Source organism: uncultured Enterovirga sp., from assembly GCF_964242715.1.
In the GTDB taxonomy this organism is placed as follows: domain Bacteria; phylum Pseudomonadota; class Alphaproteobacteria; order Rhizobiales; family Beijerinckiaceae; genus Enterovirga.
This window is the reverse complement of the sequence record NZ_CAXTAZ010000006.1, coordinates 57672-113772: the sequence shown is the minus strand read 5'-3', so window position 1 is coordinate 113772 and position 56101 is coordinate 57672. Positions and strand designations below refer to the sequence as shown.

The window sequence follows — 56101 nt, the reverse complement described above, 5'->3', positions numbered from 1 at the left end:
GGCATCGCAGGGATCCGCCGGCATCTGATCGTGATCACCGGCCAGGCGGATCATGCCGGGGCGACGCCCATGGAGCTTCGTAGGGACGCGCTGGTCGCCGCGAGCGCGATCATATCGCGTCTCGATGAGCTCGCTCGGGACCGGGCGCGCTGGACCGGCCCGCTCGTGGCCACGGTCGGTCGGCTGGAGATAGAGCCGAACGCCGCCAACGTGGTGCCGGGACGCGTGTCTCTCGTCCTCGAGGTCAGGTCGCTCTCCGACGACTCCATCGAGGCGTTTCTCCGCGAGGCGACGCGGACGGTCGAAGCCGTCACCCGCGAGCGCGACCTCGCCTGCGTCATAGACGATCTCAGCGCGAGCAAGGCCGTCCTGCTCGACACGAGGGTGCGCTCCGCGATCGCGGAGGCCGCCTCAGGGCGAGGCTGGTCTACGCGAGACATGCCGAGCGGAGCGGGCCACGACGCGGCCAACATGGCCCGATGCGGGCCGGCCGGTATGATCTTCGTCCCGTGCCGCCTCGGGCGTAGTCATTGTCCAGAAGAATGGACTGAGCCTGACCAACTCGCGCGGGGCGCTCAGGTACTGCTCGACGCCGTAGTCAGCCTTGATAGCTGAGCGGACACGTCCTCTATCAATGACGACCTTGTACATGGACATCAGATCATGACCGTGCCGGTGCTGCAGAAAGTCACGGCTCAGCGCGGAGCCACGCTCCGCTGCAAGGGCTGGCGACAGGAATCGATCCTCCGCATGCTTGAGAACAACCTCGAGAACGCCGAGCTGGCTGAGAGGCTGGTGGTGTACGGAGGGATCGGCAAGGCGGCTCGGAACTGGGAGAGCTACTACGCCATCGTCGACACCCTGAAGACGCTTGGCAATGACGAAACGCTCGCGATTCAGGCGGGCATGCCTGTTGCGGTCTTCAAGACGCATCGTCTCGCGCCTCGTGTGGTGATGGGAAACACGAATGTCATCAAAGCAGATTGGCCGATGTTCTACGAACTGGTCGACAAAAACCTGACGACGTTCTCTTCGTACACGGCAGGGCCTTGGCAATACATCGGCAGCCAGGGCGTGGTCGAGGGCACGTTCGAGACGCTGGCGCTCATCGCCGAGGAGCATTTCAGCGGTTCATTGAAAGGGCGGACCTTCCTTACGGCGGGCCTAGGTGGCATGGGACGCTCACAGCCGTTCGCGATGTCGATGCATGGGGGCGTGACCGTTTGCGTCGAGGTCCGCCGCGAGACGATCGCAAATCGGCTCGCCGCCAAGTATGCCGACGTCGAGGCGGCAGATCTCGCTGAAGCAATCCGAATGGCCGAGGAGGCCAAGGTTGCGGGGAAGGCGCTCGGGATCGTCCTGCACGGGAACATGGCCGAGGTGCTTGAGCAGGCGCTCGAGCTCGGCTGGAAGCCCGACATCGTGACTGAGATGTGCCCTTGCCACGACCCCTACGCCCTCGTCCCGGTCGGGGTCGAGGCCGATCGCGCCGTCGACTTGCGCGAGACCGACCGGGCGTCCTTCCTTGAGCGCTCGCGCGCTACGATGATCCGGATCCTACGAGCCCTTAACACCTTTATGCACCGCGGCTCGGTCGTCTTCGAGTACGGCACCTTTATTCGGAAGGAGTGCGTGGACGCGGGCCTTTCCCGAGCGGAGGCGTTTCGGTTCCCGGGCTGCATCTCGCGCTACGTCCGCCCCATGTTTCTGGAAGGCCGCGGACCATTTCGCTGGACTTGCGTATCGGGCGATCCACGCGACCAAGCCCGCCTGGATGAGCTCGCGCTAGACCTCTTTCCTGAAGATCCCGTGGTCAAACGCTGGATCCCGCTCGCCCGTGACCGCCTCCCGATCGAGGGCCTGCCGGCGCGCGTATGCTTCCTCGGCTTCGGCCAGCGCCGGATATTCGGGCTTGCCGCGAACGAGCTCGTCCGCGCCGGCGAGGTGTCCGGGCCCGTCGCATTCTCTCGAGACAACCTGGATTGCGGCTCCATCGCCAACCCGGCCTTCGAAACGGAAGATATGCGCGATGGATCGGACGCGATCTCCGACTGGCCATACATCAACGCCCTGCTGAACGCGTCTGCCATGGCGGACCTGGTCGCGATCCAGGCTAACGGCACGATGGGCATCTCCGCCCATACCGGCGTGACCATGATCGCAGACGGGTCCGAAGAGTCAGATCTCCGGCTGGATGCCTGCCTGACGACGGATGCCGGTATCGGCATCGTTCGACACGCCCAGGCCGGCTACCCTGCGGCGCGCCAGGTCGCGGACGGGCAAGGCCGTCTTACAACCGACGCCATCGCGGTGCCGCTATGGTGGTCGGAGGAGGCAACCTTCGGGCCGAGCCTTGCCGGACAGACGCCGTGATAGCGTTATCGACGACGCGGTGGATGATCGACCAAGCGCTGGTGCTCGACCGGGCAGATGCGATCGCGCGAGTCCAGAGCATCGTGATCGATGGCGACAGGATCGTGGCCATCGGCTCGGCTATCGATCGGGACGCGTCCGCCGTCGATCACGTGGTCGACGGCCGAGGCAAGCTCGTCACGCCCGGCTTCATCAACGCCCACTACCATTCGCACGACCGCCTGGATCGCGGTCGGTTCGGGCCCATGCCTCTCGAGATTTGGATGGGTCTCTACAATCCTCCCACTGTCGACCGCGGCTGGACAGCGGACGAGGTATACCTGCGCACCCTAATGGGCGGCATCGAGCTTCTCCGGGGGGGCGCGACATCGGTAATCGACGACGTCCATCTCGGCCGGGGGCTCGACGAGGCGAGAGCCGATGCCGTCTTTCGCGCCTATAGGGACATCGGCTTGCGGGCCGATGTTGGCATCGCCTTCTCGGACAAGCCTTTCCAAGACTCCGTTCCGTTTCTAGACGAAATCCTGCCGCAGGAACTCAAAGCCAAGCCCGGGTCGGGGATGGACCCGACCGACATGCTTTCTCTCTGGCGAGGCCTTATTGAGGCTTGGTCCGGGCGCGTTCGCGCGGTGGTCTCCGTATCCGGTCCGCAGCGATGCACGGACGACTTCCAGCAGAGGGCCTGGACCCTGGCGCGGGATCACGGTCGGACGGTGCTGACCCACGTGCTGGAGACGCGCGTCCAGGCTCTCAGCGCGGAGATGCTTTACGGCCGCACCATGGTCGAGCACCTGCGGGAGATCGGTATCCTCGATCGCCATCTCATTCTCATGCATGGCATCTGGACGACGGAGCGCGACCTCGACCTCGTGGCCGCCGCAGAAGCGCGCGTTGTCCATAACCCAGGCTGCAATCTGAAGCTCGGCAGCGGCGTCGCGCCAGTAGCGCGCATGATGGCCCGCGGCATCGACGTGGGGATTGGCACGGACAATCACAGCGGCAACGACGGTTGCTCCATGTTCGAGTGTGTGAAGCTCGCGACCATGCTGCAGTCACTGATCACGCCCGACCATCGCGACTGGTTGGGTGCGGCCGATGGCCTGCAGCTCGGCATTCAGGGAGGCGCCGCTTGCATGGGCAAGGCGGAACTCGGCGCTTTGAAGGTGGGGTCGGTTGCCGACTTCCTGGTGTTCGATCTCTCCGACGATGCGTTCACGCCTCTAAACGACGCGGCCAACCATCTCGTCTTTTGCAATCCAAGCCGCGCCTTATCGGACGTCTACGTCAATGGCTACCGGGTCATGGCCGACCGGCGCCTGACCTCGATCGACGAGGACGAGGTAAGGCGGGAGATCGCGGGGCGCATTGCGGTAATGCACGGGAAGATCCTAGCGGGCTCCGCTGCTGGGACTGCCCTGCAGCCTTACCTCGCTGCGGCCTTTGACCGGTGCTCGTCCGACCCTCGCCTCTCCCGGCTGACAGCGCGCTGCGCATGCTGGACGGGCCTCTCAGGCGGTTCGCTCTCCTTGCGGTCGTCGCCGGCATGATCCGTTGCGCCTGAGCTACGCCGCTCTTGCCGGGCAACCCGGCGTCGTCGCGATAACGGTCGCGGCGTGGAGCGAACGATCGAGGAAGGGTTCTTAGATGCGGCTGTTGGTAGTCGGCGCCGGCTCGACGGGCGGGTATTTTGGCGCACGCTTGGCGGCGGCGGGCCGAGACGTCACCTTTCTGGTCAGGCCAGCGCGCGCGGCACAGTTAGCGGCGGATCGTCTTCGGATTGTCAGCGCACAGGGCGACCTTGCGATCAAGCCGAAAACCGTGACCGCGACAGACCTGGGAGTCCCCTATGATGGGGTTCTCCTCACCGTCAAAGCCTATTCCCTCGCGGCGGCAATGGACGACGTAGCTCCGGCGGTTGGCCCCGACACCATGATCCTGCCGGTCCTGAACGGGATGCGGCACATGGACGTGCTCGCTGCGCGCTTCGGTCCAGACCGGGTGCTAGGCGGTGTCTGCAACGTCGCCACGACGATCGACGACGAGGGCCGCATCCTTCACCTGTCGCCATTCCACAGCCTGTCCTACGGCGAGCTCGACGGCGAGACGTCGGATCGCCTCCGGCTTCTGGATGAGACGATGAGAGGCGCGTCGTTCGACGCAAGGATGTCCAGCTCGATCCAGGAGGAGATGTGGGAGAAGTGGACGCGTCTTGCCGCGCTCGGCGCAGCCACTTGCCTGATGCGTGGTGCTGTCGGCGAAATCGAGGCGGCGCCGGGTGGCCAAGCGTTCCTTCACGCGCTTTTGGACGAAATTGTCGCGATCATCGCCCAGGTCGGAATTCCTCCAAGCGACGGCTTTCTCACCTCCGTGCGGTCGCAACTGACCGAGCCGGGATCAGGCCTCACCTCTTCCATGTATCGCGACCTTCGGGATGGATCGCCCGTAGAGGTCGAGCAGATTCTCGGAGATCTCCTCGGTCGCGCCTCGGCATTGGGCATGCCAACGCCGCTCCTGTCAGCCGCCCATACTCACCTCTCTATCCACCAGAGCCATCGCTTGGCAACAACCTGAATGGCCTCGATCCGGAAGAGCGCGCGATCGCGAACGTAGCTGCGGCCGCGGGGACGGTCGTTCGCTGGCAGACGACCGACCCAAAATTCCCGGAATCGGGGCACTCCCTCCGGCCAACGAGGATGACCATGGACATCGCAATCCTGACGCCGCAACGCATCGTTGCCGTGGCTCGCGCTGCGAGGGAACGCCCGGACACCGACCTCTTGTGTTTCGGCGAGAGCGACCAGCTCGGCTCGGCGGCGGCGGCGGCGGCGGCGGCAGCGGCGCTGACCAGTGGCGACGCTCGCTACTCGGACGTCCGAGGTCTCTCGACGCTCAGGGACGCCCTTGCGGCCATGCTGACACGGCTTCATGCCTGTGAGGTGGCGGAAGAGCGAATACAGGTCACGGCGTCCGGGATGACCGCGGTCAATGTGGCTTTGGCAGCCCTGGTGCGCGCCGGCGACCGTGTGGTTATCCACACTCCCGCCTGGCCAAACATCGGGAACGCGGTCGTGCTCCGGCAGGCCGATGTAGACGCTCTTTCCCTGGACGCAGACCCGGAGGGCCGATTCAGCTTGGACTTAGGGCGTCTAGCGGACAAGCTCGTCGGCGCTCGCGCCTTGGTGCTGAACTCGCCGAACAACCCAACAGGCTGGACGGCCACGCTTGCGGAACTCACGACCATCCTGGCGTTATGCCGCCGCCACGGTGTGTGGCTGATCGCGGATGAAGTTTACAACCGGCTCGTCTACGACGGAGCCGAGTCGGCACCCTCGCTCCTGGACATCACCGATCCCGCCGATAGGGTGGTCGTGTGCAACAGCTTCAGCAAGACCTATGCGATGACGGGATGGCGACTCGGTTGGATGGTGGTCCCCGCGGGTGCGCGGGACGCTGTCTCAGAGATCGTCGAGGTCACGCACGGCGGCGTCGCTCCCTTCCTGCAAGCCGGCGCCATCGCTGCCCTGCGAGACGAGCCGTTCGTCGAGCGGTTCCGGTCTTACTGCGCGGCCGGACGGCAACGCACGGTCGACGCGCTCAAAGGGCTAAGCGGCGTACGGTTCAGAGCTCCGGACGGAGCGTTCTACGCCTTTTTCGGTGTCGATGGCTTGCAAGACAGCTTGGCTTTGTCCTTATCTCTTGTGCGGGATCACGGTGTCGCGGTGGCCCCGGGAAGCGCGTTCGGTTTAGCGGGCGAGGGTCATTTGCGCCTGTGTTTCGCCCAAGCGCCAGATCGGATCGAACGCGCGCTAGGCAGGCTTCGCAGAGGATTGCAAGCTCGGTAAATGGGCGACGCTTCCGCATGCATCTGGTCGAGGTTGTGGTTCGGATCACCTCAGTCAGACAGTCGCCAGCGACGAACCTGTTCGAGTCTATCCTCGTCCGTTCATGTGCAGGAGTTCGCCCGTGGCTTCGCCGGGGTCCATCTCCTGCCGATCAGAGCCGCAGACCTCCTCGCCCGCGGCGAGGGTCGTGGATTATCTTTGGATAGGCCCGCGAGCTCGCTCGCCGGGGTCATCCAGACTTACTGCCGCGGTCAAACGATCGCGGGCGTCGAGAACCTGAGATCATGAGCATGAGGACCACTCAGGAGCCGAAATCGACACCAGGACCGGTAACGCTGCCTCCTTACAAGCGGATCAAGCACCACGTTGTGAACCTGATCGCCTCCGGAAGTCTCGCGTCGGGCGATCGGGTCCCAAGCGAGAACGAACTCGCGGGACTATTTCAAGTCTCGCGTCTCACCGCTCACCGAGCCTTGCGCGAGCTCGCTCAAGAAGGACGTCTCGAGCGGGTTCATGGACTCGGAACGTTCGTTCAGGCTAGGAGCGAAACTTCGTCGGCTTCGAGTATATACAACATCGCAGACGAAGTTCGATCAGCGGGACGCTCTTTGAGCATCGACGTACAGCGTCTGGAGACCGTGGCGCTCGCTCCCGAAATCGCTGCAGAGATGAACGTCAAAGCTGGAGTTGACGTCTTTCACAGCGTGATTGTCTATCTTGCTGATGGCACTCCCATCCAATTAGAGGATCGGCTCGTCCTTCCCGAATTTGCGCCTTCTTACCTCGCTCAAGATTTCCGAGAGCGTTCCACCACGGACTACCTTCAGATGATTGCGCCCGCAGATCAGGCGGAGCAGATCATCGAGGCCGGGCTTCCGAATGCCGAAACCAAGAGATTGCTTAAGATCAGGAGGGGCGAGGCCTGCCTGATCGTTTTTCGGAAAACGTGGCTTGGAGATCTTCTGACGACATACACTCGTTTTGTACATCCGGGCACGCGACGACGGCTTATTAGCAGAACATCGCGTCCGTCGCACGACGGGGCGACCGAAACCGCCTCGTTTGGGCTCGTGGAAAGTGCATTTTTGCACTCTCGATAACCCGAGCATTTCAGCGCTGATGCTATCGCGGTCGTGGTTAGTGAAGGTCCAGTGCGCGCGTCAGCGGGCGAAACTTCCCAATGATCGCTGAATGATTTTTGCCATCCCCCCTTCTAACCGAGTCTCGTCTTTCAGGCCGACCCTTGTTCAATACTGCTTTCTACAATGAACATCGATGCCCAGCCGAACTACAAGGTGAATACCCTGGCGCGCTGACCCGCTAACAGAACGTAACTGACCGACGATACTTTCGACGACGTCAACGAGGCGGTCAGCCTACTGACCTACTCGGTCCCGCCGCCGAATCCGGAGCGCTTCTGCACTCGACGGAAGGTTCCAGGCCATGTGTCACGCGGGAGAGAAAGCGAAAGCTTCGGTGGCCACGACGGGTCGGAGAGCGAGAGAGAGCTTGCTCGCCCGTCGCGGAGATTCGTCATGCCGCGACATGCAGCTAGGACGTCGCCACGGGAGACGGCGAGGTCCAGCAACCACTATCACCGGCCGCCCGGCCGGAGCCTCTACCAGGAGATCACCGAAAAGATCATCGGCCAACTCGAAGCCGGCTGCGTGCCCTGGTCCCAACCCTGGCGCCGGGCGGGCGGACCCTCGCTCGGGTTGCCGAAGAACGCCGCCACGCCGGGTGGAAACGGGCCGGTCTTCGCGGTGCCTCCGGCTCGGAGGCGGCCGGCTGTGGATCTGGTCTGAAGGCGAGCAGGAATCGGCAGCCTTCGACGCGGCTCAGGCGGCGCGCACGATCGCCAGATCATCCTGGCGTAAGACCTTGAGCCGGGAGCCGATGTAGTCAGCATGACGCACCGTCGGCTCGATCCCGAACGTTGCGCAGCTGAAGGCGGCCGTCGTCTCGGCGACGAGCTCTTCCTGCGCATAGGCTTGCGAGCCGAAAACGCCAGTTTGGTTGCGGGCGAGCCGATTGACAGCCACCGACCAATGGCCGAGTTCGTGCAGCGCCGTCCGGTGCCAATCGATCGGCGTGTGAAAGGCTTGCGTTGGCGGGACGCGGATGAGGTCGGCGTGAGGATCGTAGTAGGCTCGATCGCCTCCGATGCGGAGATCGGCGCAGCTGGCGCGGATGGGGTCCGCGACCTGAGGCAGGGTCGAATTCTTAGAGACAGGCGGCACCGGCGCGCCCACCTCTTCTGGCAAGCCGTCGCACTGCTCGATGTTGAATATGGTGAAGCGCTCAAGAAAGTGGATGCCGCGCGCCGATCGTCGCCGTCGCGCCACGCCCGCTCTCGCTCGTCCTGCGGCGTGAACCGGTCGGCGAACACGACGTTCGTGCCGCGCTCGCCCTTCCGGACACAGCCGCCGAGACCGAGCGCCTGGCGGAAGGTTAACCAGGACTGCCTCGCGTAGCCGCGCTCGACCACGGCGCCCCAGAGCAGCAGAACGTTGATCCCTGAATAAGATCGTCCCGCTTGCCCAGGCGGACCCTACGGACGAGTCGCGCATCGCACGCGTGCTCGCGACCGATGGAGGCCATCTCGTGATCGGCCGCGGCCGGGACACTCTCTGGTACGACCTGGGCTGCCGACTGTCGGGCTACGACGTCGAGCCCATCAAGGCCGCCTGCATCGCGGCCGGCCTGCCAGTGATCGACAGCCGCGAGGTCGTGTTCGAGGAGGTCTGCCGCCTCGCGGTTGGGGGCCCATGATCGCCATCGGCGAGCCGCCTTCCAACGCCCTCTCCTACGCGCCCCTGACGGTCCTAGCGGCGGCATACCGGGCGGCGGAGCCGAGGTGCATAACCTTGAGCCGGCGAGCGAACCCTCAAGCTGAGAGGGAGAGAGAAGCCTGGGGCTTCGTGACGGGCGAGGAGGGCGAGAGAGAGCCTCTGGTCCGGCCCGTCGCGGAGACCTCCCAATGTCGAAGATCGTCTTGAACGGGGTGCGGGATGTACCCCTGAACAAGCTCCACCTCAGCCAGGCAAACGTGCGCCGGATCAAGGCCGGCGTCTCGATCGAGGAGCTGGCCGAAGATATCGCGCGTCGCGGCCTGCTCCAGTCCCTCTCGGTCCGCCCGGTGCTCGACGCCGACGGCGACGAGACGGGCGCGTTCGAGGTGCCGGCCGGCGGGCGCCGCTTCGAGGCGCTGAAGCTCCTCGTCAAGAAGAAGCGGATGTCGGCAACCGTCAAGGTGCCCTGCATCGTGCGTACGGACGGGGTCGCCGAAGAGGACTCGCTCGCCGAGAACACGATGCGCGAGGCCCTGCATCCGCTCGATCAGTTCCGGGCCTTCCAGGCGCTCCGGAACGAGCATGGGATCGGCGACGAGGAGATTGCGGCCCGGTTCTTCGTTACGCCCGCGGTCGTGCGCCAGCGGCTCAAGCTCGCGGCCGCCTCGGCCAAGCTCCTCGACCTCTACGCCGGCGGCGAACTCACGCTCGAACAGCTGATGGCGTTCTGCGTCACGAGCGACCATGCCCGGCAGGAGCAGGTCTGGGACGCCCTGGCCCGCAGCCACAGCCGGGAGCCGTATGCGATACGCCGGCTCCTGACCGAGCACGCCGTGAAGGCGAGCGATAAGCGCGCGGTGTTCGTCGGGGCAGAGACGTACGAAGCGGCCGGCGGCTCGGTCGTACGCGACCTGTTCCAGCAGGATGGCGGCGGCTGGTTCGACGATCCGGCGCTGCTGGAGCGGCTCGTTCGCGAGAAGCTGGAGACCGCGGCCGAGGCCATCAGGTCCGAAGGCTGGAGGTGGGTCGAGGTCGCCCCCGACTTCTCGTACGGGCACACCTTCGGGCTCCGGCGCCTCGCCTCGACTGAAGCGGCCCCAAGCGCGGCCGAGCAGACGGAGCACGATCGGCTCCGCGCCGAGTACGACAGTCTCGAAGCCGAGCACGCCGGATCCAACGATTATCTGCCGGAGGAGGTCGACGCGCGGCTCGCCGAGCTCGAGACCGCGCTTGCCCGCATCGAGGACCGGCCCCGCATCTCCGATCCGGACGAGGTCGCCCGGGCGGGCGTGTTTGTCAGCCTCGACTACGGCGGAGCCGTCGCGATCGATCGGGGCTGGATCCGATCCGAGGATGAGCTGCCCGTCGAGCCTGCCGTGGACTGCTCGGACGATGGCGAGGGAGCCCGGCCGGAGGTCGAGCGACCGTCGACGGCCGGCGTCGGCGGCCCCGCGCCGGCGCCCGACACGCCGGACGAGGAGGACGGCATCCGGCCACTGCCGGAGCGGCTCCTGACCGAGCTGACCGCGCATCGCACGGTCGCGCTTCGTGACGCGCTCGCTGGCGATTTCGAGGTCGCGTTCCTGGCCGCCCTCCACGCGCTGGCGCTGAGGACCCTGTACCGGTTCGGCTACAGCTCATGCCTGGAGATCGAGGCGAAGAGCGCGGGGTTCTCCGTGCAGGCACCTGGCCTTGCCGATACGGCGCCGGCGCGGGCGATCGAGGCCCGGCAGGGCGACTGGCGCCATCGGCTCCCCGATAGCGCGGACGCGCTCTGGGATGCGCTCGTCGCGCTCGACGGCGAGAGCCGACGGGCCCTGTTCGCGCATTGCGTCGGAGTGACCGTCAACGCCGTACACGAGCCCTGGAACCGCGGAATCGGCCGGATCGCGCATGCCGACGTGCTGGCCGGCGCGCTCGGTCTCGATGTCGCCGCGTCCTGGTCGCCGACCGCCGACGGCTATCTCGGCCGGGTCACGAAGGCTCGGATCCTCCAGGCCGTGCGTGAGGCGAAGGGGAACTCGGCCGCCCAGCTGATCGACCACCTCAAGAAGCCCGAGATGGCGAAGGAAGCCGAGCGTCTGATCGCCGGCACGGGCTGGCTGCCCGAGCCGCTGCGCACCCCGGGCCTCGACGCCCCCGTGCTGCCGCTTTCCGGCTCGGCCGAGCCGGCCGAGCCGGCCGCGCCGGACGACACCGACGCCGACCTCGACGCCGAGCTGCCGGCGTATCTCACCGATGTCGGCGAGGCTCGCGACGCGCGGCATTTCATCGCCGCCGAGTAGTCGGCCTGCCCGGGGCGCCCCGCGTCCCGGGCTCCTTTTCGGTCCGGACCACCGGGCCGCCTCCCCTCCCCTTTTCTCTCAGACAGGAACGCCGCCATGGGCTGGCTGTACATGCGCTCGCTCGGGATCCACGCAGGCCCGCGCGAGTATCTCGACGCTCAGTTCACCTTCGAGACCGCGGAGAAACGCTGTCGCGTGCTCCGCTCCGCGCTCGTCCGGCTCCGCACCTACTACGCCGCCGTCGAGCGGATGCGGGCTGACGGCGATCGGCAGGTCGCCGCAATCATCTGCCTGGTTCGCTACAACCCGAACGACCGCGAAGGCTACGTCTTCGGCTACAAGGACATGGACGAGGGCATGGGGCCGGTCGAGTCCGAGTGCCAGGCAGCGATCCTCGGCCTCCTGACCCCGACCGAGGCGCCGTACGCCGTCGAGTGGCGCGCCCGCTGTCGCGCCCGCGCGGCCGAGCGGCGGCAGTCGGGCCGAAGGCCGCGGCCCCGCCCCGGCCAGACCGTCGTGATCGAGGAGCCGGTCGCGTTCAGGGACGGCCGCCGCCTCGATCGACTCGTGGTTGCCGAGCACCCGCGCTCCGCGCGTTCGGTGCTCTTCCGGGATCTCGAGGGTCGCGGACTCTATCGGGTCGCGATGGTCGCGAGCCGGTCGTACCGCGTCATGGGCTGACGCACGCATAGTATCTTGGATCAGGCAGGCCCGGCGGTGACGTCGGGCCTTTCTGCTGTTCGCCGTAGGCGGGAAGGAGGCCGGGAGAGGGAGAGGAAGGCCGGGAAGGGGTGAGCCGGAGCGGGGTGGAGAGAGCGCCCGCCGGCTTCGCCCTCCGCTCTCCCGAGACGCCCGATGTCCCAAGCCGTCCTGTGCGCCCTACCCTCCCCCAACCGCCAGCCGCTATCCGAGCCGTTCGGCTACGCCGATCGGATCATGGCGGCCGCGAACGCCATCCTACCGTTGCTGACCCGGGGCGAGCCGGTCGACGCCAGCGTTCTCAGGCCGATGATGGAGGCGGCGTTCGGTGGCTCCGACGCCGAGGGCTGCTGGGCCTGGAAGGACGCCTACGAGGCCTGCGAGGCCGCGCAGGTGCTGTTCCTGCGCCGCTTCGGCCCGGCCATGAGCCGTCGCGCCGGCACGGCGGGCGCGTTCGGCGCCATGCTGGCCCGGGTCGCGGGGCTGCTGCCGATCCAGACCCGCCGATCAGAGGAAGGCCAAGCGCTCCAGCAATTCTCGACGCCGGTCGAGCTCGCGCACGTCGTCGCGGCCGCGGCCGGAATCCGGCCGGGCGACCTCGTGCTGGAGCCGTCCGCCGGGACGGGGCTCCTCGCCGTCATGGCCGAACTCGCGAGTGCCGCGACCGCGGGCCGGATCGCCGGCGGGAGCATCCGGCTCGCCTTGAACGAGTTCGCGACCGGTCGGGCCGACCTGCTCGCTCGGCTGTTCCCGGACGCGGTCGTCACCCGGCACGATGCGGCACAGATCGACGATCACCTCGACGGGGGCGTCCGGCCGACGGTGGTCATCATGAACCCGCCCTTCTCGGCCCTGGCGAGCGTCGACGGCCCGGTCCGGGGCGCGGCGCACCGCCACCTAACCTCGGCGCTGGCCCGGCTCGCGCCAGGCGGCCGCTTGGTTGCCATCACCGGCGCCAGCCTGTCGCCCGAGCATCCAGCCGCGCGGGACGGGTTCGTCCGGCTGCAGGAGACCGGACGCGTCGTGTTCACGGCCGCGATCGCCGGGCGCGTCTTCGCGCGGCACGGCACGACGGTCGAGACGCGCCTCACCGTGATCGACCGCGAGCCCGCGGCCGATCCCAGCTCCTTTCCGGCGTCGGCCGGAACCGTCGAGAGGGCGGCCGAGCTGCTAACGCTCGTCGACCAGCACGTGCCGCCGCGCGCCGCGGCCCTCCCCTCTCCTGCCGGTTCGGGTTTCGCGCGGGTCGGTGCTTCCTGCGCGCGTCGCCCCGTCGTCATCGGCTCCTCTCGGCAACCGTCGCGGTCGCTTCTCGGCCTGAGCCCATCCGGCGTCGAGCTCGCCTACGACGTCGTCGATGCGGCGGCCACCGCTGACGCACCTCTCCGGCAGCCCTCGTCCGGCTCGCTCTACGAGCCGTACGGCTTGCAGCGCCTCCGCATTCCGGGAGCGAAGCCGCACCCGACGACGCTCGTCCAGTCGATCGCGATGGCGTCCGTCGCACCTCCCTCCCCGAGCTATCGCCCTCGGCTGCCGGCGTCGGTCGTCGCCGACGGCCAGCTCTCGGACGCGCAGCTCGAGAGCGTGGTCTATGCGGGCGAGGCCCATGCCGGGCTCCTCGCCGGGTCCTGGCTGGTCGACGTGACCTACGACAACCTGTCGGCCGCGTCCGAGGATCAGGAGGACGCCGTCCGGTTCCGGCGGGGGTGGTTCCTCGGCGACGGCACCGGCTGCGGCAAGGGCCGGCAGGTCGCGGGCGTCATCCTGGACAACTGGCTCCAGGGTCGCCGGCGCGCGCTGTGGGTGTCAAAGTCCGACAAGCTGATCGAGGACGCCCAGCGCGACTGGGCGGCGCTCGGTCAGGAACGCCTGCAGGTCACGCCCCTGTCGCGCTTCGCCCAGGGTAAGCCGATCCGGCTCGACGAGGGGGTCCTGTTCACGACCTACGCGACGCTGCGCTCGGCCGAGCGCGACGGCAAGGCTTCGCGCCTCGCCCAGATCGTCGAGTGGCTCGGGCCCGCCTTCGACGGCGTCGTCGTGTTCGACGAGGCGCACGCGATGCAGAACGCCGCCGGAACGTCCGGTGCGGGCGGCGTCACATCCGGACGCGGCGACCAGGGGCCGTCGCAGCAGGGCCGCGCCGGGCTCCGCCTCCAGCACGCCCTGCCGGACGCGCGCGTGCTCTACGTCTCGGCGACGGGCGCGACCACGGTGCACAACCTCGCCTACGCCCAGCGCCTCGGCCTCTGGGGCGGCGCGGACTTCCCGTTCACGACCCGGGCCGAGTTCGTCGAGGCCATGGAGGCCGGGGGCGTCGCCGCCATGGAGGTGCTGGCGCGGGATCTCAAGGCGCTCGGGCTCTACGCGGCCCGCTCGCTGTCCTACGAGGGCGTGGCCTACGAGATGGTCGAGCACCCGCTCACGCCTGAGCAGACGCGCATCTACGACGCCTATGCGGGCGCCTTCGAGGTGATCCACAACAACCTGAATGCGGCGCTCGAGGCCGTGAACATCACGGGCGAGCGCGGCACGCTGAATGCCCAGGCCAAGGCGGCGGCGCGGTCCGCATTCGAGGGCGCGAAGCAGCGCTTCTTCGGCCACCTCATCACCGCCATGAAGGCGCCGACGCTGATCGCCTCGATCGAGCGCGACTTCGCGGCCGGCCACGCCGCGATCGTGCAGATCGTCTCGACCGGGGAGGCGCTCATGGAGCGCCGCCTCGCTGAGATCCCGACGGCCGAGTGGAACGACGTCACCGTCGACATCACCCCCCGCGAATACGTTCTCGACTACCTGGCCCATTCCTTCCCGACGCAGCTCTTCGAGCCGTTCACGGACGGCGACGGCAACCTGTCCTCCCGGCCCGTGTTCCGGGATGGGCAGCCGGTGCAGTCGCGCGACGCCTGCGAGCGGCGCGACCGCATGATCGAGAAGCTCGCGTCGCTGCCGCCCGTGCCGGGCGCGCTCGACCAGCTCGTCCAGCGCTTCGGGACGAAGGCAGTCGCCGAGGTCACAGGGCGATCGCGCCGGATCGTGCGCCGGGTCGGCCGCGATGGCATCGACCGGCTGGCGGTCGAGGCCCGGGCCGGCTCGGCCAACCTCGCCGAGGCCCAGGCCTTCATGGACGACGAGAAGCGCATCCTGGTCTTCTCGGAGGCGGGCGGGACGGGCCGAAGCTACCACGCAGACCTCGGAGCGAAGAACCGCCGGCTGCGGGTGCACTACCTGCTCGAGCCCGGTTGGAAGGCGGACGCCGCGATCCAGGGGCTCGGTCGATCGAACCGGACGAACCAGGCCCAGCCGCCGCTGTTCCGGCCGGTGGCGACGAACGTGCAGGGCGAGAAGCGCTTCCTGTCGACCATCGCCCGCCGCCTCGACACGCTTGGCGCCATCACCAAGGGCCAGCGCCAGACCGGCGGCCAGGGCCTGTTCCGGGCCGATGACAACCTGGAGAGCGTCTACGCCAAGGCGGCGCTTCGGCAGCTCTACCGGCTGCTTTACGCCGGCAAGGTCGAGGCGTGCAGCCTGCAGCGCTTCGAGGCTGCGACCGGACTCGCGCTGACCGACCGCGACGGCTCGCTGAAGGAGGAATTGCCGCCGATCACCACCTACTTGAACCGGCTTCTCGCCCTGCCCATCTCGCTCCAGAACGCGCTGTTCGACGTCTTCGACGGCCTGCTAGCGGCCGGCATCGAGGGCGCGGTCGCGTCCGGGACATACGACGTCGGCGTCGAGACGCTCACGGCCGAGGGCCTCCGGGTGGTTGAGCGCCGCACGGTCTACACGCATCCGAGCAGCGGTGCCGAGACGCGCCTCCTCAAGATCGCCCGCCTCGACCGCAACCGGCCGCTGACTTTGGACGATGCCGTCCTTCGCTCTGGTGACCGCGGGGCGAGGCTTCTCGTGAACGCGCAGTCGGGCCGAGCCGCCGTCCAGGTCTCCTGCCCGAGCCTCGTGCTGGATGACGGCTCCGTCGAGGCCCGGATCCGGCTCCTGCGTCCGAGCGACCGGCTGGCCATGAGCCTGGACGCGCTCGGGGCGACGCAGTGGCGCGAGGCCGAGCCGGAGGCGTTCGCGCGCGCCTGGTCGGCCGAGCTCGCCTCCGTGCCGGAGTTCTCCGAGTCGAGCTTCTACGTCGTGGCCGGGCTGCTCCTGCCGATCTGGCGGCGCTTGCCGTCCGCCGAGGGCTGCCGCGTCTACCGGCTCGCGACGGATGATGGTGAGCGGATCATCGGCCGGCTGATCTCGCCGGCGGGCGTCGACGTGTTGGCGCAGGACCTCGGGATCGAGGGTGGCCCGGCCCTCTCGGCCGCCGACGCGTTCCGGGCCGTGCTGTCGGACAGCGCCACGCTCCTGCTCGCGGAAGGACTGCAGGTTCGGCGCGCGACCGTGATGGGCGCGAGCCGGGTCGAGCTCGCCGGCTTCACCGACGGCGCGGTCGACCGGCTGAAGGCGCTCGGGCTCGTCTCCGAGATCATCAGCTGGAAGCTGCGCCTGTTCGTGCCGGTCGGCACCTCGGGTCCGGCGACCCTCGAGCGGTTGCTCGAGCGCAACCCGCTCCGGCGCTGCGTCTCGCGCGCCGCGGCGGCGGCGTGAGGAGGGCGCCATGTCTCCCCTCCCCTCCCCTGCCGCCGACCTCGCGCGGCGGCTCGCCGAGCGCGCCGACGACGTGTGCCGGCGCTACCTCTCGAACGGCCGGCGCTCCGGCCGCTACTGGATCGTCGGTGACGTCCAGAACAACCGAGGCCGGTCTCTCTATGTCCGGCTCACAGGCCCGAGCGCCGGGCGGGGCGCGGCCGGCAAGTGGGCCGACGCCGCCACAGGCGAGCATGGCGACCTGCTCGACCTCATCCGGCTCAGCCGTGGGCTGGCGACGCTTCGGGAGACGCTGGACGAGGCCCGGGACGTGCTCAGCCTGCCGCCGGTCGAGCATCGTGAGACGCCCTCGTGCGCACCGGCGCGTCGTGGGTCGCCGGAGGCGGCGAGGCGCCTGTTCGGCAAGGCCCGTCCGATCTCGAGCACGCCGGCCGAGGCCTACCTGCGCGCCCGCGGCGTGACGGCGCCGCTCCGTGACCTCTGGAACCTGCGCTTCCACCCGGCCTGCTACTATCGCGAGGACGACCGCGATGACCCGCAGCTGTGGCCGGCGCTGATCGCCGCCATCACGGACGTCGACGGCGAGATCACGGCCGTCCAGCGCACCTGGCTTGATCGGGACAGGCCCGAGAAAGCGCCGCTCAGGGATCCTCGGCGGTCGCTGGGACACCAGCTCGGAGGCGCGGTCCGGCTCGGGCTCGTGCGGGACGTGCTCGCGGTCGGCGAGGGCGTCGAGACGATGCTGTCGCTTCGTAGCGCCCTCCCCTGCCTGCCGGTGCTGGCCGGGCTCTCGGCCCGGCACCTCGCCGCGGTCGAGCTGCCGTCCGGCGTGCGTCGCGTCTATGTCGCCCGCGACAACGATCCGGAGGGCTGGCGGGCGGAGCGTCGGTTGCGGTCGCGCTGGGGCGGAGGGGCGATCGAGATCCGAAGCCTCTGGCCGGCGTTCGGCGACTTCAACGTCGACCTGCAGCGGATGGGGCTGGAGGCGTTCCGGAGACGGGTGGTGCGTCAGCTCGCGGCCAAGGACCGGGAGCGGTTCGCTGGTGAGACGGAGAGCTCTGTCGAGCGGGTCTGAGCGGAGCGCGTGCGCGACGGTAAGGCGACGCCGAAACGACGGCTGCTCCGGACGGAGCCACCGCGCCCCGGCCTTCTTCAGGGGCGATCGAGCCGGAGGCGCCGGGCGTGCCGCCCTGAGCTGGGCCGCAACGGCGTCAGGCGACTATTTTCCCCTGCCTCCGGCATTCCTCGCGCGAGCAAAATAGCCGCCTCCCGCCGTCCTCCGCTGCGCTTCGGCCCTCTCGGGTGCAGCCCCGCTTCCGCCTCCGGCCATTCGTCGCCCGCGAAGGCCGCGATGGGCGCGGCCGACACCGACCGGAGACGACCGATGCTCGACGAAGCCGCCTACCTCGATCCCGACCTTCCCGACACATCATCCCCGACAGCGCATCTCCTGGACGCTCTTCAGCTGCACGGCTACCGGCCCTTCCAGGACGAGCCTGACCCGAGGCCCCTCCCCGACCCGGACCGCGCCCGCGGCCTCCTCTACGACAGCTTCGACGCCCTCGTGGCGATGCTGTCCGACACGAGGCTCGAGGACGACCTCCCCGACCTCCTCTGGTCGACCGTCAACATCTACCACCGCCGCCTCGACCGGATCGGGCGCGAGCTCGACGACAACGAGCAGGCGCAGCGCCGGATGCAGGGCGAGCAGGACGGCTCGGAGGTGAAGTCGGTCGAGCTGGAACGGCTCATCGCGCAGGGAATGACGCTCGTCGAGCGCCGCAACGCCTTCGAGTTCCTGCGGGACAACGCGGCCGAGATGTTCGAGACGCACACGGGCTCGACCTGGCGGCCGCGCTCGGGATCGATGGTGAACCACCGCGCGCTGACGGCGGCGATGATCGACAGCCGCGACTTCATCAACGCCAAGCGCCGGGCGGAGGCGCAGGTGCTGGTGCCGGTCGGCACCCGGGTCGCCTTCACCGGCGGAGCCGAGTGCAACGACGTCGACCGGATCTGGTCCGCTCTCGATCGTGTCCGCACCAAGCACGCCGACATGGTCCTGCTGCACGGAGGCTCGCCGAAGGGCGCCGAGCTGATCGCCGCCAAGTGGGCCGAGACGCGGAAGGTCGCGCAGGTCGTCTTCAAGCCCGACTGGTCCCGGCACAAGAACGCCGCACCGTTCAAACGCAACGATCAGATGCTTGAGGCCATGCCGGTCGGGGTCGTCGTGTTCCCGGGCAACGGCGTCAGCGGTAACCTCGCCGACAAGGCCCGCAAGCTCGGCATCCCGGTGATGCGGTTCGACCAGAACCGGGGCGGCGCTTGAGCGCCGCCCTTCACTCTCGACCGCACTGCCCTCCCCTGCTCGTTAACGCGGCTCTGGCTGCGATCGGGCGGCGGGGCAGCGTAGCCCCTACTGCTACGAAGAACCCCCTACCCGTAAACAAACGCGGCCTGCCGGGTGCAGCTGGTTCAGGAGATCGAAATCTCCTGCGTTGCGGGTCAAAACCGGAAAGCCGGCCTTCGCGGCCGAGAGATAGATGAGCGCGTCGGCGAGCAGCTCCTTGCGTTGGTGCTGCTGGTAGCCCTGCACGCGGGTCAGGAGGCCGGTCAGGACGCCGGCCCGCATCCAGACCTCGTCGTCGGGCGCCAGGACGCGGCTTGGCGGGATGCGCCGCGCCAGCTCGACATAGTGTCTACGCGCGGCAAGATGGCCGGCTGCCTTTGGATCGTGGAGACTCAAGCCCTGGGCGATCTCGCTCAGGCACACGGCGCTGTGCATCTGCGTGGCAGAGCGGATCAGCTCCAACGCCGACGGAGGCATGCGGCCCGCCGCCATGTCGATGTAAACGGTCGTATCGGGCAGGAGGGCCATCGGGCCGGGCCTGAGCTGCTCGGCCTGCAGGAGATCCGAGCGTGCGCGATGCCGAAGGGCTGTGGTCCGCTTTTCAGGCTTGATCTGTCGCAGCAGCGCTTCGAGATCAAACGTCAAGCTGATGGTCCGGCCCCAGCGACCCATAGGTCTCCATCATGAAGCGGCTCACTGGGTCCGGCAGGGCAAGCGTCGCGAGCGCAAGCTCGGTCGTGGACTCGATCCCCGTGCGCTCCTTCGCGGCCGCGATGAGCGACCCTGTCGTGCGGATGCTCACGTGGGCCGTCTTGTCGCCCGCGAGCAAGCCAGACGCCTTCGCCTCATCCAGGATACGGATGTGTGGGTGCGGGGTTGCCATCAAACCTCCTGACATGTCTCTCTGTGTGTAAAATAGACTGATACGTCACACGAACCAAGAGCGTCTGAGTTTCGGGCGCCTCCCTGCGGGACCGTACTCTAGGCGCGGCTTGGAGCTCGCGCCCGGAGCCCCCAACGGGTCTCCGCCCTATGGGTGACGATCACTGGCGCGTTCTCCCCGCAAGTCGTCCGCACCGGTCCTGTCGCGCTAGAGGAAGCCGCACGTGCCAGGAGGTCTCGCCCGAGCCGGAATTGTCGGCGACGGGCGCGGCAGCTCGAGATGCGGCGGGGCTCGGTCGGACACGCGCGGCAGGTCGCCCGTCGCGGCCGCGGCGCCCAGGGTCGGCCCGCATCGCCGTCTTCAGGTTGATGCGCTCGATGGGCAGAGTGGGCTGATGTCAGACTGGTGTGCCGCCCGGTCCGGGACGGCTTCTCCGCCGATGAACTCGTGCAACCCCGAAGCATGGTTGAAGAGCGCGCCCGAAGTCGTTCGTCTCGGCTGGAGGGGTCGGCGAGGTGGGGGCGGTCTGGCTGCGTTGTTCGCCTTGGGCCGGTGTGTGTGCGCGGGGCGTCGCGGGTGTTCTCTCCTGGGTGTCTGTCCTAGGAAGGTCCGTGCCTGTCGTCCTGTGATGGGCTGATCTGGCCGGGGTGCGGGAGCTGCGCTCCCTCGCTCGTCCTGGCAACGGCGTCCGCCAGCTATTTTCCCCTGCCTGCGGCATTCCTCGCGAGCCAAAATAGCCGTCTGCCTGCCGTTCTCCGCTCCGCTTCGACCCTTCGGGTGCCGGGCCTCCCGCCCCCAGCCTGTCGATCGCCATCAAGGTCGAATGGCCGGCCTTGAGAGACAGACAGGAGAGCACCATGGCGACCATCGGCACCTTCACGACCTCCGACCACGGCTTCCTCCGGGGCCAGATCCGCACCCTCAACCTGGACGCCTCCGTGTCCATGGAGCCGGTCGACTCCGACAAGGAGGGCGCTCCCGCCTACCGGCTCTTCGCGGGCGAGGTCGAGCTCGGGGCGGCCTGGGCCAAGACCGGCAAGGAGAGCGGGCGGCTCTACCACCAGGTCCGGATCGACGATCCCTCGCTCCCGGCCCCGATCTTCGCCAACCTGGTCGAGGACCGCGACACGGGCGGCTACGCCCTGATCTGGAACCGGCCGAAGCGCCCCGCCAAGCGCCCGGCCACCCGCCGACCCCAGACCCGCCAGTAGCGGCTCACCAAGCCCCGCCCGGAACATGCCCGGGCGGGGCAAACCTCCCCCTCTCCGGTCCGGGCGAGGTTAGATCGCGCCCTTCTCCGCGCTGATTTTTTGCAGACTGCGCTAGATGGGTGTCGACGAGGAGGTTGCATCCAGAAGGCGCTCTGGGTCTCGCGACTCGACCCCTCCCTCCTCCCCCACTTACAAAAATCAGCGTGAAACGGCGTAGCCTCCGTCAACCCTTGGGTCTGCCGCTGCGCTCTGTCCCTGCAGCGCGGCACCGTAGTGGACGCGGCCGGTGGTCAGCGCTGACTTTTCGCACTTGCCCCTCGGCCGAGGCGGGATCGGGTCAGGGCATCGCACTTACAAAAATCAGCGTAGATAGAGGCTCTGGCGAGCTTCAACGTCGCCCTTGCCGCTCTGGTCAGCACCGAGGAAGCGATCAGCTGCCGCTCAGGCCTCCCGCTGGTGCGCCCGTCACGCTGATTTTTGACACTCAGGTGGTTCGAAGGCTGCCCCACAGCCGCAGCGCCGCAATGCGCGCTGAATTTTGTAAAATCCGGAGCGGGTTACGCTGACTTTTGGAAAAGCCCGTGTTGCGGGTTCCGCCAGACTCGCGGTTCATGTCAAAAGTCGACCGGCGATTTGGGAGCGGAGGCCGCGATGAGTTCGGAAAGTCGGCAGCTCTCCCTGTGGGAGCGTGCGCTTCTCCCGCCTGAGCCCACCGAGCCGTCGGCTCTCGAGGCCCGCGCCTCGAGCTCGCTCGACGGCCGGATGGACGTCACCTTTCTCCACAAAGGCTTCTGCATCGCCGGGCTTCCCCTCAGGAAGCCCAAGGATACGCTCGCGCCCTGGAGCCGGCAGGACGGCCGCTTCTCGCTGACGGTAGAGCCGGCCCGCTTCATCCTCCCCGACGGGCGGCCGCTGGAGGTCGGTGTCCCGTTCGGCCCCAAGGCACGGCTTCTCACCATGTGGCTCGCCACGGAGGCGCGCGACCATCGCAGGTCGGCCGACGACCGCTGGATGGAGATGGGGCGGATCACCGAATGGCTTCAGGCCGTCGGGCTGCCTGTCTCCGGCGGCGAGCGCGGCTCGATCGGCCCAACCAAGGACCAGCTCGTCCGGCTGACCTTCCCGGTCTTCACGATGGTGCTTAAAGACGACGCCGACGGTCACGTTTTCAAGCGTGAAACCCTCATTGAATCCGGCGCCTTCGGCAACGACGACCTGGAACTCTGGGCGGCAGGCAAGCACAGCGCGATGAAGTGGCCGCGAGGGCTCATGTTGAGTCGGAACGCTCATGAGCGCTTCACCCGCCATTCGATCCCGATCCCGACCGGCCGGCTGCGCCAGGTCGCCCACAACGCCATGGCGATCGATATTCTGGTCTACCTTTGCTACCGCCTGCCGATGATCTCGCACGATGACAGCGAGCTGCTGACCTGGCGGGATCTCATGGCGCAGTTCGGCTCGAGCGAGTTCGCCTCGCGCTTCAAGCAGGCCTTCTCGGAATCGATTAAGCGCACGCTCGATGCGTATCCCGAAGCCAACGTCACCATGACTTCCGAGGGCTTGCTCATGCGCCGCTCCGACCCGGCCGAGCTGCGGCGCGCCTTCATCACCGTCCCGAGCTCGAAGGGGGCGAGCACGCGTCGCCTGCGGAGCCCCACTGGCCCTCGGCGTTCAGCGAAGCCTGCTCTCGCCATACGTCTGATCGACGAGGCCAAGCGATGAGCGGATAGGCCCAAAAACACGAAGGCCCGCCCTTGCCGGGGCGGGCCTTCGTTCCAATCGCCACGGGAGCACCGTCACGATCAGGCCTAAGCCTCCTGATGCTAGACGGCGGTCATCCGGTCCGCAAGCGGCGCCTGCGCTGCGAGGGCCGGGGCTCATGCTCCCAAGCGATCCATCACGGATGAGCCACGGGATGAGGACGTCGCAAAACGACTTCGCCACGAAGCCTGAGCGGCGCTCGCGTCAGCGCGCGAAGCTGAAGCTCGCGTCCCTGACGGACGCACCGAGTGTCGAAGGTAAACTGGCGATCTCGATGCCCCGCAGCTCTAAGAGCTTCCGACCAGCTGCCCGCAGCGCGGAAGGCGTACCTCCTCACCCGCTTTTCTGGATCAACCCGGCATAAGAAAAAGGCCCCCGAACCGTCTCCGGTAAGGAAGCCTCTCTCCGTCGTCTCGCAACACGGAAAGAATCACTTCCCTACGACCCTGTCAAGCGTTGTGCGCCGGTTCGGCGAACCCTCGATCTGTGCCTGACGACAGGCGCCTACCCATGCAGAATGTTCGACCGACGACGCCCTTCGGGCGGCGGCCGCAGACGCTTGGCCTGATGGCGGCCCAGGCGCTCGCTGACGAGTGCCCTGCCGACGCGATCACGCATAAATGGCGGTGCTTCCGGGCGATCACGGAAGCCAAGGAGCGGCTCGGTGTCTCGGACCGAGCTCTCGCCGTGCTCGGAGCCCTCGTCAGCTTTCATCCCGAAACGGCCCTGACGGCCGGCTCCGACCTGATTGTCTTCCCGTCGAACCGGGAGCTGGGACTCCGATCACACGGGATGGCGCCGGCGACGCTTCGCCGGCATCTGACCGCGCTGGTCGGTGCGGGGCTCGTCATCCGCCGCGACAGTCCGAACGGCAAGCGCTACGCGAGGCGCGACGGCGCGGGCGAGGTCGAGTCCGCCTTCGGCTTCGACCTCGCCCCGCTCGTTGCAAGATCCGCCGATTTCGAGCGCTGGGCCGAGGAGGCGCGGGCCGAACGCCGTGCCAGCCAGCGCCTGCGCGAACAGATCACCATCCTGCGCCGTGACATCGATAAGACGATCGAGGCTGCGCTCGACGGCGACCTCGACGGACCTTGGCACGAGTACACGGTGCAGCTCGCCCAACAGCGGGTCCTCCCCCGGAGCGCGCACCGTGACGTGCTTGAAGGGACAGCCGGAGAGCTGAGGGCGCTTCGGGCGGCTGTGGACAAGTCTGTGGGGAAGTCGCTGGCTCATCAACGTCCACCAGAACAAACGAGCGCCAATGAGTCCCAAACTGAGCGTCACTATCAGAATTCAAATCCAGAACTGATCTTAGAATCTGAACCGAGCTTCCGAGAAAGCACGGGGCAGACGGCGGTGCCCAAAAACCCGACCTCTGAGCAGCCATCGAGGTCATATCCTTTGAGGATGGTGCTCGAAGCCTGTCCCGACATTGTGCCCTATGCCCGGTTCGGCATCTCGTCCTGGGCCGACTTCGTCGCCACGGCTCGGATCGTCCGAGCCGCCTTGGGCGTCAGCCCGGATGCTTGGGAACAGGCCTGCGCCGCCTTGGGCGAGGCGGAAGCGGCGATCACGGTCGCGGCCATCCTGCAACGTGGGCAGGCGATCCGGAACCCCGGAGGGTATATCCGGAGCCTGACCGAGAAGGCGCGCGAGGGCCAGTTCTCGCTCGGCCCCGTCCTGATGGCTTTGCTGAACACCGGCCTCAGGGCCCGCCTCGGTCGCGGCCAGGAGCCTGCGGCGACCCCGCGCCGAACCTCCGTGCCGGCGGGTGCCCCCCGTGGCCGGGAGCGGCAACGGAGATGATGGGTCGCCGATCGTAGATCTCGTCGACCACGGCCCCATGGGCCCCGTCCGAAGGGAAGCCTCTTTGGGAGTTATAGCGCGCCGGCGTTCCGCCGGTCGGGCTCTTCCCGCGTCGCCGGCGCTCCCCGAGCCGCTGACGCGTCTCGTCGCTGCTCGCGTGACGATCCCTCGCGCGGCCATCAGGGCAGTTCTCTCTGTCCGCGGTGCCCGATCGGCAGGTTTCGTGCCAAAATCTGCCGTGACGGTGATCGAGGGCCGATCTTGGCGATCGGGCGATGGCTTTGATCTGTGCGGCCGAAGGCGATCTCGCGTTCTGACCGCGGCGGACGTGGTGACCACGGCAGGACGGGCTAGGGACGAGGCGCCGGCACGGCGGCATTCCATGGCTGGAGGCTGAGCGTTGTCCGGGTCTGGACGGGTGGGACCTTGCCAGGATGGTCCCTCCCCTCCCCTTCCTCTTTCGTGAGGTCGGCAGTGATCCTGCAGGTCCTCAAGCCACTTTCGAGTCGATGTGCTTGACGAGCTCGGCGAAGCCTTCGCGGTACGAATACCGATTGTTCTCGCACCACTCGACGAAGACGTTGATGTCGGCGACGGCGGCCCGGAGGTTGATCTGCTCGACAGGCTCCTCGATCGGCTGACGCTTTCGACGTCTCAGGAGTGGCTCGCGGCTGGCGAAGCCGAGCTTCGCGGCCGCGTCGTCGGCGGCCCGGGTTGAGGTCGCGCCCTTCAACGAAACGGCACCCTCCTTGGCCGGAGCCGGCTGCGGCTTGGCCGATGATCGGTCGCGAGCTGCAGGCCGCTCGCCCGGCGTAACCCGAGGCTCGCGAGGCTCGATGTCATCGAGCGTTCCGAACCCGAAGGACGGCTTCGAGCCTTTCGCGGTCTCGCTCATGCTGCGGCCCTCCTGCGAAGCGCCCGCACGAGCTCGATCACCTCGCCCGTCAGCCGGTTCGCATTGTTGATAGCGCCTTCGATCCCGTTCACGACGGCGGGATCCAGCTCGTCGAGCGCCAGCTTGTAGGTGAACATGGACTGGAACGCGGTGCGCTGGTTCAGGTGGTTGGAAAGAACGGCGATACCCTTCGTTCTGAGCTCGTCGATGATGAGCTTCTCGTTCTTGGTCGGGATCTGCGGGCTCGTTCGGGTGAACATCACGCGATAGGGAATGTCCCGCCGTACGACCTTCTCCTCCTCCCGGACGAGGCCGACCGCACGCGCCGCCTGCGCTGCATCGACGGCGCTGGCCTGCATCGGAATCAGCACCATGTCGGACCGGGTGATCGCGCGCGACACCATGCGGCTCGCAGTCCCTTCGAGATCGACGATCACGAACTGTCGTGCGCCCGCTTCCTCATCGATGACGTCGATGATGTTCTGTTCCTTGATCCCGCCCAGCACCTTCAGAGCGGTCTTGGACTCGCCGGTCGCCCAGGTCTGAATCGGATGGTTCGGGTCGCAATCGATCACGGTCGAGGTCGCACCCGCGGCCGCCAGCGTCGTGCCGAGCACGAGCGAGGTGGTCGATTTTCCTGCTCCACCTTTGGGATTTGCGACTGCGATAACCGGCATGGGAGACCTCCGTTACGGCACGCTAGCGCCCAAGCGTTCGTGAAAGGTTAGGGTCGGGTCCAAGTGCGGTCGCACGCGGCTGGCAGCTTCGACTAAGAACAGGTGACCTCCGGCATCATGCCGTCGCACTCCCGTTCTACCGCTTGAGCGAGGAAGTCGCGACGAGACCCCGAATGAGGAAAGAAGGGCCGGATTGCCCCACGACTCGACCAACTGCACGCACCCTCACGTCGACGCTTTCTAATGAGTTTGCGATCATGTCACATCTAGCGCACTCTCTGTAAAGAGAGTGAGCGCCAGCGGAAGCTAGCAGTAGCTTGTGCTAGCATTCTGTCAACGTGTGGCGTGGCCACGGTCGGACTGTGCCGGTACCGAGACGTCGGGGGCAATCCCAATCCGGGGGGAGCGCATGCGAGTTGGAACTTTAGCTTGCACGGTCGGCCTCGCGTCTCTCGTGTTCGCTCCAGCTTGGGAGCAGTCAACCTGTCAGCTTGAGGTGGTTTGCGATCTCACGCCGATACTCGCCTTCGACGGTTCGCGGCTACGCCGCCACGAACTCGTTCGCGAAAACGCCGAGGTGGTAAGACTGACGTTTCGCGACGTCGACCCAGTCGGTGGGACGGCCAGGATGATCGTAGGGCAGGGTGCCTCGGGCGAAGTCGCTGTGGCGGTCACGGTCGATGCCGGCGCGATTCGTCTACCTGCACGAGAAACTGGGCGTCTCGAAGATGATCGTCAGCACAGCCAATAAGCCGACGTCTGAAGGCTGGCCCGCCGTCATGTCGCAGCATGGCTGGTCGGGAGGTGAGCTGACGATGCGGGCCGCGAGCGGGCTGTGTCGCATGCGGGCGAGGTAAGGCGAGCGAGCAACCATCGTCTCGCTATCCCGACACGCTCTCCAGATCGGTCGGCACGTCGCCGATCCTGGCCAGGACGACGGCATCCGCGTACTCGCCGATCCGGATCGCCGGTCTGTGAGAACGCGACCGCCCCAGCCCGGTTGGCGACCGCAGCCCGGGCGCGAGATACCGCTGCTGCGGGGGAGGGGCATTCGATCGGCTGGTCGGGGCAGAGCTGGCCGTCCTGTCCCTTACGGCGGAAGCGCGATGTGAAAGGTGAGGGTGCTCATCGCGACTTCCGCATCGTGGACCACGGCATCACGCCACGGACATAGCCTCTGGAGACCGGGGCGTCGTAGTCCGCCGCGAGGACCGCGAGATCGTGCAGCAAGGCCCGGACGGCCTGCCGAGCGTCGCCCCGGAACTCCCCGATCACTTCATCGACGTCCTTGTCCGTCGGGAAGGGTTCGTGATCGGCCTCGTACTTGCCCATGGCTGCTCTCGTGACGAGAACAGATTAAGAACGAACTCGCCCGCGTGTCGAGTCTCGGTCGAGCGATGTCCCGTAACGCCTGTGACAGGACAAGCCCAGCCCGCCGCGGTTGCCTGCAGCGTGGCGCCAGCTGTCGAGCGGCCCGGGGCTGGGATCGACCTCTGCAGCCTGCTACCGCGTCCTGCAACCGTCAGTACCGTGTCGTCGAGGAGGCCGCCACCGTACGAGCCGAGGCGCCTCGTCCATGTATCAGGCCGCAGGACGTTGGCCTGTGGCGACGGCAGGACGAGCCTGAGATCGTGAAGGGCGTTCAGGAGCGTGCGTGGCTCCGGCCGTCTGACCGGCCGACGCGCATGCGAGCCGCTACATCGTGCGAGGGGACGCGACCGGGCCGGGTCGGGACGGCAAGGTCCTGAGGCCGGGGGCAAGCCGGCCGCTCTCCTGGTCGGAGCCTGGGCCGACACCTGATCTGCGCCCACCCGATGCCAATGCCAGGGGTTTGCAGCCCTCGCCGGTCGTTCGTCTCGGCTGGAGGGGTCGGCGAGGTGGGGGCGGTCTGGCTGCGTTGTTCGCCTTGGGCCGGTGTGTGTGCGCGGGGCGTCGCGGGTGTTCTCTCCTGGGTGTCTGTCCTAGGAAGGTCCGTGCCTGTCGTCCTGTGATGGGCTGATCTGGCCGGGGTGCGGGAGCTGCGCTCCCTCGCTCGTCCTGGCAACGGCGTCCGCCAGCTATTTTCCCCTGCCTGCGGCATTCCTCGCGAGCCAAAATAGCCGTCTGCCTGCCGTTCTCCGCTCCGCTTCGACCCTTCGGGTGCCGGGCCTCCCGCCCCCAGCCTGTCGATCGCCATCAAGGTCGAATGGCCGGCCTTGAGAGACAGACAGGAGAGCACCATGGCGACCATCGGCACCTTCACGACCTCCGACCACGGCTTCCTCCGGGGCCAGATCCGCACCCTCAACCTGGACGCCTCCGTGTCCATGGAGCCGGTCGACTCCGACAAGGAGGGCGCTCCCGCCTACCGGCTCTTCGCGGGCGAGGTCGAGCTCGGGGCGGCCTGGGCCAAGACCGGCAAGGAGAGCGGGCGGCTCTACCACCAGGTCCGGATCGACGATCCCTCGCTCCCGGCCCCGATCTTCGCCAACCTGGTCGAGGACCGCGACACGGGCGGCTACGCCCTGATCTGGAACCGGCCGAAGCGCCCCGCCAAGCGCCCGGCCACCCGCCGACCCCAGACCCGCCAGTAGCGGCTCACCAAGCCCCGCCCGGAACATGCCCGGGCGGGGCAAACCTCCCCCTCTCCGGTCCGTCTCCTATCCGGACGCTCGCGGGTCCACGCAGCCGACGTGCGGCTGCGCCGCGGCGGGGAACGTCAGGACGCCCGTCACCGGCGCCGCGCGCCGGCTGGTCCCACCAGCACGGGCCGGAGAAAGGGAGGGGCCTCGCTGCTCGCCCGACCGGGTTCAGGGCTTCTCGGCGACCTTCGCCGTTCTCGGCCGACGGGCAGGTTTTCGATCGCGAGCGAGGAGGCTGTCGGCCTCCCTGCGCTTGCCCAGCGCGGAGGTCAGGGATTCGTAGCTGTGGCCGTTCCGTTTCAGAGCCCGGCGCGCGTCATCCACGTCGAAGCCGAGCAGCTCGATGACGCTCATGTCGAGGCTGGCGGCGATTCGATCCAGCGTCTTGAGCGTCGGATTCCCTATGCCTCGGAGCACCTGATGGTAGGTGCCTCGAGCTAGCCCGGTCTTCCGGATGAACGCTTCAACGCCGCCGTTCTCGACCTCGAGCTGCTGAAGTCGGATGGCCAGCATCTCATTCAGGATAGAGGCGTCGACGGACTTCGACTTGCGGGCGGGCGGCATGGCGAAGGTACGTTCCGGGACGAGGCCAGGGGCACGCGTAACCGCCTCGGTGCGTCCTGTATACTCTTGCTCATTCTAACAGACGAAAGTTTAACGGCTGAAGCTACCGGCATCCTTCCTGGCGCGAACAGATCGATGCGTGAAGGCCGATGTGCGCGGCTGTCCAGTCGCGCAGCGACCTTAGCGAAGCGGAGCAGGTCCGGAGCCGGACCGCGCTCTCACATAGCGCCGTAGGTACGGCGGAGGACCTGTGGTCAGGCACCGTCTGGCGGGGGGAGGCGTCCGATCTGCTTCAGGTGGTCGTGGAGGATCCGGTCGATGATCCGGAGAGGATGGGTCCGCGCCTCGGCCGCCATCTGACGCAGCGCGAGGTCGATCGCGTCCGGAAGGCGCAAGGCGAAGGGTCGCGACGCGTAACGCCCACCATAGCCCTCGAACGGGTCTCGGGCGCTGTTGGCTTTGGCGCGGCCAGATTGAGAACTTGCGATTGCGTCGGGTCCCGCCGGAGGGTGCGGCTCCGGGGACTTGGCTCCGACCGGCGGCTCCGGGTAGTCCGGCGTGATCACGACAGGTGCAGGATTGCCGACGGAAGCAAGCCGCTGCAGCCGATGCGAGTCGCGGGGCAGGGGAGGGCGGTCCGATCGGGCGGCTTCGCCGCGATCGCTCACGCCGCGGCCTCCGCCGACGCCCCGTCCTGGCTCGCCGCGAGCAGTTCACGGACGACCTGGTCGGCGTTGTAGCGCGCCTTGCGGACCGGTTCGTCCTTGTCGCTCATCTGGTAGAGCGTGCCGTGGCCGCTTGTCATCGTGCGGTACGTCACTCGGCGATAGAGCGCGTTCGCACAAACCGGCACGCGCTCGGCGTCGAGATAGGCCACGACCTCCCGAAGCGGCCGGGTGTTCCGGTCCAGGCTGTCGTATTCATTGAAGAGCACCCGGTGCTGGCTCATCGGCAAGCCTGCCGTAGCGGAGTGCCTCTCGAGGTTGCGGATCGTGCGGACCACCTGCGAGGCGTCGAAGGTGTGCACCTTGCTGGGCAGGACGACGAGATCGGCCCGGAGCGCTGCCTGGATCACTACCTCGCCGTAATAGCCAGGAGTGTCGACGACCAGGACGTCATAGGCGTCGAGGCGGTCGATGGCTTGAGCCAGGGCTTTCTCGTCGGCGGCTCGGACCAGGTCTACACCGTCCGGGCTCAAGCCCCTCGCGACCGAGGAGGCGTGCCATTGATACGAGGACCCCTGCGGGTCGGCGTCTACGATCGCCGTCGCATAGCCGTGCTTCGCGAACTCGCCGGCCAGGATGATCGCGACAGTGGTCTTGCCTGAGCCGCCCTTCGGGTTCGTGACGGCGAAGATGCTCGGCATTTGAGGTCTGCTACCAGGTCGGCAGGGAACGCAGCGGCGTCACGGCGGTTAGATCACCATACATTATAGTGTCTATCGCGCAAGACGGCAGGACGGCACTACGATCGTGACGAGCTGCGGAACAGCGGCATTCCCGGATGACCGCATGAACGATTTGACGGGATGCACGCTTGCGGGGTCGCGTCAGAGCCGAGGTTCGCGGGTACGGGATGAACGCGCTGCCGCCATGTCGTGCTGCGCTGCTAGCGCAGTGGCGAGTTGCTGGATGATCGCAATGTGGACTGATCGGAGTCCTTGAAAGCCGTATGTCGTTCATACCGGGTTGCGGTGTTGCCGGTGAAGGCCGCTTCGCGGAATGCGGATGACGGGGTCCAAGCGGCCTTCCTCGGATTGGCGTTGCCGCCGTTCCTGCGGAGAGGTTCTTTCGTCAGTATAATGTCCATTGGTTGACAAGATACCGGTTTGTGGGCCAAACCTGAGGAGGCTGCTCGACGCAGCCGTGGCGCTCGCGCGGCGGGAACGCCGATCCGGATCGGATCGGCTGCCGAGCGAGGCTGGAAGGGGAGGGCGCCTTGGCGCGTGCGGCCCGCACAGCGAGACGGAAGCCGAGGCTTCGGACGGAGCTGTCCGACGCCGACGAGCGTCATCTCCAGGAGGCCGTCGAGCTGTTCGGGCTGCCGAAGGCGGAGGTCGTGCGACGCCTGATCCGCGGCTCCGTCCAAGCTGGGCCTGCGCTGTCGGCCGAGAACACGAAGGCGGTGGTGACGCTCGCCGGCCAGGTCCGAGCGGTCGGGCGCAACCTGTCGCAGCTCCTGCGAGCCATCCACCGGGGTCAGGCCGTGCGGATCGAGGACACCGAGGCGGTCTGGCGCGGGCTGCACGGCGTCGTCGCCGAGATCAACGACGAGCTCACCGAGATGACGGTCGCCTACGGGTCGAAGCTCCGGCGCGAGGCGGGGCTGCGGCTGCCGGCCGAGATCGACCGTGAGGAGCGAACGGCGTGACGCGCGCGGCCCAGATCGCCTGGTGGGTCGAGCAGGTCGAGACGACCCGGCGAGCCGTCGGCGCGGCCCGCGAGGAGCGTCGCAGTCGCCGACCGTCACCGATCCTCGATGATGAGGAGTTCCGAGGGAGGCGAGGGCGGGTCGGCCCGCTCCCGACCCCGCCGGCTGCCGTGCAGGTCATCCGCGGCACGACCATCTGCGGCGGCCAGGACGAGGAGCGTCGCCGCGGGCTTCCGGCCGGAACGGGTGGGGGCTCCGCGTCGCGACAGCAAGCGCGGTCGAGCTTGGGCCGGGCCGGGAACAGCGGCGGTGGAGGATCGGGCCTCGGGGGAGGGCAGGGCGACGCGCTCGGCCGCGCCCGGCAGATCGCGGCCGGCTACCAGCCGGCCGTGATCAAGGTCGTGTCGTTCGCGCGCGGCGTGGCCCGGGCGACGGCCACGGGTCAGTACGTGCAGCGCGAGGACGTCCCGCTCGAGACCCATGACGGCCGGATGCTCTCGGACCGGGAGGCGGTCGCCGAGGAGATCAAGGCCTGGTCGGCAGGCTTCGAGAAGCGGGCGGAGAGCCAGGACGCGGCCGCGATGCGGCTCACGCTGCACGGCGTCCGTGACACGCCCGAGGGCAGGGCTCTGTACGAGCAGGCGATCGCGTCCGGCTTCGCCGGGCACCGATACGCTGCCCGCCTCGACGCGCTGCCTTCAGGCGCTTTGGAGGCGCAGCTCGTCGTCGCCATGGCCGGCACCGCGCGAGAGCGGTTCCGGGTGCGCGAAGAGCGCATCGGGGTAGGGGAGGGGGGCTTCGTCGAGCGCCGGCTCGATCCGGCCTCCGAGGCAGCCGCGAAGGCCAGGATCGGGGAGGTGACCGGCTTTCCGGTCCACGCCATCAGCGTCGTCCCGGGCGCGAGCAGCCACGGCCGCGATGGAGTGACTTACCGGCTGGGCAGGCTGATCGAGAAGGGCGCGGCGACCGACGACCGGGGCAGGGCGGTCGCGAACGTGGCGGACGCCCGGATCGCGGCGCGAGAATGGGGGCCGTCGCTGCGCTCCCAGTCCTCGCGCGACACCATGCACCTGATCATCTCGGCGAAGGCCGGGACCGATGTCGAGGCGCTGACCCGGGCCGCTCGCGCCTTTCTGCACGACCGCTTCGCGGACCACCGGTTCATGTTCGGGGTCCACACCGACAAGGAAGGCGAGGGACACATCCACGCCCACGCCGTCATCACGGTCCGGAACGAGGCCGGTCAGAAGGTCCACCCCAGCCGTGACACGTTTCGGGAGTGGCGGCAGGCCTATGCCGAGCACGCCCAGGCCGAAGGGCTGAAGATCGTCGCGACCGGTGCCCGGGAGCGCGCCTCCTCGCAGAGCTACGGGCCGAGGGACAAGGCGATCGTGGAAGCGGCCGAGCGGCCTCGACCCGCTCGCGAAGTGCGGGATCGCGCCTACGCAGCCGACCCCGCCAACCGTCGGCTGATCGACAACGCCCGGCAGCGCATCCGGACGGCGCGCGCCAACCCGATCAGGCTCCCGACGACCGACACGGAACGACGTGCCGCCGGCGAGCACACGGCCGTTTGGCGGCAGGTCGTCGGCGAGCACCCCGGAAACGCGACCGCGCTCGGCATGCTGGCCCGGGTCGCAACGGCGGAGACGGTCGGCGGCATCCTGCACACGATAAGTAGGCGGGTGGGTCAGCTCACGACGAAGGAGGACGGCATGGCGATCACGTCGGACCAAATGGCGAAGGACTTGGCGGTCATGAACGAGGCCGTCTCGCGGACGAGCGACCTCCTCGACGGCGGCACGAAGCAGCAATTCCAAGAGGCCTCGGCCCGCTATCTCGAGACGCTCGCGAACCGCATCGACCTGCAACGGGTGCAGGAGATCGGCGTTGAACAGCTCTCACGAAGAGAGGTTGAAAGCCTGGTCGGCGTCAACGCGGATCGCCTGATTTCGCGGGCCCAAGAGGTCGAGGCGCGCGAGACGCGCGAGGCGGCTTCGGCACAGCTCCTGGCGGACCGGGCCGTGGAGGTCGAGCGCCGACAGGAAGGGAGGGGGCGTGCGGATCCCGAGGCGCAGCGCGAGCTCCGGTCGGAGCGGGCGGTCGTCGCCGGCACGCAGCAGGCGGCGGCCCGGGAGGCGCGCGAGGCCGCGGCGGCCGTCGAGGCCGCGCGCGTCCTGGCCGATCATCCCGCCCAGCCGCTTCCGATCGGCCTCGTGCAGACGGACGCTCTCGGCAAGCTCCGGGCCGAGCAGGAGCGGGTGCTTCGCGAGATCGAGGCCGAGCGTGGCGAGGCGCAGGCGATCAAGGGCCAGCGGCTCACGTGAGCCTGCCGGGCGCGCGCCGCTCCGGCGCATGCAACGCTCTTGTCGGACCGTCACATCCGGCGGCAGCGGGGATGTGCTCAGGCCGGAGGCGCGTGCGATGAGCAGTCGGCGCAGGCTGCCGTCGAAGGTCCCGGACCACACCGTCGCGTGCGGTTGGGACAACCCGCTGCAGACCTATTTCTGCACTGTGGTGCGTGACCGGGTAGCGGGCGATCGCGAAGCCGACGACCTGGTCGTCCTCTGGCTTGGCCTGGACGAGCGGGAGGTGCGCACGCCTGAAGCGCTGGTCGGGCCTCTCGCGCCCTATGCGGAGCTCGACGCCGCGATGTTGTCGCTGCTACGCGCTGACCGCGCTGCGGACCTAGATCGCGGGCCGTCTGTCCTGCAGCGCCAGTCGCTCGCCGCGATCAAAAGGCGACGGACTTGAGAGGCAGCGAAAGGGCGAGGTCAGCAGGAACACGCTCGCAGCTCGTAGCCTTGCGCTGCTTCCGGCTGAGCCAGGTTTCCAGCGCTTCGCTGGCCTGGGCACGCGCCTCGAAGAGGTCGAGGCGACGCCGGCCGGACGCTCCGAGGCGGCCCCATTCTCGAACAAGCGCTGTGTCGCCGAACAGGGTTTCCTCGAGCGACAGGACGTAGAAGCGAGCCATGTTCGCGCTCGGCACGCGACGCTCGAGCACGAGGAGCTGCACGGATGAGATCGCGGCCGACATGCCGAATCATCCGGAGCCGCGCCCGGGCCGTCCAACGACTTTCATGAATCGGTCAGGGTGGTTCGATTCATGGTCGTGATGGCGTACTTCGTAGCCGGGAGGCCGACGTAGCAGCCCCCCTTTCCCCTTGCCGCGCCTCAGCCAACCCGCCTCTGATCAGCGCGGGGTTGACCAAAGCGTGTTCGATGTTCCTTTTTCGTTCTAATCAGCGAGGAAGAGATGCACGCGATCGAAATCGTCATAGGGCGACCCTTGCCCCTCCCGGTTCTTCGGTCAGCGGTGCGCGCCGGCTTTCCCTCGCCGGCGGACGATTTCGCCGAGGAGGAGATCGACCTCCAGCAGCTGCTCATCCGCAACCGGCCGGCGACGTTCCTGATTCGCGTTGACGGCGACAGCATGGTCGAGAAGCGCCTGCATCATGGGGATCTCGCCGTCGTCGACCGCAGCCTCGCACCTCGGCCTGGCGACGTCGTCGTGGTGGACATCGATGGCGAGCGCTCTTTCAAGGTCTGGGCGCCACGGTCCGGCCGGATCGAGCTAGCCTTCGCGAACCGCACCTACCCGCTATTCCAGGTGCCATCCGACGCGCTGGTCGAGGTCTGGGGTGTCGTGTCGTCGATCAGCTCTTCCCGCCGCGCTACGCGATGAGGGCTTTTGCGCTTATCGACGGGAACGCCTTCTACTGTTCCTGCGAGAGGGTCTTCGACCCGTCCCTCCGGCTTTTGCCGGTCGTCGTGCTGTCGAACAACGACGGCTGCGCCATCGCCCGCACGGCGGAGGCGAAGGCGCTCGGCATCAGGATGGGCGACCCATGTTTCAAGATCCGGGATCGCTGCCGCCGCGAGGGCGTGCGGGTGTTCTCGTCGAATTACGCCCTCTACGGCGATATGAGCGGGCGAACGAACGAGATCTATCGACGGTTCGCGCCCGACGTCGAGATCTACTCGATCGACGAGAGCTTCCTCGACCTCACGCCGGTGCGCCCGGTTGACCGCGTGCCGCTCGGCCGGGATCTTCGGTCGACGGTGCTGCGCTGGACCGGCATCCCGACCTGCGTCGGCATCGGGCCGACGAAGACGCTGGCGAGGCTCGCGAACCACATCGCCAAGCACGAGCCGGAGATGGGGGGCGTCTGCGACCCGACCGACCCGACCGAGCGCGCCCGATGGTTGGCCGGGACGAAGCTCGAGGAGGTCTGGGGCATTGGCCCGGCCTCCGCCCGGAAGCTCCGGGCGTTCGGGTGCGACACGGGTCGCGGACGTGGCCGCGCTCGACCCGAGGCCGGCCCGAAAGGCGCTGACGGTCGTCGGCGAGCGCATGGTCTACGAGCTTCGCGGGCAGTCCTGCCTCAGCCTGGAAGCCCTCACGCCGACCCGGAAGGGCTGCGCCGTCACCCGCATGTTCTCCCGCCGGGTCGAGGACCGAGACACGATGGAGCAGGCGATCGCGACCCATGCCGCCCGGCTGGGCGAGAAGCTGCGTCGTGAGGCGCTCGGGACCGACCACGTCACGGTCTTCTTCCACACCTCCGAGCATGACACGGACGCGCCGCAGCGCTCGGTCTCGACGGTCGTCACGCTGCCGGAGGCAACCTCCGACACGATGGCGTTGGTCAAGGCCGCAACCTGGGGCATGCGGCGAGTCTGGCGCGACGGCTATCGCTACAGCAAGGCCGGCATCGTGACGGTCGACCTCGTGCCGCTCGCCAACTCTCAGAGAGCGCCAATTGGAGCGCTCGACCGGGAGGCCGGGGGAGCGCTGATGGAAGCTCTCGACCGGTGCAACGAGCGCTGGGGCCGGGGCGCCGTCGTCCCGGGCGTCGCTGGCTTCGCGCCGCGGCGGACCTGGTCGACCAAGTTCGAGATGCGCTCGCCGCGCTACACCACGCGGCTAGAGGAGCTTGCCGTCGTCAGGGCCGCGTGATCCCGGAGGCGGGTCCTCCTTCTCGCCGCGCGCGACGATCAGCAGGGCGCCATCAGGCAGTGGCCGCTGGAGGGCAACAGCCTCACCCCACGGTGCCCGGAGCCAGACGTCACGTTCCTCGTCCGTGGTGAGGATCACGGGCATCGCCTTCGGGTGGATTGCTCCGACCTCGCGGTTCGGATTGGTCGTGAGAAACCCGAACAGGTCGTCGGTCGACTCACCGTCCCTGATCTTGCGCACCGACGTCCAGCCCTCGACCTTGATGCCGGCGAAGCAGGCCAGCGGCCGCTTTTCGTCGAGAGCGAACCAGACCGAGGGACGGGCGCCGCTCGGGAGCACCTCGTTCTCGCTGAACGACGTGAACGGGACGAGGCACCGGCTCTCGGGTCCGAGCCATCGCGCCCAATGCCGGCTCGACGTGTTGCGGATGTTCGTGGTGCCGCCGTCGGGCTCGAGCCGCAGCAGCTCCTTGAAGTCGGCCGGCTTGCCTTTTGCCCGCAGCTTGTCGGCTCGCTTCTTCGTCGCCTCGAACAACGCCTGCTCGGAGGATGGCATGCCCCACTTATACAGCGAGAGGGAGCGGGCGCCGTCGCGCACGTGGACGACGGGAGCTGGGTAGTTCGGAAAGATGCCCGGCAGAGGAGGGAGGTTGCCCGTGTCGTCGCGGTCGGTCCGGAAGAGCTGGCGGATGGCGTCCTGGCCCTTGGTCACGCTGTACAGGTTGCACATCGTTCAGCGGCCATCCTGCGACAGCGCGCGAAAGCGCTCCCGGGCCTCCGGGCAAGCTGTGTCGCCGGCACGGAGTACGCGAGCAGCGCCGCGCTCGACGGCTCGTTCATGGGCGAGGCGGGCGCGCTCGGTGTCCGCTGCGGTCGTGGCCAGATCGCGGATGCGGCGAATGACTTCCCGGCCGACATCGACGAGCACTCCTTCTGGAACGCCGCAGACGGAAGCTGCCCCGATCACCTCGCCGCTTCGCGCGGCGAGGATGACAGCCCGGGAACTCTCCGGCGTAACCGCCAGGGCTACGATCGGACAAAAGGCCAATGGAAGACAAAGCGCGCTTCGCATGCTCGCCAGACTACCGCGCAGACGGCAGCATCGCGAGTTGTCCGAGCGCTCGCTGAGTGCCCCTTCCCCTAGTCTTGCTCGACGTCAAACGCCTCGAACTCGACGAAGGCCGCCCGTACTTTGCCGGCCAGCTCCTCGTCGCTCAAGTCGACCGTGACGACGATGCTGCCGTGCAACGCCGCATCGTCGCGGCTCTCCGGGGTCGGAGAACCAGCCGCGCGATCGGAGCCCGCTTGCTCCTCCCCGGCAGAGTTCTCATTGCCCGCGGCCGCGATCAGGATGCTCGCTCGGTCGACCCCGTATTCCTGCACCAGCCGCTCGACGGTCATCTCCGCCTCGCGCCGTGTCTCGAACTGGCCCGTCAAGGTCGTGCCCATGCCGCCCCCGTCCATCCGTCTGCTTCATGCCGCTTCATGTGTGGCCCGGTGTCCCGGTCCGCCGCAAGGGCGGGGGCGCGATGCGGCGGTGAGGCGCCGCCTGAACCGGCGCCGGCGTTCACGCCCACAGGCTTTCGATCAACGGTTCAGTCGCCGTGCGCTCCCGTCGGGTGCCGAGCAGCTTGAGCAGGTCGGAGCTCTGCGAGGTCTCGTCCTCGGCCTCGATGGTGCTTGAAAGCGCTGCGCCAACGCGCGCTTCGACGCCCGTTAGCAGGAACTCCACGCCCTCGTGGTCGAGGGGAGCCGCGCTTTCGCCCTCGTAACGCCGACCTTTGAAGCCGGCCTGGAGGCGCTTGGGCCAGCGAGCCTTGCCGTCGCCGAGGAGCGCCGCGCCGGGCGCCTCAGGGTTCTTGATCGAGAGGGCGTAGACGGCTTCGGCCGGGATCCCGAGCGCCTCCTGCACGGGACCGGGCGCCTCCGGCAGCTCCAGCCGACAGGCCAGGTGCATCTGACCGCTGCGCCGCACGAGGGCGTACACGCCTTCGCCGGCGGGTCGTGCGGGCGCGAGGTGGCGCGTGCCGCGCGTCTTGGTCTCGTAGTTTTGCGCCGCGAAGAACTCCCGCACCTCCTCGGGCTGGCGCAAAACCCGGTCGACGAAGCCCCAGTTGCGCTCGTGCGAGCGGAGATCGGGCAGGCGCTTCGCGCCGACCACCAGGAGACGCCAGAGCGCGCGGCTCTTCGGCCGCAGCACGACGTGCAATCGCTCTATGTCCTCCTGGGAGGCGGCCGCCTCGTGCTCGACCTTGGGCCGGTAGAGGACGAACAGGTTGCCAGTCTCTTGCACGTCCGGCGCTGTGTCGCGCGTCTCGCGTGCAGCCATGGCCTCCCCTTACCGCGAGCGTGTCAGGATCGTGGTGTCGATCCAGGCGACCAGTAAGTCCAGGAGTTCGCGCCTCACGTCCGCGTCGGTGCGACCCGAACGTTTCGGCACGTGAAAGGCGTGGTCGGCGTCGGGAAGGAGCCGGAGCGTCGCGCGTTCGCCGAGCTCTTCGGCCAGCGCGCGAAGCTGGTGGAGGTCCGCGAGGGCGTCGCGGGTTCCCTGCAGGAAGAGCATCGGGATCGCCACGTCGGCGAGATGCCGGCCTCGGTCGCTCGACGGACGGCCTGCCGGGTGCAGCGGGAAGCCCAGGAACGCGAGGCCGCGGACGCCCGGAAGCGCGGATGCCGCCTGGGCCTGCGAGGTCATCCGGCCTCCGAAGGAACGGCCGCCGGCCACCAGCGGCAGGTCGGGAGCGAGCCGTCCGGCGGCCGCGACGGCCGCGTGGACGGCGGCATGGGCGACGGCGGGCCGATCAGGTCGCTTCGAGCCCGCCTCCATGAAAGGGAACTGGTAGCGCAAGGTCGCGACCCCGCGCTCCGCGAGCCCGGCCGAAACCGACTCGACGAACGAGTGTATCATGCCGGCCCCGGCCCCGTGGGCCATGACAAAGCAGGCTCGGGCAATCGCAGGGCGCCGAAACAGCGCCGACACCGAGCCAGCGCCAGCGACGGCGAGCGCCAGAGAGCCGGTCTCGGCCACCTGGAAGCCGCTTTCCAGGACGCTGCCGCCGGGCGTGACGAGCCCCGCTCAGTTCCACGGCCGTTGCCGGCGCAGCCACTCGCCGATGCTGCAGTCCGCGCGAGTCTCGGCCTGGGCGGGCCGGACGAGCGCGGGGGCGGGCGCGTCGGCGATCTCCCGCACCATCTTGGTCCTGATCGCCGCGACGAATTGGGCTCGCTCGCGCACGGGAACCAGGAAGGCTCCGGCGCCGCCGATGACGCAATCGCGGTAGTAGCCGTCGAGGTTCTCGATGTCCCAGGACTGGGTGGGGCGCTTCAGCATGATGGGGAGCCCGTTGACCACGATGCCGTTGCCGACGGCCGCGTCCCGGGCGGTCGTCACGAGCCGGCCGTCGTTGTTCGGCCCGTCGCCGGAGATGTCGATGACCTGGCGCGAGGCCTCCACGCCGCTTCGTGCAAGGAGCTCGATCCCGTAGTCGATCGCGGCCGACACCGAGGTGTAATAGGCGCGCCCGGGCGGCGCTCGGCCGAGACGGTCGGCGAAGGCCAGCGCCCCTTCCGATCCGTCGATCACGGTCCAGGGCACGACGACCTGCTGGTGCGCGGCGCTGGCCCACTCGAAATACGTCACCGCGATTCGCCCGAGCATCCCCTTGCGGATCGCGTCGTGAACTGCCGGCGAACGGAACGCCTCGATGAAACCCTGCCGCTGCAAATCCTGCTCGTCGGGGTCCATCGACCAGGAGACGTCGACGGCCAGAACGAGCGCGACGTCGACCTCCTGGCCGGCCTCGGCGGCTGTGGCCGCAACAGGCGCTGCGGTTAGGCAGAGAAGCGCGAGCAACCCGGCCTGGGCCGATCGCACCGGTCCGGCATTCGCCCATCCCAGCGACCAAATCGGCATTGATGGCGTCTCCTCGCTCGGCCCTGAGCGAAGCGCAGAGTAGCAGACTCGTCGCGCTTGATTGTGGGAGCCGTTTGAAATCCGCTCTCGGAAAAGCGAGTGCTTGAGCTCAACCGATGATCGCGGGACCGTCTACGGCCGGCCTGCACGGAGAAAGACGATGGCGGGCACGGTCGCGGACTTCATCTGGGAGCGCCTCGGGGCCTGGGGCGTGCGGCGCGTCTTCGGCTACCCGGGCGACGGCATCGGCGGCCTCATCGGGGCGCTCGCCCGCACGGAAGGCGCGATCGACTTCGTCCAGGTGCGCCACGAGGAGATGGCCGGGCTCATGGCCTGCGGCACGGCCAAGTTCACGGGCGAGGTCGGCGTGTGCCTCGCGACCTCGGGCCCAGGCGCCATCCACCTCCTCAACGGCCTCTACGACGCCAAGCTCGATCACCAGCCGGTCCTCGCTCTCGTCGGTCAGCAGGCGCGCTCGGCCATCGGCTCGCACTACCAGCAAGACCTCGACCTCCAATCCCTCTTCAAGGATGTTGCCGGGGCCTATGTCGAGACCGCCTTCGTACCCGCCCAGGTGCCTCACCTCATCGACCGCGCCTACCGCATCGCCAAGGCTGAGCGCCGCGTCACCTGCGTGATCCTGCCGAACGACCTTCAGGTCCTGCCGATGGAGCAGCCGGCGCGCGAGCACGCCATGACCCATTCGGGCGTGGGTCTCGACGTATCGCCCGTCGTGCCCGACCGGGCGGCCCTCGCCCGAGCAGCAGGGGTGCTGAATGCTGGCGGCAAAGTCGCCATGCTGGTCGGGGCCGGCGCGCTCGGGGCGACCGACGAGGTGATCGCGGTGGCGGAGCGGCTCGGGGCCGGGATCGCCAAGGCGCTGCTCGGCAAGGCCGCGGTGCCGGACGACGTGGTCTTCTGCACGGGGTCAATCGGCGTGCTCGGCACAAAGGCGAGCTGGGACCTGATGGAGGGCTGCGACACGCTGCTGATGGTAGGCTCGGGCTTTCCCTACACCGAGTTCCTGCCGGAGGTCGGCCAGGCAAGGGGTGTTCAGATCGACATCGACGCCGGCATGCTCGGCCTGCGTTACCCGATGGAGGTCAACCTCGTCGGCGACGCCGCCGCGACCTTGCGTGCCCTATTGCCGCTCCTCGAAGAGAAGGCCGATCGGAGCTGGCGCGAGACGGTGGAAGAGAACGCCGTCGCCTCGTGGGAGCAGGCGCGCGGCATGGCCATGGCCGACGCCGACCCGATCAACCCGCAGCGCGTCGCCTACGAGCTCTCCGAACGCCTGCCGGACGGCAGCATCGTGACGGCCGACAGCGGCACGACGACGGTCTGGTACGCGCGGGACCTCAAGTTCCGGCGCGGGATGATGGGCTCGGTGTCGGGCACGCTCGCCACCATGGGCTGCGCGATCCCCTACGCGATCGCGGCGAAGTTCGCCCATCCGGGGAGGCCGGTGATCGCGCTCGTGGGCGACGGGGCCATGCAGATGAACGGCATGGCCGAGCTGATCACGGTCGCCAAGTACTGGAAGCGATGGACCGATCCCCGGCTCGTCGTGATGGTCCTCAACAACCGCGACCTCGCCTACGTGACCTGGGAGGAGCGGGTGCAGCTGGGCGATCCGAAGTGGGAGGCGAGCCAGGCCTTGCCCGACGTCCCCTACGCCGAGTTCGCGAAGCTGATCGGTCTGGGCGGCCGCCGGGTCGAAGATCCGGAGGAGGTCGGGGCGGCCTGGGACGAGGCGCTGGCGGCCGACCGCCCCTTCGTGCTCGACATGGTGACCGACCCGAACGTGCCGCCGCTGCCGCCGCATATCACGCTGAAGCAGGCGCGCAGCTTCATGGGCGCCTTGCTGGCGGGGGAGCCGGAGCTCGGCAGCGTCCTGGCCAACACCGCCCGAGAGATGATCGGGGCGATCCTGCCGAGTGCGGGTAAGGCGAGTGAGGGTGACGGCTAGATAGCTGGCACTAATCTAGGACAGAGACACAAACGTGAGGTGCGGCTGGAGCCGCTGTCCGGGAACGGTTGCGAGACGCCGGCATCGCGCTACCAGCCGACGGACGGTTGACCAAACAACAGGCGGAGCACGTTCGCGACCGCGATAGCGCCGATATAGAGGAGAATGCTCTCAACTAAGGGCGTGCAGTATTTGCACCAGCGGAGCGGCGGCATCAGCCCATCGAACCAGGACCACGACACGGCGCAGGTCAGGAGCGTTAGCGCCACGAGCGCATTCCCGCTGCGCTCAGCGACCGAACAGGTGTAGACTACTATCCCGAGGGCATGCTCCCGGAAGAGGAGTCGTCGGAATAGGAACCATTGCGAGGGTATCTCTCGCGCGGCTGAGGACCGTACGGGCTCGGGCACGACTCACCCGTGTATGAGGTTTTGCATCGAGAGCACGACCAAGGCCCGGCTCAGCAAGGCGTAGATGGCCGCTTCGTCCCAATGCGTCAGGACAGAGCTGAGAACGAGCTCGCGACGAGTCACGGCTATGACGACGCTTAAGCCCGCGGCTACAATAAGGAGAGTGGCGAGCACGGCCCAGAACGGCTGACTGCTGGCGGCCGCGAAGCCGGCAAGGATCGCGAGTCGAAGGCAGAGGCGAGTCACGAAGATCAGAGACGTAGCCGTCTCCAGATGGTCTGCTTGCGAGGTCATGGCCGAAGATGACGGTCAGAATGGGTGCCCGAGCGCCAGCAAATCCTAGCTGGTTCGGCATAAAGGCTCGCCTGTGAACCTTGCTTGATTACATCAAGACGGTCGAGATTCTGCAGCACCGGATTGTGGCATCCTGCAGCCTTAGACGCATCCGGCTTGGGTCTCGCATCTTTATGAGATTCTTATTTCTGAGTGCTCGCGCCTATCTCGTTTCCATACGCGCTCCAGCGTAGCTCTCTGCCTCAGACCGTCATCGCGCCCGAGGTTGTCATGTTCGACCTGATCTACATTGCCCTTGGGATTGCGTTTCTGATGGGCTCGGTCGGCTACGCGGCAATCTGTGATCGGCTGTGAGAGCAACCCTATGATCTTCGACCTTGCACTGGCCGGCCTCGTGACGATCGGCCTCCTCGCCTATCTCGGCTACGCTCTCGTCCGCCCCGAGCGGTTCTGAAGGACACGCTCGCCATGACCATCATCGGCTGGATCCAGATCGCGCTCTTCTGCGCCGTGGTAGTGGCGCTCGTGCCGCCGCTCGGGCTCTACATGACCCGCGTCTTCAACGGCGAGCGCACATTCATGTCGCCCGTGCTCGGCCCGGTCGAGCGCGGGCTCTACGGTCTCGGCGGCCTCGACGAGCGACAGGAGCAGCACTGGCTGACCTACGTGATCGGCATGTTGCTGTTCCACGTCGTCGGCTTCACCTTCCTGTACTTGCTTCTGCGCCTGCAGGGGATCCTGCCGTTCAACCCGGCCGAGATGTCGGCGGTGTCGCCCGAGCTCGCCTTCAACACCGCGGCGAGCTTCGTCACGAACACGAATTGGCAGAACTACGGCGGCGAATCGACGATGTCGTACCTCGTCCAGATGCTCGGCCTGACCGTGCAGAACTTCCTCTCCGCCGCGACCGGGATCGCGCTCGCGGTGGCGCTGATCCGAGGTTTCGCGCGCCGGTCGGCTTCGACCGTCGGCTCGTTTTGGGTCGATATGACCCGCGCGACCCTCTACGTTCTCCTGCCGCTCTGCATCCTGCTGACGCTCGTCTACGTTTTCCGCGGCGTCCCGCAGACGCTCGGCGCCTATGTCCAGGCGACGACGCTCGAAGGCGCCAAGCAGACCATCGCGGTCGGCCCGGTCGCGTCGCAGCTCGCCATCAAGATGCTCGGCACCAACGGCGGCGGCTTCTTCAACGCGAACTCGGCGCACCCCTTCGAGAACCCGGACGCGATCGTCAACTTCATCCAGATCGTCACGATCTTCGCGATCGGCGCGGCCCTGACCAACGTCTTCGGCCGGATGGTCGGCGATCAGCGCCAGGGCTGGGCGATCCTCGCCGCCATGGGCGTCCTTTTCATCGCCGGCGTCGCCGTGACGTACTGGGCGGAGGCCGCCGGCAACCCGATCGTCAACGCGCTCGGCCTGACCGGCGGCAACATGGAAGGCAAGGAGGTACGGTTCGGCATCGTAGCGTCGGCGCTGTTCGCCGTGGTCACGACGGCCGCCTCCTGTGGGGCCGTCAACGCCATGCACGACTCCTTCACGGCGCTCGGCGGCATGATCCCGATGATCAATATGATGCTGGGCGAGATCATCGTCGGCGGCGTCGGAGCCGGCCTCTACGGCATGCTGATCTTCGTGGTGATCGCGATCTTCGTCGCCGGGCTGATGGTCGGGCGCACGCCCGAATATCTCGGCAAGAAGATCGAGGCCAAGGAGGTCAAGATGGCGATGCTCGCCATCCTGTGCCTGCCGCTCGCGATGCTCGGCTTCACGGCGATCGCGACCGTGCTGCCCTCCGCGGTGGCCTCGATCGCCAATCCCGGCCCGCATGGCTTCTCCGAGATCTTGTACGCCTACACGTCGGCGGCGGCCAACAATGGCTCGGCCTTCGGTGGGCTCACGGGCAACACGCCCTGGTACAACGTGACGCTCGGGATCGCGATGTTGATGGGGCGCTTCCTCGTCATCGTCCCGGCGCTGGCCATTGCCGGCTCCCTCGCGGCCAAGAAGACCTTGCCGGCTTCGGCCGGCACGTTCCCGACGAACGGCCCCTTGTTCGTCGGGCTCCTGGTCGGCGTGATCCTGATCGTGGGCGGCCTGACCTTCTTCCCGGCGCTCGCGCTCGGCCCGATCGTCGATCACCTCTCGATGGTCGCCGGCCAGACCTTCGCGGCCCAGTGATCCGGCCGCGATGTTCCGGACCCGGCGCGAGCTGGAAGCCAAGCTCTTCATCACGAAGGCTGCGCGTCGCCGCGCGGCCCCTCACCGCGATCCGAGCCTGATCGAGCTGATCATTGGCCTCTCGGCCTTCGTCATACTCGTGATGGCCTGCCTGTACGCAGTGGCCTGGCTCGGCCGCTGACACCCTCGTCCCGCACGCGGGCATCTGTCCGGAGTTCGTCCATGTCGCATCCGAACCAGATCAGCATCTTTAGCCCGGCAATCGTCGGACCCGCGGTGGGTGGAGCCTTCCGCAAGCTCGATCCCCGCCTCATGGCCAAGAACCCCGTCATGTTCGTGGTCGAGGTCGTGGCCGTGCTGACCACGATCCTGTTCCTGCGCGACCTCACCACCGGTGGCGCCAACCTCGCCTTCTCGTTCCAGCTCGTCCTCTGGCTTTGGTTCACGGTCCTGTTCGCGAACTTCGCTGAGGCCGTCGCGGAAGGTCGCGGCAAGGCGCAGGCCGACTCGCTGCGGCGAACGCGCACCGAGACGCAGGCCAAGGTGCTGACCGGCTCGGGCGCGAGCGTCGGCGGAGACCGATCCGCTTACAAGTTGGTCTCTGGCACGAGCCTGAAGGTCGGCGACGTGGTGCTCGTCGAGACGGGCGACATAATCCCGTCCGACGGCGAGGTGATCGAGGGCGTCGCGTCCGTGAACGAGGCGGCGATCACGGGCGAGTCCGCGCCCGTGATCCGGGAATCCGGCGGCGACCGCTCGGCCGTGACCGGCGGCACGCAGGTCCTGTCCGACTGGATCCGCGTCCGCATCACGGCCGCGTCCGGCTCGACCTTCATCGACCGCATGATCGCCCTCGTCGAGGGCGCGTCACGGCAGAAGACCCCGAACGAGATCGCGCTCAACATCCTGCTCGCCGGGCTGACGATCATCTTCGTCTTCGCGGTCGCGTCCATCCCGTCTTTCGCGGCCTATGCAGGCGGGGCGATCCCGGTGATCGTGCTCGTCGCGCTCTTCGTGACCCTGATCCCGACGACGATCGGGGCGCTCCTGTCCGCGATTGGCATCGCCGGCATGGACCGGCTCGTGCGTTTCAACGTGCTCGCGATGTCGGGCCGCGCCGTCGAGGCGGCCGGCGACGTCGACACCCTTCTTCTCGACAAGACCGGCACGATCACGCTCGGCAACCGCCAGGCGACCGAGTTCCGGCCCATCCGCGGCGTGACAGAGGCGGAGCTCGCCGACGCAGCCCAGCTCGCATCCCTGGCCGACGAGACGCCCGAGGGACGGTCGATCGTTGTCCTGGCGAAGGAGAAGCACGGCATCCGGGGCCGTGAGATGGGCGAGCTCGGCATCACCTTCGTGCCGTTCATGGCCCAAACCCGGATGAGCGGCGTCGACGGACCTAACATGTCGATCCGCAAGGGCGCCGTTGAGGCCATCCTCGCCCATGTCGACACTTCGGGCAGGTCGGTTGCGGCCGGCGCCGCCGTGCAGGCGCTGAGGTCACGCGTAAGTCCCGACCAGGTGCGCGAGGTCCAGGCCATCGCCGAGGAAATCGCGAAGCTGGGCGGCACCCCGCTCGCGGTCTCGCGGGACGGCCGGCTCCTTGGCGTCATCTACCTCAAGGACATCGTGAAGGGCGGCATCCGCGAGCGCTTCGGCGAGCTGCGCCGGATGGGCATCCGCACCGTCATGATCACGGGCGACAACCCGATGACCGCGGCCGCCATCGCGGCCGAGGCGGGCGTCGACGACTTCCTGGCCCAGGCGACGCCCGAAATGAAGCTCGCGCTGATCCGGGAAGAGCAGGCGAAGGGAAAGCTCGTTGCCATGTGCGGCGACGGCACCAACGACGCCCCCGCGCTCGCCCAGGCCGATGTCGGCGTGGCCATGAACACCGGCACGGTCGCGGCCCGCGAGGCCGGCAACATGGTCGACCTCGACTCCGACCCGACCAAGCTCATCGAGGTCGTCGAGATCGGCAAGCAGCTGCTGATGACGCGCGGCGCGCTCACCACCTTCTCGATCGCCAACGACGTCGCCAAATACTTCGCTATCATCCCGGCGATGTTCCTGGCCTTCTATCCGCAGCTCGGCGCGCTGAACGTCATGGGGCTCGCCTCGCCGCAGAGCGCGATCCTGTCCGCCATCATCTTCAACGCGCTCATCATCGTGGCTCTAATCCCTCTCGCGCTGAAGGGCGTGCGCTACCGCGCCGTTGGTGCAGCCGCTCTGCTGCGGCGCAACCTGCTGATCTATGGCCTGGGCGGCATCATCGTCCCGTTCGTCGGCATCAAGCTGATCGACCTCGCGGTCAGCGCCCTCCACCTCGCTTGAGGACCATGACCATGCTCGCGCAGCTTCGCCCCGCCCTCGTGCTCTTCGCGGCGCTCGCCCTCATCACGGGGCTCGCCTATCCTCTCGCGATGACCGGCATCGCGGGCGTCCTTTTCCCCAGGCAGGCTGCCGGCAGCCTGATCGAGCGAAACGGCACCGTCGTTGGCTCCGAGCTGATCGGGCAGGCCTTCGCGCACGAGCGCTACTTCCACGGCCGGCCCTCGGCCACGAGCGCTGCCGATCCGGCCGACCCTTCCAAGACGATCTCCGCGCCCTACAACGCCGCCAACTCCGCCGGATCGAACCTCGGCCCGACAAGCGCCGCCCTGGTTGAGCGGATTAAAGGCGATATCGAGACCCGCAAGGCGCAAAACCCGGCCGCCCCCGTGCCGGCCGATCTCGTAACGACATCCGGCTCAGGACTCGATCCGCACATCACGCCTGAGGCGGCCCTGTTCCAGGTGCCACGTGTAGCTCGCGCCCGCAACCTGCCGGAGGAGCGCGTTCGCCGGCTCCTCGCAGACCACACGGAAAGCCGAACCCTCGGCCTCTTGGGCGAGCCGCGCGTGAACGTGCTGGCGCTCAATCTTGCGCTCGACGGCGCCGGCGCGCGGTGAACCGTAGGTCGCTGATCAGCCAGCCCCGTCGCTATGCCGGATAGCCGCGAGAAACGTCCGTCACCGGACGCCCTGTTGGCGGCGGCGCGGCGCGAGTCCAGGGACCGAGGCCGCCTCAAGATCTTCCTGGGGGCGGCACCGGGTGTCGGAAAGACCTACGAGATGCTCCAGAGCGCTCAGGCGCGACGGCGCGACGGCGTCGATGTGATCGTGGGCGTGGTGGAAACCCACGGTCGGGCCGAGACCCAGGCCTTGCTGGCGGGGCTCGAGCTGCTGCCGCGCCGCGTGCTCGACTACAAGGGACGCGAGCTCGACGAGATGGACCTGGACGCCGTGCTGGGGCGGCGGCCGCAGCTCGTCCTGGTAGACGAGCTCGCCCATACCAACGCGCCCGGCAGCCGGCACCCGAAGCGGTATCTCGACGTCGAGGAACTGCTGGGCGCCGGCATCGACGTGTACACCACCCTCAACATCCAGCACGTCGAGAGCCTGAACGACGTCGTCGCCCAGATCACCCGGATCAGGGTCCGGGAGACGGTGCCGGACCGCATCATCGACGGGGCAGACGAGATCGAGCTGATCGACCTCACGCCGGGCGACCTCATCCGGCGGCTGCGCGACGGCAAGGTCTACGTCGCCAAGCATGCCGAACGGGCGCTGAAGCACTACTTCTCGCCCGGCAACCTCACCGCGCTGCGCGAGCTGGCGCTCCGGCGGACGGCGCAGCGCGTCGACCAGCAGCTCGTCTCGCACATGCGCGAGCACGCGATCGAGGGCCCCTGGGCGGCGGGCGAGCGCGTGCTCGTCTGCATCAGCGAAGATCCCCGAGCGCCTGGCCTCGTGCGATACGCCAAACGACTGGCCGACCGGCTCCGGGCACCCTGGAGTGCGGTCGCCATCGAGAACGCCCGGTCGCTGCGACTGCCCGAGTCGGCGCGCGATCGGATCGCCGAGACGCTCAGGCTGGCCGAGCAACTCGGGGGCGAAGCCGTGAACCTGCCGGGCGGCTCGCGTCGGCTCGCGGACGACATCCTGGCCTACGCACGGGACGTGAACGCGACCCAGATCGTGACCGGCAAGTCGACCCGCTCACGATTGTTCGAGATCGTTAACGGCTCCGTCGTGCACGACCTCGTGCGACGGAGCGGCAACATCAGCGTACATGTCATCGCCGGGGAAGACCTGCAGGCCGGAGCTGGCCCGGCGGCGGAGGCACCCGCGGCGGCGGGCTCGCGCGATCCACGCCCATACGGTCTCGCGGCGGTGGCGATCGCGATTGCTCTCGGCGTGAGCCTCGCGGTCCGGCCCTATATCGGACTGGAGAGCGTCGACCTGGTCTTCTTCACGGCCGTGGTGGGCGTGGCGGTCCGGTTCGGACTGCTGCCGTCGCTCTTTGCCGTCCTGTTGGCGTCGCTCGCCTACAACTTTTTCTTCCTGCCGCCGACCTGGACGTTCACGATCGCCGACCCGGTCAACGTCGCGGCCCTGTTCTTCTTCGCGATCGTGGCCGTCATCGTGTCGAACCTCGCGGCGCGGGCCCGCGACCAGGCGGTCGCCTCGCAGTCGCGGGTCCGCACCACCGAGGCCCTCTACGGGTTCAGCCGCAAGCTCGCCGCCTGCGCCACGCTGGACGACGTGCTCTACACGACGTCCTACCAGATGGCCGCTACGCTAAAGCTTCGGGTCGTCTTGCTGCTGCCCGGTCAGGACGGGCTCGCCGTCAAGGCCGCCTACCCGCCAGAGGACACGCTCGATGCGGCTGACATCGCAGCGGCCAAGTGGACGCTCGAGAACGCGACGCCGGCGGGCCGGGGAGCCGACACCTTGCCCGGAGGTCAGCGCCTGTTCCTGCCGATGCGTACTGGGCGCGGCGTCGTGGGGGTGATCGGGCTCGATAGCGATCGACCAGGCACGATGCTCTCCCCTGATGGCCGCCGCCTGCTTGACGCCCTGTCCGATCAGGGGGCGCTCGCCCTAGAGCGAGTGCATCTCGTCGAGGACCTTGATCGCGCGAAGCTCGCGGCGGAGACGGACCGCCTCAGGCAGGCCCTCCTCACCTCGATTTCGCATGACCTGAAGACGCCGCTGGCCGCCATCCTGGGCGCGGGCGGCACCTTGCGCGACCTCGACGACAAACTGGCACCCGCCGACAAGGCGGAGCTGATCGGCACGATCGTGGACGAATCGGAGCGCCTCAACCGCTTCATTGCCAACCTTCTCGACATGACGAAGCTCGAGGCCGGCGCCGTCGCGCCGAACCTCGCGCTTCACGACGTGAGCGAGATCGTCGGCTCGGCGCTTGCGCGGGCCTCGAAGATCCTGGCGCAGCACCGCGTGGAGGTCGAGCTCGCGGCGGACCTGCCCATGTTGAACCTCGACGCCGTGCTGTTCGAGCAGGTCCTGTTCAACCTCCTGGATAACGCCGCGAAGTACGCCAACGAGGCGTCTACGATCCGCATCGAGAGCTGGCGCGAGAACGGCTCGCTCTGCCTGCAGGTCCTGGACGAAGGCGCCGGCCTTCCCGAGGCGGAGGTCGAGCGCATCTTCGACAAGTTCTACCGCGCCCGGAAGTCCGACACGGTCCGAGCCGGTACAGGCCTCGGCCTCGCCATCTCGCGCGGCTTCGTCGAAGCCCTGGGCGGCACGATCACTGCCGGAAACCGGACGGACCGGAGCGGAGCCGTGTTCACCCTGAGGCTCCCTGTGCCGGCAGAGACGCGAGAGCTGGACACCGCCGCATGAGCGCCCCCCCGATCCGGATCCTGGTCATCGACGACGAACCGCCCATCCGGAAGCTGTTGCGCACGGGGCTGACCACCCAGGGCTATCAGACGATCGACGCCACCAACGGCCGAACCGCCATGGAGGCGCTGGCGCGGGAGGTCCCGGACCTCATCATCCTCGATCTCGGGCTGCCGGACATCGCTGGCCACGATCTCCTGCGCATCATCCGCGAGAAGCACGAGAGCCTGCCGGTCATCGTGTTGTCCAGCCGCGAAGACGAGAAGGGCAAGGTGGAAGCGCTTGATCTCGGCGCCGACGACTACGTGACCAAGCCGTTCGGAGTGAACGAGCTCCTCGCCCGCATGCGAGCGGCGCTCCGCCATCGCATCCAGGCGCAGGGCGAGCGACCGATCTTCAGGGTGGGCGAGCTATCGGTCGACCTCGTCCGCCGCATCGTGAAGGTCGGCGACCGAGAGGTGAAGCTGTCCCCGAAGGAGTACGAGATGCTCCGGGCCATGGTGCACCACGCCGGCAAGGTTCTGACGCACGCGCACCTCTTGCGCGAGGTCTGGGGCGGCGGGGCGGATACCCAGTATCTCCGTGTCTACGTTCGGCAGTTGCGCTCCAAGCTGGAGCCGAACCCGGACCGGCCGGAATACATCTTGACCGAAACGGGTGTCGGTTACCGCCTTCGCGCGCCGGATTGATCGAGCAACGACAACATGCCTTCCATCCACGTCGAAGACTTCCTCGACCCGGCGAACGTCCATGTCGGGCTGCGCGCATCGGATAAGCGTCGCCTCCTAAGCGACCTGGCGGATCAGGCCGGCCAGGCACTCTCGGTGTCGTCCAAGCTGATCCGCGAGGCTCTTCTTGCGCGCGAGGCGCTTGGCTCGACCGGGATGGGGGAGGGGATCGCAATCCCCCACGCACGCCTTGCCGAGATCGATAGGCCGTTCGGGTTGCTCGCCACCCTAAAGACCCCAACGGAGTTCGGCTCGGTCGATGACCGACCCGTCGATCTCATTTTCCTGCTGTTGCTCCCGATCGGGTCGACGGGAGCGCATCTCGGCGCGCTGGCCTCTGTTTCGCGAAAACTGAGGGACGAGCGCATCGCGGCCGCCCTGCGGCGCTCGAAAGGCGCACTCGAAGCATTCGCCCTTTTCGCCGACCGCCCGGCCGGTGCGTAGAGACAAGGTCCGCCGAAGGCGCTCGGCAGGATGTGAGGTTCGCTCACCCAAGTCGAAGCTTGACAGCCCCGAGCTTGCCGAAGTCGCCCGTCGCGACTGCCCCCGGAGTCATCTGAGCCAACCCCGTGCAGCTGCCGCTCGCCACGATGTCGCCGGCCTCGATCGACCCACCACCCTCGTCCAGCCGGCGAGCAAGCCAGACCAGTGCGTCGAACGGACCTCCGAGCGTGTCGCGGCCTTCGCCAGCCGCGCAAACGTGACCATCCAGCCTCAAGAGTATCGTTGCCTTTCCGAGGTCCCTGTCGCGCCAGTTCTCGACCCTTGGTCCTTCGATGAAGGCCTCGGCCAGGCCGAAATCGGCCGTCGCCGTCCACTCGTTCAACGGCGTGTCACCTGGCACTCGGCGTCCGAGAACCTGAAGGCCGACATGGCAGGATGCGATCGCGCTAAGAAGAGTGTCCCGGCCGACCAACTCGCCCTCAGCCGGATAGGAGCGGCCGAACACGAACGAGAACCCGGCGCCAATGCCCAGCATCGAGGACCGAACCGGGAGCGTCGAGCCGGACACCAGTCGATCTTCGCTAAAGATCGGGCCCGCGATGGGGTGGTCGCAGCGAAGGAGGCGGGAGGTGATCGGAGTCGTGGCCGCGAGGGTCCGACCGATCCGGGTGGACCTGAAGGCGAGCGCGCCCGCGGTTTGCACCGCGGCCGCGCTATCAAGCGAATCGATCCTCCGGAGATCGCACTCGCGCCTGGGGGCAAGCTCGTTGGCTGTTCTGGCTCTCGCCAGTCTCTGGCCAATCTCCTCGATCTCCTCGTCGCTCATGCCGCAGCCGACGCTGGTCTCAAGCCCGCGGAAAGGTCGGCTGTCCCGGCGATTGGCGCCACGTTCATCGCGACGAGCCCGTCCAGCGCTTCGGTCACCGCCCGCGCCGTTGCAGCCGAGGCCTGGACGAGTGGAAGCCTGAGGGCAGGGCTGAACCCGCCGCGGACGCGGGACAGCGCGTGCTTTACCGGGGCCGGGTCCGTCTCGAGATCGAGCGCCTGCGCCAGCGGTCGAAGGGTCCGTTCCAGCGCGCTGGCGAGGGTCCAGTCGGCGGTCACGCACGCGGCCTGCAACGCCGCGCAAGCCCGTGGCGCCACGTTCGCCAGTACCGAGAGGCACCCTCGGCCCCCAGCCAGGTTGAACGCGACCGGTGCGGCGTCGCCGTCGGCGAGTTGGACGAGGCGGTCGTCCGTGGCGAGCGAGATCGCGTGCGGGCGCATCGGGTCGCCAGAGCCGTCGATAATGCCAACGACGGAGCTGATGCCGGACAAGCGCCGCAGGGTCTCCGGATGCAGGTCGACACGCGTTCGAGCCGGAGCATTGTGCACGACGAGCGGCAGGTCGACGGCCCGTGCGATGGCCTCGAAATGTCGGTAGAGGCCCTCCTCCGTGGGTTTGTTGTAGGCGGGTGTCGCAACCAGGACGGCGTCCGCGCCGGCGACACGAGCAGCCTCGGCCGCCTCCACGCTGCGGCGCGTACAGTTGAACCCGACACCCACAAGCACCAGGGCGCGGCCCGATGACACCTCCACGCAGGTTCGGATGAGTTGGTCCGCTTCGAACGAGGTCAGCGTCGGCGCCTCACCCGTGACTCCGCACGGCGCCAGCGCACTGCTGCCCTCCTGGATTTGCCACTCGACGAAGTCCGCGAACGCTCGCAGATCCGGCCGGTCGACCGTGAATGGCGTCGCCAAAGCGGTGATCAATCCCGATAACGACGTCATGTTACGCGTAAGCTCGCACGATGAAGGAGAGCAACAAGAACCAGACTGCTTCGTCGAACGACGTGTAATACCGCGCCCAAATTCGCTCGTGCTGGGACTGTGCGAGCACGATCGATAGCATCGCCGAAATTAGAGCAAAGGATGCAAGATGCCGAAGGAACCCTTGACCGAAGATCGCTGCGATGGCCGAGAACAGAACGAAGAAGCCGAGCTTGTACGCGAAGCGCCTGATGACGAGGAGCGAGCGCGCGGCCGCCAGCTGTGCGATCGCGATGGCCGCCTCCTCCGGCGAGAGGTGCCGGCCGGTCGGCAGATCGGACGGCACCGACGTCTTCAGAGTCGAAGCGAGACCGGCTCGAGCGCGAGGCGCACCGCGCCGGGTCTGTGACCCGTCTCGAAAGCGGCGTAATGAGTCGCTGCGTCTTTGGTTCTGAACAGGCCGCCTGCTCGACCATGCTCCTCGAACGCCACCCAACGCCCTTCTGGATCACGGCCGATAATGAAGCTCGGGACGGGCGACGCCGAGCCGGCGGGAGACGGCGAGTGCTGCAAGTGCGAAGACATAGAAACCAGCGTTGCGGCGCGACCCGCTGTCTGGGCCGCATCGCAGAAGATCGGCGTAGTCGCGTGAACGATCGAGAGAGACGACGAGCCTTCGGCATAAAGACCGAGGGTGCTGGCTCGGTCTGGGATATGTGTGCCGCTTCACCAGCTCTGCGCGACGTGTTCGTCGGCGGACACTAAGGCGCTCATGTCACGCTGGGTCGTGGCGGAGCGCGGATGCGGAACGCTGGCTCCTGCGCCGCGTCGCTCCGCCCCCGAGGCTTCCGGATCGTCGTTCGCCCGATTGCCTTTTCGGACGGTCTGGGTGAGCGCTCTGGCCAGCTCCCGACAGGCGAACGGATCCTTCGCCGCTGGATGATCCCAGCACAGCTTCGACCATTTCGCGCGGTCCGGATACGCCACCGTAACCTCACCGTTCGTCATGGATCGGCACTCGAAGCCGCAACGGCCGCATGTCGCGGCAACAGGTCTGATGTGAGATCGCAACGGAGTGCCCGGCGCCCTACTGGAGCTCCGGCCTCCGTCCGGCTTGCGCCTTGAGTTCGCAGGCCATCGTCAGTCCACGAACCCGAGAGCACGCGCCACCAAGGCAAACAGGAACGTCGTAGCTGAGAGCGCCGCGACACCCGCCAGAGCGAGTGCGAACACGCGGAGGGCGACCCAGCGCCGAGCCGACCCTGCCGCCTTAGCCGCTGTCGACATGCTTGCCGGCCTCAGAACAGCCGCACACAGATAAGGATGACGACAAGGCTCAGAACGACCAAGCCGAGTAGGGCGTGACTCCGCACAACCTGGCCCAGCGCGACGTCACGCGTGGCGGTTACGCTGGGCGAGTCCATTCCGTGATCCATCCGACGCACCCGCTCTGAAGACATAGAGCGCCTTCGACTGACGAAGGTAGGGCAGGCGATATAAAGGATCGACGGGGCCGCGAGGCCTAATGCGTCAACGTTTGCGGTGCTGACCAGAGCAAGACGACAGGAGGCTAGGCCTCTGGCAATTGGTCCAGAGACCTCGGGCTATCTGCTGCGGGCGGTCTTCTTCACGTCGCCTTTATAAGAGACCGTCGTCTTCCCTCGCGATCCTTTATGTCGGCCCTTGTAAGACCGGCGTGTCGCCCTTTCCATTTCTCTGAGGCGGTCATGCCTGGGTCAACGCTGTTGTGGGTCGCCACCCTGTCAGTCCTATCGAGCCAACATAAGCGGCCTTGGCTGAGCTGCAGCACGCACCGCCTCAGCAGATAAGCATGTTGCAGAAGATGCGAGATTTCGCGCGCCGAACGCGTGGTCGCACCAAAGGCGGTTCAGAGATCCGCCTCATGATGTTGATCGTCGGGCTCGCGGCCGTGTTTGTCCTGCTTCTCATCGCCGTTTCTGCCTTCCGCAGCGGGTGAGGGCGAACTTCCGATCACAATCCTGGACGCCTTTCCGCCATGCATTCTTCTGTAA

52 protein-coding genes and 4 pseudogenes (2 of these 56 only partly in view) are annotated in these 56101 nt (G+C 67.7%); 35 read left to right on the top strand and 21 right to left on the bottom strand.

The window, feature by feature from the left end; genetic code table 11:
* The 8 genes and pseudogenes from ACFE87_RS05315 to ACFE87_RS05280 all read left to right on the top strand — a co-directional run.
* On the top strand, positions 1-615 hold the 3' end of the coding sequence (locus ACFE87_RS05315) for a Zn-dependent hydrolase (RefSeq protein WP_375458594.1). It extends 648 nt beyond the left edge of the window; only the last 615 of its 1263 coding nucleotides appear in the window; the start codon falls outside the window, past its left edge; the stop codon is at positions 613-615.
* 48 nt (positions 616-663) lie between these two features.
* Positions 664-2373 carry a urocanate hydratase gene (gene hutU, locus ACFE87_RS05310; RefSeq protein ID WP_375458576.1) on the top strand — a complete coding sequence of 570 codons (1710 nt, stop codon included), beginning with the start codon at positions 664-666 and terminating at the stop codon, positions 2371-2373.
* A gap of 23 nt (positions 2374-2396) precedes the next feature.
* Positions 2397-3920, top strand: coding sequence for an amidohydrolase family protein (locus tag ACFE87_RS05305; protein WP_375458575.1), 1524 nt, complete (start codon positions 2397-2399; stop codon positions 3918-3920).
* 97 nt (positions 3921-4017) lie between these two features.
* Positions 4018-4944 carry a 2-dehydropantoate 2-reductase gene (gene panE / locus ACFE87_RS05300; RefSeq protein WP_375458574.1) on the top strand — a complete coding sequence of 309 codons (927 nt, stop codon included), beginning with the start codon at positions 4018-4020 and terminating at the stop codon, positions 4942-4944.
* Between the two features lie 128 nt (positions 4945-5072).
* A complete protein-coding gene (locus ACFE87_RS05295) occupies positions 5073-6215 on the top strand; it encodes an aminotransferase class I/II-fold pyridoxal phosphate-dependent enzyme (RefSeq protein WP_375458573.1) in 1143 nt (380 codons plus the stop codon).
* A gap of 284 nt (positions 6216-6499) precedes the next feature.
* Positions 6500-6736: pseudogene (locus ACFE87_RS05290) on the top strand (GntR family transcriptional regulator); the annotation flags it as partial.
* Between the two features lie 87 nt (positions 6737-6823).
* The gene (locus ACFE87_RS05285; protein WP_375458593.1) at positions 6824-7315 is read left to right on the top strand and encodes a UTRA domain-containing protein; all 492 of its coding nucleotides are present in this window, start codon (positions 6824-6826) and stop codon (positions 7313-7315) included.
* Between the two features lie 435 nt (positions 7316-7750).
* Positions 7751-7951, top strand: a pseudogene (locus tag ACFE87_RS05280) (ArdC-like ssDNA-binding domain-containing protein); the annotation flags it as partial.
* A 102-nt stretch (positions 7952-8053) separates the two neighbouring features.
* Here the strand turns inward: ACFE87_RS05280 and ACFE87_RS05275 are convergent.
* Positions 8054-8748 (bottom strand): annotated as a pseudogene (locus ACFE87_RS05275) (ArdC family protein); the annotation flags it as partial.
* Positions 8749-8792: 44 nt separating this feature from the next.
* Between ACFE87_RS05275 and ACFE87_RS05270 the strand changes: the two are divergent.
* The 6 genes from ACFE87_RS05270 to ACFE87_RS05245 all read left to right on the top strand — a co-directional run bounded on the left by ACFE87_RS05270 (position 8793) and on the right by ACFE87_RS05245 (position 18916).
* Positions 8793-8987, top strand: a complete 195-nt coding sequence (locus tag ACFE87_RS05270; protein WP_375458572.1) for a hypothetical protein — start codon at positions 8793-8795, stop codon at positions 8985-8987.
* A gap of 208 nt (positions 8988-9195) precedes the next feature.
* Positions 9196-11292, top strand: coding sequence for a ParB/RepB/Spo0J family partition protein (locus ACFE87_RS05265; protein WP_375458571.1), 2097 nt, complete (start codon positions 9196-9198; stop codon positions 11290-11292).
* 96 nt (positions 11293-11388) lie between these two features.
* Positions 11389-11973 (top strand): DUF6927 domain-containing protein, encoded by a 585-nt coding sequence (locus tag ACFE87_RS05260; RefSeq protein WP_375458570.1) that lies wholly within the window; start codon positions 11389-11391, stop codon positions 11971-11973.
* Between the two features lie 174 nt (positions 11974-12147).
* Positions 12148-16587, top strand: a complete 4440-nt coding sequence (locus ACFE87_RS05255; protein ID WP_375458569.1) for a strawberry notch-like NTP hydrolase domain-containing protein — start codon at positions 12148-12150, stop codon at positions 16585-16587.
* Between the two features lie 10 nt (positions 16588-16597).
* A complete protein-coding gene (locus ACFE87_RS05250) occupies positions 16598-17662 on the top strand; it encodes a toprim domain-containing protein (RefSeq protein WP_375458568.1) in 1065 nt (354 codons plus the stop codon).
* Between the two features lie 309 nt (positions 17663-17971).
* Positions 17972-18916 carry a DUF2493 domain-containing protein gene (locus ACFE87_RS05245; protein ID WP_375458567.1) on the top strand — a complete coding sequence of 315 codons (945 nt, stop codon included), beginning with the start codon at positions 17972-17974 and terminating at the stop codon, positions 18914-18916.
* 93 nt (positions 18917-19009) lie between these two features.
* Here the strand turns inward: ACFE87_RS05245 and ACFE87_RS05240 are convergent, their stop codons facing one another.
* A complete protein-coding gene (locus ACFE87_RS05240; RefSeq protein WP_375458566.1) occupies positions 19010-19465 on the bottom strand; it encodes a type II toxin-antitoxin system VapC family toxin in 456 nt (151 codons plus the stop codon).
* 106 nt (positions 19466-19571) lie between these two features.
* Positions 19572-19820, bottom strand: coding sequence for a hypothetical protein (locus ACFE87_RS05235; protein ID WP_375458565.1), 249 nt, complete (start codon positions 19818-19820; stop codon positions 19572-19574).
* A gap of 857 nt (positions 19821-20677) precedes the next feature.
* On the opposite strand from ACFE87_RS05235, the gene ACFE87_RS05230 reads away from it, so the two are divergent.
* The 3 genes from ACFE87_RS05230 to repC all read left to right on the top strand — a co-directional run bounded on the left by ACFE87_RS05230 (position 20678) and on the right by repC (position 24598).
* Positions 20678-21031, top strand: a complete 354-nt coding sequence (locus ACFE87_RS05230; protein WP_375458558.1) for a DUF736 domain-containing protein — start codon at positions 20678-20680, stop codon at positions 21029-21031.
* Positions 21032-21682: 651 nt separating this feature from the next.
* On the top strand, positions 21683-22753 hold the full coding sequence (locus tag ACFE87_RS05225; RefSeq protein WP_375458564.1) for a replication protein RepA: 1071 nt from the start codon (positions 21683-21685) through the stop codon (positions 22751-22753).
* 549 nt (positions 22754-23302) lie between these two features.
* Positions 23303-24598 (top strand): plasmid replication protein RepC, encoded by a 1296-nt coding sequence (gene repC, locus ACFE87_RS05220; protein ID WP_375458563.1) that lies wholly within the window; start codon positions 23303-23305, stop codon positions 24596-24598.
* Positions 24599-25088: 490 nt separating this feature from the next.
* Here the strand turns inward: repC and ACFE87_RS05215 are convergent, their stop codons facing one another.
* Together ACFE87_RS05215 and ACFE87_RS05210 are read right to left on the bottom strand one after the other, a co-directional pair.
* Entirely contained in the window at positions 25089-25493 is a 405-nt protein-coding gene (locus ACFE87_RS05215) for a hypothetical protein (RefSeq protein ID WP_375458562.1), read from the bottom strand.
* Positions 25490-26170 carry a ParA family protein gene (locus ACFE87_RS05210; RefSeq protein ID WP_375458561.1) on the bottom strand — a complete coding sequence of 227 codons (681 nt, stop codon included), beginning with the start codon at positions 26168-26170 and terminating at the stop codon, positions 25490-25492. The genes ACFE87_RS05215 and ACFE87_RS05210 overlap by 4 nt, the downstream gene beginning before the upstream one ends.
* A 680-nt stretch (positions 26171-26850) precedes the next feature.
* On the opposite strand from ACFE87_RS05210, the gene ACFE87_RS05205 reads away from it, so the two are divergent.
* The gene (locus ACFE87_RS05205; RefSeq protein WP_375458560.1) at positions 26851-27027 is read left to right on the top strand and encodes a hypothetical protein; all 177 of its coding nucleotides are present in this window, start codon (positions 26851-26853) and stop codon (positions 27025-27027) included.
* A gap of 268 nt (positions 27028-27295) precedes the next feature.
* On the opposite strand, the gene ACFE87_RS05200 is transcribed toward ACFE87_RS05205, so the two are convergent.
* Positions 27296-27502: a hypothetical protein gene (locus ACFE87_RS05200; RefSeq protein WP_375458559.1), complete on the bottom strand. Its 207-nt coding sequence runs from the start codon at positions 27500-27502 to the stop codon at positions 27296-27298.
* Positions 27503-28389: 887 nt separating this feature from the next.
* On the opposite strand from ACFE87_RS05200, the gene ACFE87_RS05195 reads away from it, so the two are divergent.
* Positions 28390-28743, top strand: a complete 354-nt coding sequence (locus ACFE87_RS05195; protein ID WP_375458558.1) for a DUF736 domain-containing protein — start codon at positions 28390-28392, stop codon at positions 28741-28743.
* A 216-nt stretch (positions 28744-28959) separates the two neighbouring features.
* Here ACFE87_RS05195 and ACFE87_RS05190 read toward each other — a convergent pair whose 3' ends face one another.
* The 3 genes from ACFE87_RS05190 to ACFE87_RS05180 all read right to left on the bottom strand — a co-directional run bounded on the left by ACFE87_RS05190 (position 28960) and on the right by ACFE87_RS05180 (position 30721).
* Positions 28960-29355: a helix-turn-helix domain-containing protein gene (locus ACFE87_RS05190; RefSeq protein ID WP_375458557.1), complete on the bottom strand. Its 396-nt coding sequence runs from the start codon at positions 29353-29355 to the stop codon at positions 28960-28962.
* A gap of 254 nt (positions 29356-29609) precedes the next feature.
* Positions 29610-30023: a hypothetical protein gene (locus ACFE87_RS05185; RefSeq protein ID WP_375458556.1), complete on the bottom strand. Its 414-nt coding sequence runs from the start codon at positions 30021-30023 to the stop codon at positions 29610-29612.
* Positions 30020-30721, bottom strand: a complete 702-nt coding sequence (locus ACFE87_RS05180) for a ParA family protein (RefSeq protein WP_375458555.1) — start codon at positions 30719-30721, stop codon at positions 30020-30022. Before ACFE87_RS05180 ends, ACFE87_RS05185 begins: the two co-directional genes overlap by 4 nt.
* A 572-nt stretch (positions 30722-31293) precedes the next feature.
* Between ACFE87_RS05180 and ACFE87_RS05175 the strand changes: the two genes are divergently transcribed.
* The 3 genes from ACFE87_RS05175 to ACFE87_RS05165 all read left to right on the top strand — a co-directional run bounded on the left by ACFE87_RS05175 (position 31294) and on the right by ACFE87_RS05165 (position 34479).
* Positions 31294-31725, top strand: coding sequence for a hypothetical protein (locus tag ACFE87_RS05175; protein WP_375458554.1), 432 nt, complete (start codon positions 31294-31296; stop codon positions 31723-31725).
* Positions 31722-34052: a relaxase/mobilization nuclease domain-containing protein gene (locus tag ACFE87_RS05170; protein WP_375458553.1), complete on the top strand. Its 2331-nt coding sequence runs from the start codon at positions 31722-31724 to the stop codon at positions 34050-34052. The genes ACFE87_RS05175 and ACFE87_RS05170 overlap by 4 nt, the downstream gene beginning before the upstream one ends.
* A gap of 97 nt (positions 34053-34149) precedes the next feature.
* Positions 34150-34479, top strand: a complete 330-nt coding sequence (locus tag ACFE87_RS05165; protein WP_375458552.1) for a hypothetical protein — start codon at positions 34150-34152, stop codon at positions 34477-34479.
* On the opposite strand, the gene ACFE87_RS05160 is transcribed toward ACFE87_RS05165, so the two are convergent.
* Positions 34460-34762, bottom strand: coding sequence for a WGR domain-containing protein (locus tag ACFE87_RS05160; RefSeq protein ID WP_375458551.1), 303 nt, complete (start codon positions 34760-34762; stop codon positions 34460-34462). The two genes, ACFE87_RS05165 and ACFE87_RS05160, sit on opposite strands and share 20 nt — an antisense overlap.
* Positions 34763-34981: 219 nt before the next feature.
* On the opposite strand from ACFE87_RS05160, the gene ACFE87_RS05155 reads away from it, so the two are divergent.
* Positions 34982-35410: a LexA family protein gene (locus ACFE87_RS05155; protein ID WP_375458550.1), complete on the top strand. Its 429-nt coding sequence runs from the start codon at positions 34982-34984 to the stop codon at positions 35408-35410.
* Positions 35407-36685, top strand: a pseudogene (locus ACFE87_RS05150) (Y-family DNA polymerase). The gene ACFE87_RS05155 and the pseudogene ACFE87_RS05150 overlap by 4 nt, the downstream one beginning before the upstream one ends.
* Here the strand turns inward: ACFE87_RS05150 and ACFE87_RS05145 are convergent.
* The 6 genes from ACFE87_RS05145 to ACFE87_RS05120 form a co-directional block, all read right to left on the bottom strand.
* Entirely contained in the window at positions 36653-37414 is a 762-nt protein-coding gene (locus tag ACFE87_RS05145) for an SOS response-associated peptidase (RefSeq protein ID WP_375458549.1), read from the bottom strand. The pseudogene ACFE87_RS05150 and the gene ACFE87_RS05145 overlap by 33 nt on opposite strands.
* Before the next feature lie 3 nt (positions 37415-37417).
* Complete coding sequence (locus tag ACFE87_RS05140; protein WP_375458548.1) at positions 37418-37612, bottom strand: hypothetical protein; 195 nt, start codon at positions 37610-37612, stop codon at positions 37418-37420.
* 212 nt (positions 37613-37824) lie between these two features.
* Positions 37825-38133, bottom strand: a complete 309-nt coding sequence (locus ACFE87_RS05135) for a hypothetical protein (RefSeq protein ID WP_375458547.1) — start codon at positions 38131-38133, stop codon at positions 37825-37827.
* A gap of 118 nt (positions 38134-38251) precedes the next feature.
* A complete protein-coding gene (locus ACFE87_RS05130; protein ID WP_375458546.1) occupies positions 38252-39013 on the bottom strand; it encodes a hypothetical protein in 762 nt (253 codons plus the stop codon).
* 9 nt (positions 39014-39022) lie between these two features.
* Positions 39023-39712, bottom strand: a complete 690-nt coding sequence (locus ACFE87_RS05125; protein ID WP_375458545.1) for an alpha/beta family hydrolase — start codon at positions 39710-39712, stop codon at positions 39023-39025.
* Positions 39713-39760: 48 nt separating this feature from the next.
* Complete coding sequence (locus ACFE87_RS05120) at positions 39761-40597, bottom strand: DUF1194 domain-containing protein (protein WP_375458544.1); 837 nt, start codon at positions 40595-40597, stop codon at positions 39761-39763.
* A gap of 160 nt (positions 40598-40757) precedes the next feature.
* On the opposite strand from ACFE87_RS05120, the gene ACFE87_RS05115 reads away from it, so the two are divergent.
* On the top strand, positions 40758-42566 hold the full coding sequence (locus ACFE87_RS05115; protein WP_375458543.1) for a thiamine pyrophosphate-requiring protein: 1809 nt from the start codon (positions 40758-40760) through the stop codon (positions 42564-42566).
* An 89-nt stretch (positions 42567-42655) separates the two neighbouring features.
* Here ACFE87_RS05115 and ACFE87_RS05110 read toward each other — a convergent pair whose 3' ends face one another.
* Positions 42656-42835, bottom strand: coding sequence for a hypothetical protein (locus ACFE87_RS05110; protein WP_375458542.1), 180 nt, complete (start codon positions 42833-42835; stop codon positions 42656-42658).
* 799 nt (positions 42836-43634) lie between these two features.
* Here ACFE87_RS05110 and ACFE87_RS05105 point away from each other — a divergent pair.
* Genes ACFE87_RS05105 through ACFE87_RS05070 form a run of 8 tightly spaced genes read left to right on the top strand, consistent with a single transcriptional unit; the run spans position 43635 to position 52319 of the window.
* Positions 43635-43724 (top strand): K(+)-transporting ATPase subunit F, encoded by a 90-nt coding sequence (locus tag ACFE87_RS05105; RefSeq protein ID WP_375458541.1) that lies wholly within the window; start codon positions 43635-43637, stop codon positions 43722-43724.
* Between the two features lie 14 nt (positions 43725-43738).
* A complete protein-coding gene (kdpA, locus tag ACFE87_RS05100; RefSeq protein WP_375458540.1) occupies positions 43739-45451 on the top strand; it encodes a potassium-transporting ATPase subunit KdpA in 1713 nt (570 codons plus the stop codon).
* A gap of 10 nt (positions 45452-45461) precedes the next feature.
* Positions 45462-45632, top strand: coding sequence for a hypothetical protein (locus ACFE87_RS05095; protein ID WP_375458539.1), 171 nt, complete (start codon positions 45462-45464; stop codon positions 45630-45632).
* Positions 45633-45673: 41 nt separating this feature from the next.
* A complete protein-coding gene (kdpB, locus tag ACFE87_RS05090; protein WP_375458538.1) occupies positions 45674-47788 on the top strand; it encodes a potassium-transporting ATPase subunit KdpB in 2115 nt (704 codons plus the stop codon).
* Between the two features lie 11 nt (positions 47789-47799).
* Positions 47800-48405 carry a K(+)-transporting ATPase subunit C gene (locus ACFE87_RS05085; protein ID WP_375458592.1) on the top strand — a complete coding sequence of 202 codons (606 nt, stop codon included), beginning with the start codon at positions 47800-47802 and terminating at the stop codon, positions 48403-48405.
* A gap of 33 nt (positions 48406-48438) precedes the next feature.
* Positions 48439-51147 carry a DUF4118 domain-containing protein gene (locus ACFE87_RS05080; protein ID WP_375458537.1) on the top strand — a complete coding sequence of 903 codons (2709 nt, stop codon included), beginning with the start codon at positions 48439-48441 and terminating at the stop codon, positions 51145-51147.
* Complete coding sequence (locus ACFE87_RS05075) at positions 51144-51836, top strand: response regulator (protein ID WP_375458536.1); 693 nt, start codon at positions 51144-51146, stop codon at positions 51834-51836. Before ACFE87_RS05080 ends, ACFE87_RS05075 begins: the two co-directional genes overlap by 4 nt.
* A 15-nt stretch (positions 51837-51851) precedes the next feature.
* Positions 51852-52319: a PTS sugar transporter subunit IIA gene (locus tag ACFE87_RS05070; protein WP_375458535.1), complete on the top strand. Its 468-nt coding sequence runs from the start codon at positions 51852-51854 to the stop codon at positions 52317-52319.
* 43 nt (positions 52320-52362) lie between these two features.
* Here ACFE87_RS05070 and ACFE87_RS05065 read toward each other — a convergent pair whose 3' ends face one another.
* The 4 genes from ACFE87_RS05065 to ACFE87_RS05050 form a co-directional block, all read right to left on the bottom strand.
* Positions 52363-52887, bottom strand: a complete 525-nt coding sequence (locus ACFE87_RS05065) for a hypothetical protein (protein WP_375458534.1) — start codon at positions 52885-52887, stop codon at positions 52363-52365.
* A gap of 254 nt (positions 52888-53141) precedes the next feature.
* Positions 53142-54089: a 4-hydroxy-tetrahydrodipicolinate synthase gene (gene dapA, locus ACFE87_RS05060; protein WP_375458533.1), complete on the bottom strand. Its 948-nt coding sequence runs from the start codon at positions 54087-54089 to the stop codon at positions 53142-53144.
* 1 nt (position 54090) lies between these two features.
* On the bottom strand, positions 54091-54414 hold the full coding sequence (locus tag ACFE87_RS05055; RefSeq protein WP_375458532.1) for a hypothetical protein: 324 nt from the start codon (positions 54412-54414) through the stop codon (positions 54091-54093).
* A 380-nt stretch (positions 54415-54794) separates the two neighbouring features.
* A complete protein-coding gene (locus ACFE87_RS05050) occupies positions 54795-55076 on the bottom strand; it encodes a hypothetical protein (protein ID WP_375458531.1) in 282 nt (93 codons plus the stop codon).
* A gap of 823 nt (positions 55077-55899) precedes the next feature.
* Between ACFE87_RS05050 and ACFE87_RS05045 the strand changes: the two genes are divergently transcribed.
* Both ACFE87_RS05045 and ACFE87_RS05040 read left to right on the top strand, forming a co-directional pair.
* Positions 55900-56046: a hypothetical protein gene (locus tag ACFE87_RS05045; protein WP_375458530.1), complete on the top strand. Its 147-nt coding sequence runs from the start codon at positions 55900-55902 to the stop codon at positions 56044-56046.
* 39 nt (positions 56047-56085) lie between these two features.
* Positions 56086-56101 carry the start of a potassium transporter Kup gene (locus ACFE87_RS05040; RefSeq protein WP_375458529.1) on the top strand. 1895 nt of this gene lie beyond the right edge of the window, so only the first 16 of its 1911 coding nucleotides appear in the window; it begins with the start codon at positions 56086-56088; its stop codon lies off the right edge, out of view.

Coding starts and splice junctions, on each gene's coding strand:
- hutU (WP_375458576.1), top strand. CDS start 664: ATGACCGTGCCGGTGCTGCAGAAAGTCACGGCTCAGCGCGGAGCCACG.
- ACFE87_RS05305 (WP_375458575.1), top strand. CDS start 2,397: ATGATCGACCAAGCGCTGGTGCTCGACCGGGCAGATGCGATCGCGCGA.
- panE (WP_375458574.1), top strand. CDS start 4,018: ATGCGGCTGTTGGTAGTCGGCGCCGGCTCGACGGGCGGGTATTTTGGC.
- ACFE87_RS05295 (WP_375458573.1), top strand. CDS start 5,073: ATGGACATCGCAATCCTGACGCCGCAACGCATCGTTGCCGTGGCTCGC.
- ACFE87_RS05265 (WP_375458571.1), top strand. CDS start 9,196: ATGTCGAAGATCGTCTTGAACGGGGTGCGGGATGTACCCCTGAACAAG.
- ACFE87_RS05260 (WP_375458570.1), top strand. CDS start 11,389: ATGGGCTGGCTGTACATGCGCTCGCTCGGGATCCACGCAGGCCCGCGC.
- ACFE87_RS05255 (WP_375458569.1), top strand. CDS start 12,148: ATGTCCCAAGCCGTCCTGTGCGCCCTACCCTCCCCCAACCGCCAGCCG.
- ACFE87_RS05250 (WP_375458568.1), top strand. CDS start 16,598: ATGTCTCCCCTCCCCTCCCCTGCCGCCGACCTCGCGCGGCGGCTCGCC.
- ACFE87_RS05245 (WP_375458567.1), top strand. CDS start 17,972: ATGCTCGACGAAGCCGCCTACCTCGATCCCGACCTTCCCGACACATCA.
- ACFE87_RS05240 (WP_375458566.1), bottom strand. CDS start 19,465: ATGGCCCTCCTGCCCGATACGACCGTTTACATCGACATGGCGGCGGGC.
- ACFE87_RS05235 (WP_375458565.1), bottom strand. CDS start 19,820: ATGGCAACCCCGCACCCACACATCCGTATCCTGGATGAGGCGAAGGCG.
- ACFE87_RS05230 (WP_375458558.1), top strand. CDS start 20,678: ATGGCGACCATCGGCACCTTCACGACCTCCGACCACGGCTTCCTCCGG.
- ACFE87_RS05225 (WP_375458564.1), top strand. CDS start 21,683: ATGAGTTCGGAAAGTCGGCAGCTCTCCCTGTGGGAGCGTGCGCTTCTC.
- repC (WP_375458563.1), top strand. CDS start 23,303: ATGCAGAATGTTCGACCGACGACGCCCTTCGGGCGGCGGCCGCAGACG.
- ACFE87_RS05215 (WP_375458562.1), bottom strand. CDS start 25,493: ATGAGCGAGACCGCGAAAGGCTCGAAGCCGTCCTTCGGGTTCGGAACG.
- ACFE87_RS05210 (WP_375458561.1), bottom strand. CDS start 26,170: ATGCCGGTTATCGCAGTCGCAAATCCCAAAGGTGGAGCAGGAAAATCG.
- ACFE87_RS05205 (WP_375458560.1), top strand. CDS start 26,851: ATGCCGGCGCGATTCGTCTACCTGCACGAGAAACTGGGCGTCTCGAAG.
- ACFE87_RS05200 (WP_375458559.1), bottom strand. CDS start 27,502: ATGGGCAAGTACGAGGCCGATCACGAACCCTTCCCGACGGACAAGGAC.
- ACFE87_RS05195 (WP_375458558.1), top strand. CDS start 28,390: ATGGCGACCATCGGCACCTTCACGACCTCCGACCACGGCTTCCTCCGG.
- ACFE87_RS05190 (WP_375458557.1), bottom strand. CDS start 29,355: ATGCCGCCCGCCCGCAAGTCGAAGTCCGTCGACGCCTCTATCCTGAAT.
- ACFE87_RS05180 (WP_375458555.1), bottom strand. CDS start 30,721: ATGCCGAGCATCTTCGCCGTCACGAACCCGAAGGGCGGCTCAGGCAAG.
- ACFE87_RS05165 (WP_375458552.1), top strand. CDS start 34,150: ATGAGCAGTCGGCGCAGGCTGCCGTCGAAGGTCCCGGACCACACCGTC.
- ACFE87_RS05160 (WP_375458551.1), bottom strand. CDS start 34,762: ATGTCGGCCGCGATCTCATCCGTGCAGCTCCTCGTGCTCGAGCGTCGC.
- ACFE87_RS05155 (WP_375458550.1), top strand. CDS start 34,982: ATGCACGCGATCGAAATCGTCATAGGGCGACCCTTGCCCCTCCCGGTT.
- ACFE87_RS05145 (WP_375458549.1), bottom strand. CDS start 37,414: ATGTGCAACCTGTACAGCGTGACCAAGGGCCAGGACGCCATCCGCCAG.
- ACFE87_RS05135 (WP_375458547.1), bottom strand. CDS start 38,133: ATGGGCACGACCTTGACGGGCCAGTTCGAGACACGGCGCGAGGCGGAG.
- ACFE87_RS05130 (WP_375458546.1), bottom strand. CDS start 39,013: ATGGCTGCACGCGAGACGCGCGACACAGCGCCGGACGTGCAAGAGACT.
- ACFE87_RS05120 (WP_375458544.1), bottom strand. CDS start 40,597: ATGCCGATTTGGTCGCTGGGATGGGCGAATGCCGGACCGGTGCGATCG.
- ACFE87_RS05115 (WP_375458543.1), top strand. CDS start 40,758: ATGGCGGGCACGGTCGCGGACTTCATCTGGGAGCGCCTCGGGGCCTGG.
- ACFE87_RS05105 (WP_375458541.1), top strand. CDS start 43,635: ATGATCTTCGACCTTGCACTGGCCGGCCTCGTGACGATCGGCCTCCTC.
- kdpA (WP_375458540.1), top strand. CDS start 43,739: ATGACCATCATCGGCTGGATCCAGATCGCGCTCTTCTGCGCCGTGGTA.
- ACFE87_RS05095 (WP_375458539.1), top strand. CDS start 45,462: ATGTTCCGGACCCGGCGCGAGCTGGAAGCCAAGCTCTTCATCACGAAG.
- kdpB (WP_375458538.1), top strand. CDS start 45,674: ATGTCGCATCCGAACCAGATCAGCATCTTTAGCCCGGCAATCGTCGGA.
- ACFE87_RS05085 (WP_375458592.1), top strand. CDS start 47,800: ATGCTCGCGCAGCTTCGCCCCGCCCTCGTGCTCTTCGCGGCGCTCGCC.
- ACFE87_RS05080 (WP_375458537.1), top strand. CDS start 48,439: ATGCCGGATAGCCGCGAGAAACGTCCGTCACCGGACGCCCTGTTGGCG.
- ACFE87_RS05075 (WP_375458536.1), top strand. CDS start 51,144: ATGAGCGCCCCCCCGATCCGGATCCTGGTCATCGACGACGAACCGCCC.
- ACFE87_RS05070 (WP_375458535.1), top strand. CDS start 51,852: ATGCCTTCCATCCACGTCGAAGACTTCCTCGACCCGGCGAACGTCCAT.
- dapA (WP_375458533.1), bottom strand. CDS start 54,089: ATGACGTCGTTATCGGGATTGATCACCGCTTTGGCGACGCCATTCACG.
- ACFE87_RS05050 (WP_375458531.1), bottom strand. CDS start 55,076: ATGACGAACGGTGAGGTTACGGTGGCGTATCCGGACCGCGCGAAATGG.
- ACFE87_RS05045 (WP_375458530.1), top strand. CDS start 55,900: ATGTTGCAGAAGATGCGAGATTTCGCGCGCCGAACGCGTGGTCGCACC.